Genomic DNA, 56,885 nt, shown 5'->3' with positions numbered 1-56,885 from the left:
TTTATGCAGTAGGACAGGAGAGGTTGTTTCAGTATCGGAAGATGATTTGAGAACTGCAGAAGAAATAGAGGAAGTTGAGATAAAGAAATTAAAAGATTGGCAACAAGATAACATAAGAGTTGCGATTGATGTAGTTGAAAATTTTGAGGATTACGAGGAATTGCCAACACAATATGATATTAATGAATACGAAATGATGGAGGACTTCAGTTATTCAATAAAAGATAACAGAAAAATTGATATTTTATTGGACGCAATTCGAGGTAGGGGTGCTTTCAGAAGATTCAAAGATAAAGTAAATGAGCTAGGGATATCTGAAGACTGGTACCAATATCGAAGCGAGTGTTACAAGCAAAAAGCTATCGAGTGGTGTAATGATAATGGATTTGATTATGTAGAATAACAGAGAAAAACGAGAATTTGTAAGTAATTCAGGTTGACTTCGTATAACACCGCATTCACGCTGCGGGCCGGCTGGTGTCGTGGAACCTTTTATATTAGGAAACTGCAAAATAGCCCGATAAAAGGCATTTAGAACCTCAAAGACGTGATGCTATCTTAAATGCAGCATTGAAGGAATTTGCATTAAAGGGATTTGACAACGCATCCACAAATGTGATTGCAAAAGAAGCAGGGATTTCTAAAGCCCTGATGTTTCATTATGTAAGTAACAACCAGGAACTTTTTCTGTTTATACAGGATTACTTTACTGAGCTTCTTGATAAAGAGTATACTGCAAAAATGGATTTTTCTGAAAAAGATATTTTTGCTAAATTGCGTCAATCCTATCTCCTTCAAATTGCTTTGATGAAGCAATACCCTTGGATTTTTGAGTTCGACAAACTTTCTGTTGCAACCAAATCTGAGGAATTAAACAAAGAGCTTGAAAAAAGAACCAATAAAAAGCAATCATTATGCGGCCATCAAATATTTAATATAATTGATATTTCTAAATTTAGAGCGGGTCTAGATATTGAAAAGTGCATGCAGTTTATTCTTTGGAGCAATGTCGGTTTTACTAATCAAATTTTAGATTATATAAGAAATTCGCGAGCTTCAAATTTGGATTATGAACATATCGTCGCAACACTCGATGAGTACTTTGACGAACTTAGAAAAGTATTTTATGCGTTAGGCGATGAATAGGGGAGAATGGCTCTCTCCTAACACTCCGGGGACAAAAATTCCGAGCCACGGAACAGACCAATTAGGCACAAGATACGCTTATGACTTTATACAAGTAGATTGGGAAAGAAAAGGTCGGCCTGTCTATCGGGGTAGCTTGCCGCAATATCTTCTTTTTGGGATGCCCATAAGTGATTATTATTGTTGGGGCCAGGAAGTATATGCGCCTTGTGACGGAATCGTTGTCCAAGCAGCGGATGGTTATAAAGAACGAGAAAAAACGAATTTGCGTTCAGATATGTATAATGCTTACAAAAATGCGCATTATTTTGATCCCAAAAAAGACGACGTGCAATCTGTTGCTGGCAACTACATCATTATGAAAATTGACGACAATGTGTATGCTGCACTTGTCCATCTACAAACAGGGTCTATTCAGGTTACAGTTGGTCAGAGTGTAAAAAAGGGTGGTGTTATTGGTAAAGTCGGTCATTCTGGCAATTCCTTTGGTCCACATTTGCATTTTCAGCTTATGGATAGCAGCGACATAGCTACTGCAAAAGGATTGCCTTGTGCTTTTGAAAAATATGAAATAATCCAAGATGGCGAGTGGCAAGACGTGGTGAATGGTATTCCCACAGATAAAGATAGGATAAGGTTTAGTCCCTAATATTCAGCATTGACAGCCGGATTGCAGGAGAAATCTTAAGGTAATGTTAAGGTTAACCCTGTTTAACTGAAAGGTAGGGCAATTATAATGAACTTACGGCTTGAAGGTATGATGAGCAAGAAGAGAGGTGCAACCATGAACAAAACGATTCTGATTGTAGATGACGAGAAGGAAATTCGTGAGCTTCTGCGGTTATATATAGAAAAGGACGGCTATTCCGTGATACAGGCTGAAAATGGGTTGGAAGCGCTTAAACATGCCGCGTCCGCACGGATTGATTTGGCTGTCATCGATATTATGATGCCGGAGCTTGACGGCTATCAGCTTATCAAAGGCTTGAGAGAACGCAGCAATCTTCCCATTATTATTGTGAGCGCCAAAACGGAAAATCATGAGAAAATATTGGGGCTTGACCTTGGTGCGGACGATTATGTCACAAAGCCTTTTGATCCTTTGGAGGTCACTGCCCGAATCAAAGCTCAATTACGCCGCTATGACGGAGGTACGGCGGATTCTGTAGCGGCTTTACTGACGGCAGGCGAGCTGTGTATGGATGTTTCCGCTTGCACCCTTAGCTTTGGCAGCGGGACGATCCCTCTTACCGCCACGGAATTTAATATGATGAAACTGTTTATGCAAAGCCCCGGACGTGTATACACCAAACAACAGATTTATGAAGCTGCATGGCAGGAGGCAGCCATCGTGGACGACAATACGGTGATGGTCGCCATCAGCAAGCTGCGCGGCAAACTTCCCGGCGACGGCGCGGTATCCATTGGAACCGTCCGGGGATTAGGGTATCGTCTGGAGGTGCGTACATGAAGAAAAAGCGCAGTTTCAAAAGAGTCATCATGCGCAGATTCATAGGCTATACCATCGGAATTGCACTGACTCTTCTGGCATTGGAGTTTTTATTCAGTCTGTTTACATTGAATAACGGGATGAACTTCTCGGAACTGGCGTCTTCCCCTCTGACCGAGGGGACGGAAACCCTTCAAATCACGCTTTCCGTTTTCTGGAATCTTATCACAGTTGCGGTATATTTTATAGGAATTGTCCTTTTTGGGCGCGGAATCAACAGGAAAATCATGGAACCCGTACAGAAAATGGAAGAAGGTTTCAAGGCGGTTACAGCCGGCTATTTGAACACTACGCTGGACTTCGAAACAGAAACGGAATTTGGGGAAATGCGGGATGCTTTTAACTTTATGGCGCGAAAGCTGAAAGACTCCGAAGAAAAGCGAATGACAATGGAAAATGAGAGGATACGGCTTTTCTCGCACATTGCCCATGACTTGAAAACTCCCATGACAACGATTTCCGGATACGCACAAGCCTTGGCAAGCGGTATGGTGGAGGAACCGGACAAACAGCGGGAATACCATCTGGCGATTAAAGCGAAATCTGGGCAGATGAACCAATTGATTGACCAGTTGCTTTCCTATTCCAAGCTGGGTACGCCGCAATACCGGATGAATTTTGCGAAGGTTGACCTTGTAGAGCTGCTTCGCGTATCTTGCGCCACTTTGTTTGGTGAAATCGAAAACAAGCAGATGAGTTTGGAGCTGCGGTTGCCGGACAATCCCGTATTTTACATGGCGGATTCGTTAGAAACCAACCGAGCTATTGGCAATCTGCTGACAAACGCAATCCGCCATAACCCGGTGGGCAGCTTATTGTCCGTGGGGCTGACGGATGAACCCGGCCGTATTGAGATACAAATTGCCGATAACGGAGCGGCTATCCCGGAGGCCATCGCCGGGAATCTGTTCGAGCCTTTTGTTTCCGGCAGTGATTCAAGAAGTACCAGCAGTGGAACAGGACTTGGGCTTGCCATTGTGAAGAAGGTGATGGAACAGCATTCCGGCGAGGTTTTCGTATTGGACGCACCCTCTCCTTATACAAAGATGTTTGTCCTGAGTTTTCCAAAAGTTTCAGGACACAGATAGACGGAGGGATGAATATGTATCAAAAAATGATCAAAAACGATATACGCAAAAGTAAGCTGATTACCGCGACGATTACGGTGTTTATCCTCGTTGCCGCCATCCTGACCGCTTTGGCCGCATCGCTGACAGTAAACCTGTACGGCGCTATCGACAATATGCTTCTTTCGGCAAAGTCGCTCCATTTCATGCAGATGCACACAGGCGACGTAGATATGGAACAGTTGCGGAGCTTCGCGGACGCTAATGACAGCGTAGAGGATTATCAGGTGTTGGAGTTCCTCAACATCGAGGGTGCGGACATTGTCATCGGGGACGATTCCCTTGCCGGAAGCATACAGGACAACGGCCTTTCCGTGCAGGGCGAAAAATTCGACTTCCTGCTTAACTTAAACGGCGAAGTCATCCATCCCGAAGGCGGCGAAATCTATGTCCCCATCTATTACATGCAGGAAGGAAACGCGGCACTTGGCGATACGGTGACAATCCACGGCATTTCCTTTACCGTCGCGGGTTTTTTACGGGATTCTATCATGAACGCGGCGATGGTAAGCTCCAAGCGGTTCCTTGTGAGCCAAGCGGATTTTGAAAGAGTCCGTGAGTTCGGACAGTTAGAAAACCTTATTGAGTTCCGGCTGGCAGAGGATGTTTCCTTCCCGGCTTTCGAGGCAGCCTATCTCGAGGCGGGGCTTCCGGCAAACGGTCCACCCGCTATCACTTACACTCAAGTGAAGATGATAAACGGCATTACGGACGGCATTATGATTGCCGTGCTGGTGTTGATAGGCGTCCTTGTCATCATCGTGGCGTTTTTGTGCATCCGCTTTACGCTACTGGCTAAAATCGAAGAGGATTATAAGGAAATAGGCGTACTGAAGGCCGTTGGGATGCGGGTATCGCAGATTAAAAAGCTCTACCTTGCGAAATACGGCGCTATCGCGGGGGCGGCATGCGCGCTGGGCTTTCTGGCCTCACTGCCGCTCCAAACCCCTTTCATACAAAACATCCGCCTATACATAGGCGAAAGCGGCAGCCCGTTACCCGGCTTGCTCTTCGGGCTTTTGGGGGCCACGGTAATCTTCGGGGTTGTCATGCTGTATGTGAACGGTATGTTGCGGCGCTTCCGTAAAATATCCGCGGCGCAGGCAGTGCGGTTCGGCGCGGCGCAGGAAAAATCGAGATCGGCGAGAATCTTCCGGCTGAGTAATAACAGGCTCTTTTCCCGGAATATCTTTCTTGGAATCAAGGATGTTCTTTCCCGGAAAAAGCTGTATGTCACCATGCTGATGGTGCTGGTCATTTCCTCATTCATTATGATTGTGCCGCAAAATATCAGCAGCACCATTTCTGCGGAAAGCTTCATCACCTACATGGGCATGGGAATTTCCGACGTTAATATCGGGGTGATGCGGACACAGGTGGAGGACGCTCTGGGGAAGGCGGCGGAAGTTGCTGATGTGCTGGCGGAGGATAAGAATGTTGAAAAGTATGCTTTGTTCACCGGCATGATGTTAGATCGCAAAGCGGACGACGGAACGATGGAGAAGCTGCGGATGACATTTGGTGACTATTCCGCCTTTCCTATCACCTACTCCAAGGGCCGTGCGCCGCAATCGGAATCGGAACTCGCCCTCTCCGTCCTCAATGCCAAAGACCTTGAAAAAACCGTTGGGGATAAAATCATTTTAATCGTTGACGGTGCGGAAAAGCACCTGACGGTCTCTGGGATTTACTCTGATGTCACCAACGGCGGCCGAACGGCGCAAGCCATTTTTGACGCAAATAACGGAGATGTTTTGAGCGTCGGCATTGCGGTCACGTTCCGTGACCGCCAGAGTGTAAAGGCGGCAATATCACAGTACAGGGAACAGTTCCCCTTCGCCAAGGTTACCGGCATCGACGAAAGCATTGGGCAGATGCTCGGCTCTATGCGGGACACCATCAAAATGGCTTCCGCTTGCGCTATCGGGGCAACCGTCCTGCTCACACTACTGGTCACGGTGCTGTTTATGAAAATGCTGGTGGCGAAAGACCGTTATCCCATCGCCATACTGAAATCAATGGGCTTCACCGGGACGGATATTCGCGGGCAGTATCTTACGCGCTCCATCACCGTGCTGGCACTGGGTGTAATCATCGGCACGATTCTGGCAAACACGCTGGGAGAGCTTGTCGGCGTGGCAATCATTTCTTCCTTTGGCGCAACAACCTTCCATTTTGCGGTAAACCCGTGGTTTGTCTACCTCGTTTCGCCTCTGCTGATTACGGGTTGCGTCGTCGCCGCCACCATACTGGGCGTTTCCGGTATCCAAGCATTAAAAATTTCCAAACATATTATGGAGGCTTAACATTATGAATAGCATCATTACAGGTAGAAATATCGTGAAAACCTTTGGCAAGGGTAACGAGCAGGTCAAGGCGCTGAACGGAGTAAACGTGGAAATAGCAAAGGGCGAGTTTGTTGCTGTGATGGGGCCGTCCGGTTCGGGGAAATCCACACTGCTGTTCGCGCTCAGCGGCATGGACGAGATTACAGGCGGGTCGGTGAAATTTGGCGATACCGAACTATCTAAACTCCGCGAAAACGCGCTTGCGGATGTTCGCCGGACAAAAATGGGCTTTGTCTTTCAGCAGCCCACTATGCTGAAAAACTTGAATCTTTTGGATAATATCATCCTCCACGCCGCGCATGAGGGCAAAAAGGATACAGCGAAACTCACACAGAAGGCGAAAGCCCTGATGAAGAAAACGGGGATTACCGGGCTTGAAAGCAGGGATACCACGGAGGTTTCGGGCGGCCAGCTCCAGCGGGCCGGCATCTGCCGCGCCCTGATGAATGCGCCAGAGATTCTCTTTGCCGACGAGCCGACCGGCGCGCTTAACTCAAAGTCGGCGGAGGAAATCATGGGGCTGCTGGTGGACATCAACAAAGAGGGCACAGCCATATTGCTTGTGACCCACGACGCGAAAGTCGCGGCTAGGGCTGACAGGGTTCTGTTTACGAAGGACGGGAATATCGTTTCCGAACTGCCGCTACAAAAGTTCAGCGGCAGGGATATGGAGGTGAGAGTGGAAAAGGTACTCGCTGGGATGGCGGCTGTGGGTATTTAGGTGCGATTAAAAATGGCAAATAGCCATAGGCGGCGCGGAAAACCTCTGAACTTTATTGCTTATGCCTTGTGAAAACGATAAACGCGGAGCGCGTAACCGTACCGCCTTTGGACGAAAATCCGATCTCAAGAACCTTGCCCGGAGCTTCCGTAATAATGGCGACCAGAGCTATTACCTTGGCGAATAGTTTCCACGAAACGATGTAAGGTTTATTTTTCTTTACCAGCAATCCATTGATACTTACAAAGACCCACAGAACGCTCAAAATATCGCAGTTCCCGTTCATGGTGTTTTGAACGAGGAACGCGCAAGGGGTACATCGGAAAGTGTTCGGAGAACCTTTGGTTTCTAGATGGCATGAGTAAAAATGCCATTGTCCGCAAACTCAATGATAGTGGTATTTTATGCCCAGCGGCTTATAAGAAAAGCAAGGGCATGAAATACAAAAATCACACGCTACAAGCAAAGTATTTATCAATACTGGAAAGATGGAGAGATTTCCCACAAAGATTACCGCAATATGCAGGAAGATTACGAGTGGCAGATTGAAGCTATCAACAAGGTTATGGGCAATTTGTATGAAGAAAAGGCAGAGCTTGAAAATGGGATTGATACGGAAAACCCATTCTTATCCACCTTTAGGAAGTATGAAAACATCGAGGTCAGCACCCATCAGAACGCGGTTTAATCGAACCGCATTTTTATAGGCAGTTTGATTTCCTAATATAAAAGCTCCGGTCCCTTGGTCCGCGAGAAGCATTTTAGAGGGAGAGGATTCACAGACAACCCTGCACTGCCTAAGTCCGTCAGACCCGGCGCATTCGCGCCTTAAGCCAGTGAGAGTTCGTGAATACTGCGACAATCCCTAAATAGGACTAAAAGAAGATATACAACTGGAGGGATAAAAAAATGAATGAAAAGTATACGATAAAGTTTGCAGGATTAGAGGACCTTGATTCATGGATGCTTATGATTGAAAGCGTTAGAACTAACTTTCCCGGTTTAGATACTGAAGAATTATTGGAGAGCTATAAGCAAACGGTGATTAAAAATATTAGCAGACAAACAGCGATTTGTGCCAAGCATGCCAATGAAGTTGTTGGAGTTCTGATATTTTCTTATAATGCAAAATGTCTCTCCTGCATGGCAGTCCACCCAGAACACCGAAGAAAAGGAATCGCCACAGCTATGATGAAAGATATGCTTTCTTTATTTCCAAGTGATGTGGATATTTCAGTAACAACTTTTAGAGAAAATGATTCAAAGGGAATTGCTCCGCGTCCATTATACAATAAATTTGGTTTTGTTGAAGATGAGTTGGTTGAGGAATTTAATTTACCACATCAAAAATTTGTCCTGCATCGAACGCAAACAAGTAAAGAGACCGGTTCATTAGGGTAAAAGACCCACCTGGCACATGCACGATGATCAATGTGTACATACAATTAGGTTCCATACAACTAATAACCGACGTTGAACAAGAGCTAAAAAACTTAGACAAGAGTTAAAAACTTTAAAAAACAAAAGCATAGAGGTCTGTGAAGTAAATCTAATAACTGATGATAGACCTTTGTAGTAGGCCCAACCAGCAAATCAGGGATTTGAATCAGAAGAAGATGTTGGAGGCAACCCTTCGAAGATACATATTCGGGAAGATTCGACGAAGTAGGGATCGTCGTATAACACAGCATTCCTACTGCGGGCATTCGCCCTTGATCGCCAAGAGGGATATCAGAGAAGTTATTTCAGGCGATACATTCAATCAGCTGAGTCTGACGACCCGTTCCCTTTGGTCACTTAAGCCGCTTGAACGACAGGAATGCCAAACGTTATGTGAAATAGTCGAAAAGATAGTAGCTCATTATGTTCAAAGGAGCCAAAATAATGATTGTAATGATCAACGGAGCATTTGGATCTGGTAAGACTACAGCAGCAACTAAATTGGTTCAGATCGTTTCTAATAGCATGTTATTTGATCCTGAAGAAATAGGTTATATGCTTAGAAAGATCATACCTGAGGAAATAAGACATGATAACGAAAAAACAGATGATTTTCAAGATATAGAATTGTGGAGGAAATTAACTATTAGCACAGTCAAAGAAGTAAAAAAGAAATATGGAAAAAATCTTATTATTCCAATGACGATATACAAGGATCAGAACTTTGAATATATTAAAAATGGCTTGAAAGAGATCGATAAAGATCTCTATCATTTTTGTTTAATTGCTAGAGAAGATATCATTCACAAGAGATTATATGAGCGTGGGGATAAACCAGGAGGATGGACTTTTCTACAAACAAGTAAGTGCGTGGCAACATTATCTGATAAGAGATATGAAGAACATATAATTACTGATAGTTTAAACCAGGATGAAGTTGTGAATCGAATAATAACAAGAATATCTATGGATTATGAGAGTTTTACAAAGAAGTCGACAGACTTCACATAACACCGTATTCAAGCTTCAGGACTACCGCCCTTTGGTTGTCAGATGTATAATCATGGAAGAAGCTCAGACAACAAACGACCCAGCCTAAGATAAGAGCTATCTAAGGCTGGGTCATTTCGTGAATACATAAAACGTTATGCGAAACCTCTGCAAGGCTTAAAAATCAATTTTCAGGAGGAATAAATGAATAATAGCCTTATTACTTACAATATTGACGAAGTAACATTTCAACTAAAGGAAGATATTGATTTTAGTTGGCTACAAAAGTTAGGTTATGTTTTTGCAGTATTCGATCAACAGGATTCGGGTAATATTTGTTTTGGAGTGGAGAGAGAAGGACAGAAGAAGTTTATTAAATACGCTGGTACCAGGCCCGTTGATTATCAAGGAGAACCCTCTGAAGCAGTATCGAGACTGAAAGGCGCAATTCCAATATATTATGAACTCAAGCATCCGAGTTTAATTGAAATCTTGGATCATTTTAGTGTTGATGGTGGTTATGTTGCGATTTTCAAGTGGTTTAATGGCGAATGCCTACATTCTCACTGGTCGTATCCACCTCCAGCCAAATACACAAATCCCAATTCTCCTTTTTATAAATATAAACACTTATCAATCGAGCAAAGATTGAACTCATTAGAAAGAATTCTTGATTTTCACGTATTTTTAGAAGAGAAGGGATATGTAGCAATTGATTTTTATGACGGAAGTATTCTTTATGATTTTATGAATAATGAAACTAAAATTTGCGATATCGATTTTTATCAAAGAAAACCGTTTTTCAATAATATGGGAAGGCTTTGGGGATCTTCAAGATTCATGTCTCCTGAAGAGTTTGAATTAGGAGCTGAAATTGATAGTCGAACGAATGTTTATAATATGGGAGCCATTGCATTTGGGCTATTAGGTGGAGAGCTTGATAGATCCTATGAGAAGTGGGAAGCCAGCCAAGAACTTTATAATGTTGTTTACAATGCAATTAATGAAGACAAGCAAAAGAGATATCAATCGGTTAGAGAATTTTTTAATGCTTGGAATAAATATAAGGAATGTTGAGGTGACTCGAAGAAGGCAGAGGCATCGCATAACACCATGTTCACGCTTCGGGGCATTCGCCCCTCGGTCCACCTGAGGCAATTCGAAGAAGAGGATTCAGGTGGACACATCCGCACCGACTAAGCGCATCGCTCCCGGGCCGTCGGCCCTTAAGTCGGTAGGACGTCGTGAACACAACAACGTTATCCGAAATACCCTAAACCATTTTATAAAGAGGAAAGCCAATGATTATTCAAATTGTTGATATCAATCTTAATCGTAAGAAACTAATTAGTCATTTAGGAACGAAATTAATCCATGGATATTGGATGAGATTTAAACACTCAGATTTTGAAGGTACAGCATATTTTGTACCCAGTAATATGGAATCTGAGGAAATTATATTTAATAAGGACTATTCTGTTGAAACATCACATGAGAAAACACTTACATATTTTAAAACTGAAAATACAACACCTAATATTGAATACAATAGTAAAGATGAAAGTTATTATCTTAGAGGGAAAATGAGTTTTATAAGTGATGATAATGAAATCGTTGTATTAAACATTTGGGATATTGATTTTACCTTTGATAGTGATGAGATAGATATTAAAGAACTTGAAATAAATGATGAAATTGAAATCGAAATAAAAGACTTAACATTATGGGATGAAGGCATTTTCTAAGAAGAGGGTACATCGGCTAACACCATATTCACGCTGCGGGGCTTACGCCCCTTGGTTATCAGATGTATAATCATGGAAGAAGCTCAGACAACAAACGACCCAGCCCAAGACAAGAGTATCTAAGGCTGGGTCGTTTCGTGAATACAAGAACGTTAATAGAAGGGAAAACCGATATGAATACAAAATTGATTATTATTGAGGGATTACCTGGATCAGGGAAGTCCACTATCGCACAATTAGTTTCTGAAATACTTGCTGACAGAGGTATTGAGGTTCAATTATTTCAAGAAGGTAATTTAGAACATCCCGCTGATTACGATGGAGTTTCTTTTTATAGACAAGATGAATTTAATCAGTTGTTATCAGACTATAAAGGATTTAAGGAAATGTTAGAGAGTAGGACGATAAAATGCAGGAATGACTTCTTAATCCCCTATCGAAAAATCAAAAATGAATTTGGATCTGATTTTCCAGATGAGTTACTACAAGAGATATTCACAAAAGATATTTATGAGTTGCCCTTCGATCAAAACATTAAGTTGATTACAGAGAGGTGGAGTAGCTTTAATAATGATAGTGTTCATAATAATTCAATACATATTTTTGAATGTTGTTTCATACAAAATCCACTAACGATAGGTACTGTGAAATATAACATACAGAAACGAGAAGTTATTAACTATGTCTTGCAGTTGGAGGATATAATAAAGCCTTTGAATCCCTTATTAATATATATTGATCAAAAAGATATCAGGTCTACTTTTGAGAAAGCAGTAGATGAAAGGCCAAAGGAGTGGTCGGATGGATTCATTGATTATTATACTAATCAAGGATTTGGTAAGATGCAAGGATATCATGGATTCGATGGGGCTGTTCAAGTTCTCCAAGAAAGAAAGAATATTGAACTAGAGATTTTTAATTTGTTGGAAATTAACAAGCGGAAGATCGATAATTCCCAATATAATATTGAAATGTGTAAAGAAGAAATAAGAAAAATCCTTGATATTATTTAGAAACAAAATACAAAGTGAAAGCATGTTCAAAGAGGTGTCTGACATCAGCTAACATAATATTCACGCATCGGGCATTCGCCCTCGGTCCGTCACGAAGTTAGATGTGATTCGAAGAGGGATTTCAGCAACTGGAAGTGGATTCAGCCGGACAACCCTCCGAGCCTAAGTCCGGCGACCCGTTCGCTGCGCTCACTTAAGGCTCTCGGGTTCGCGAATACAAAACGTTAGTCGAAATTCATCTAAAGGATGATTTAATGAGAAATGCTTTTAATAAAACAACAGTTATTCTAGGAAAGAAACAATATCATTTAATTACACCAAAACTCGATTTGTCTGAGTTGTATGTAGTTAAACTAAGGGAACAGAACCATGTGATTTTCGGAAATGAAGATTGCCTGTTAAACTTGGCAAAAGTATTTGAATTTTCAATCAGAAACCCAAGCTATATTTTTTACATAAACTCGAAAGTAAATAAGTTAACAGAATACTTGAGCAAGTGCTGGTCTTGTGACTCGAAATCTTATGATTTGGTTATCTTACAGCATTCTATTCAACTTAAGATTCATGAATGGAAGCAAATTAGAGAATTATGGAGGAAGTCTATTAAGGAACCAATTAGTCCAATTCTGGAAGTTGATAATAAGATTACGAGAAATAATCGTGAATACTTCTATAGTGAAAATGTAGACTTTTTGGATATTAATGATAGATTTGAAACTTTGTTTTTGACTGGTAGTAATAGGGTATTCAAAGACATTTCAAAAGACACTTTACTAATACATGATAACGGAAGAGAACAATATCTTAGATTTCCTGGGGCACATGATCATGAACATATCGATTACTATGCAAGAAGACAATATACCCAAAATTATAAGTACGATGGCAATTTTTTATGTCTTGATTTCTATGACAGATATCTCTGGAAGAGATGAACTTCGTCTAACAACGTATTCACGCATCGGGGCTATCGTCCTCGGTTATCAAGAAGTATAATCATGGTAGTAGCTCAGACAACAAACGACCCAGCCTAAAATAAGAGCAATCTAAGGCTAGGTCGTTTCGTGAATACAAGAACGTTATATGAAAGGGATGCAAGATAAAAATTACAAAAACAAATTGAGAACACTTGTACGCAGATGTCAATAAAGGTAAAATATACCTACAATTGAATCTTGGGTGGGCATGGTTTCCCTTCGAAAGGAGGTGAAGCCATGGAAGTGAAAGATGCATTAACGATCATGTTTCTCTTTGGAACGTTCATTCTTGCTCTTTTAACATACATCAATAATAACAACAAGAGAAAGTAAAAACCCACCCAAAGGTTGAGGCCAGAGGTGGGTTTTGTTCCTATAAGACTTAGAAGGGAATAAACCATCCAAGCCAATTGTATTGACCAAGTGTTCGCAGCACTTGGTCTTTATTACACATATAATAACACAAAGAAAAAAATGTATCAAAGCGTGAAAATTGGAAGTGACAATATAAAAAATATGTTGAAAGGTTAAACGAAGATGGCATCCCCATCATATAACATCGTATCTACGCTGTGGGCTTCGCCCTTGGTTCGCAAGCTGAGGTAATCAGTGGAGCGGATTCAGCTCACAACCCTGCGAGGCTAAGTCTGTCGGACCCGGCGCGTGCGCACCTTAAGCCTCTCGGATTCGTGAATACAACAACGTTATGTGAAACCCTCGAAATGGATAATACAAATACATATTAAAAGAAGAGATACAAAGGATCAGATTAATAAATTCTCTTGAACGAAAGAATATTAAGGTAGTTGAAATTAATAAATGGGGGCCATCAATATTTGTGGCACATATTCAGCTACAACAAGTTAGACTATATTGTCGAACATAAAGCTAGAGATAATTTTAATGATCAAATAAAAACAGAGTGCTATATTTTTTTCAGAACTATGACCATAGACTCATGAATCATCGTGCGGTCCTTATTTTGCAACGAAGCCAACTCAGTAAGTTAAATAAAAATGGTAGAATACCCGAAGAAGTTGAAGATATCACATAACACAGCATTCCTACTGCGGGTATTCGCCTTTGATCGATAAGAAGGACCACCCTTGGTCTGCGGAAGGGTATTCGAAGAAGCAAAAGCAGCAGACACACCCAATCCCCTAAGATAAGAGCTATCTAAGGGGATTGGATGTTGTGAATACAAGAACGTTATACGACAGAATCAAAATAAAGCGGAGAAATAAGCCAAAGTTTGTGACAGCCGCTATTTTTTATTACAAAATGGAGTGAATGATATGAAGGTTAATAAAAATATAGTTATTGTAATGTGTCTCTTTTGTATAATATTTTTTAGCATGTCCATGATACTAGAATTCTCCAATATATTATCCGGGATAAACCATGGTGATTTTTACATAAATCTTAGTATGGGGCTTCTAGCAAGCAGCCTTTTAGTTTTAGTTCCATCTTTGGTCCAATATGCGAACGAGAAAAAGAGATATTATGTGGAAATGTACAGAATACTTAATCACTTGCTTTATGATATTATATCTATCATTAACATGATGGAAGAATATTCAAAAGATAAAGATGTTTCAGAATATTTTGATAGTATAAAATTACTCTATAACGATTTAATTTCTGAGTATTCTCTTTTTACTAAGTTTTTTGTACTCTCTTGGAGAGACAAACTTATAGAAAGTGTTATTTCAGAGACATATAAATTTTTGAAATTACAGGCTCATTTATCTTCTTATAGAATTGATTTGAAAAACGAAAAGATAGGCACGGCAGACTACATAGAAGCATTTGAATCAATGACTGAAATTTTAGTAAAGGAGTATAAACCGAGTTTTAAAAAATATAAAGAAATGTTAGAGGAAGATGTTAAAAATGTAATAAAAGATAAAGATTTTAAAAAATACTATTAAAGGAGTTTTGGAATGACTATACCGGATTTTAATAAAAGAGGTGTACTAGATAAAGGGATTCATCAGTGCAATTCAAAAGAATTTATAGATAGATTTTGTTACGAAACTGGAGATGTTAGAAACAAGTACAAAAAAGTTTTAGAAGAGATTTTTGCCTTCGCTTTGAGTAGAGAAGGGAATAGTATAATTTTGGCAGGATCATTTGTAACTTCAAAAGAGGAGCCAAATGATTTGGATTGTATGATTATTTTACCCAACAAAGAATGTTGCTGGGTTCAGTCTAATGAGCTTATGGTAGTAGAAGATTGCCAGCTAGATATAATTGTAATAGAGGAATCTAGTAAAGAATCTATATACAGTTTTTTGAATTTATTTTCTAAAGATAAATGGAATTTAGATGTCGGTATGGTGGAAGTCATTCTTGATAAGGAAGTAGACAGATCAACTTGGAATGACTATGAGGAACACTTTAGTATAGAGAATTTATTAAGAGCTCGAGAAGCTTACATTCATAGACATGTGGTAAGAGGAGTAAGAGAGAAAAAAATACTAGTTACAATTACTAATGCAGAAGAACACTTAAATTTCAATAATGAAATATCTCCAATAGTAAGTTCTGCGGGTTGGATCTTTGCACCTTACTGGTATGTCTCGACAAATAAAGACTTCTCACTTTCAGAAGAAGTTAAAAGACTAAGTGGATGGTTACGTTACATTTATACAATCTACGAAGCTAATGTCAGCATTTTTGCAGATGGATTGGGAACTATGATTCTAGGGATGTATATGAAAGATTCACAATATAGCGAGTTAGATATAGATAAAGTCATTTTATCGAGATCAGTGTTGAATAGAGATTTTGAATGGTCTGAAGTTTTTGACAAATGGGCTTTAAATATGGTTTGTAATCTTAGAAGCAAAGATGGTAATTGTGTTATTTCAGAGCAAATATCTAAAAAAACTAAAAGCAACCCCTTATACGGTGATACATACCGAAATGGTTTTAAATTCAAACATAGTTCGTTAGTAGAGTACCCTTATCAATATATTGGAACTGTTGACTGGAAACAATTTAATAACATCATTTTCCCTATGTATCAAACAGCATATTTAATTAAGAAAAACACTGATTCAATGATTAGAAACAATTTTCATGAAATCGCGGAAATGTTACGGTCTGAAATGCCTTCGCAATATGACATTTTTCAAGAAAAGTTTAATTAAGCTAAAACTGTGTGATACATTTGAGTGCAAGCTGTCAGACTTAATAGAATATATACTTGACAATAAATGGAACTTATATTCATACAGACATCATCATTATAATCAAGAGATTGATCATATAGGAGGCGGTACCATTGAAAACAATCCAAAAGATGTTTGAGCATTTACATTGGGCTAATCAAAACATTCTAGAAAGATTGCAAAATGTAGAGATAGGGGAGCAACAGGTGAAATTATTTTTCCATATTCTAAATGCTGAACAAATATGGCTAGCTAGATTACAAGGAATGGACACTTCACAAATGCCTGTCTGGTCGGATGGGGATATCACAGTCTGTGCCAAGCGAATTAAACAAAATGAAGAAAACTTCAAAACATTTTTCGCTAAAATAGCAAATACCGACCTAGATACCTTAATAACATACACAAATAGTAACGGTAAAAAATTTATGATTTCTATCCGGGATATTTTAACTCACGTAGCACTTCATGGTCAGTATCATCGAGGACAGATTAACTCGCGACTTCGAGTAGATGGTAATGATCCGGTGAACATTGATTATATTACTTTTGTAAGATAGATCATGCAAAAGCTTATCATAGAATTCAAAATCTAATTTCGTCTTGTCATACTCGTAAAAAGAAGAAGTACATACTCACATCTATAAAATCATCAAATAGTAGAATGGAGAAAATAGAGTGAGTATATTAAAAAGTTTAATTGAACAGTCCAAAAGACCAGATAATAAGATTGGGAAGATCATGTTGAAGATTATGAACAAGGTGCACTCTGGAATGACACAGGTAGCATTGAGTAAGTGAAGAATTTTTTTGATATAGTTACAGCCATTCAAATTACTGGCCAGATCTTGAGAATGACGTTAAAGAAGTGTATAGAGTGTTAAAACCTAATGGAGAGTTCATAATAGCTTCTGAGATTTATAAGATCCAGTACCACATGAAAAGTTACAAAACGACTAAAGAAATGGCGTTATATCATTGGAAGAAAAGTGGAGAGGGGCTAATCATGGAAAACCAATCGTGCTTTTTGTGCCGTGTCGTTTCTGGCCAACAATCAGTAGAAGTTGGATATAAATTCCTACTTAATTAATCTAAAATAGCATATTCATAAGTTGAATAAGAAGAAAATTAGAGGAACCGTGGTGCAAATATTGAAAAGAATAGCAATAATTTTTATTTCTTTAGTGGTTGTAATTATTGGAACCTTATATTTTTTAGATGAAGCTAAATACACTTCATTTCAAAAGGAAATTTTAGATGAACTACACAAAGATGGTACATTGAAAATTACCATTATGAGATATTCAGACTATGCAAGAATATCCATTACAGATAAGGAATTAGTGGGAAAAATTTTTAACGATTTATCAAGTGTAGAGTTAAAAAAGGTGAAAGATTTTTCCTCTCAAAAGGAATATGCAGTGAGAATTTATCAATATGAAAATCTTGGTTTTGAAGTTACAAAAGATTTGAAATATATTGTCATATTTAAGGGATCAGGCAATACCAAATACAAAGTACTTAATGACAACAATTATTTAAAAACAATTAAAAATTTAGACTTGCAAATTACAGAATAACTAGAAAGAAATTGATATTGAAAGCTAAATCGAAGGAGGTAGGAACTACACATAACATCGTATTCACGCTGCGGGGCTTTCTCCCCTTGGTTAGACTAAGATAAGAGTATCTAAGGCTGGGGCGTTTCGTGAATACAACAACGTTATCTGAAAGAGCGAGGCCATATAAAAAATCATAAAGCAAAAAACTTATGTTATAATGATATTGAGGTGATTCAACCATGTTAAAAGATGATGTAAAGCAAATGATTGATAAACTTCCTGAAAACTGCTCAATTGAGGATATTCAATACACACTGTATGTCAGATCAAAAATTGAAAAAGGTCAAAAAGACATTGATGAAGGCAATTTGTTAGACCATAATGAAGTCAAATCGAGGATGGACAAATGGCTGAACAGACAATAATCTGGACCGTATCGGCATATAAAGATATACAAAACATTGTAGAGTATATTTCTCAAGATTCAATGTACTATGCAATGGCATTTTATGATGATGTAATGGATACAGCACAAACACTTAATGAATTCCCGCAGCGAGGGCGTGTAGTTCCAGAAATGGACGATCCTGAGATGCGGGAAATTTTTATACATAGGTACAGATTGATTTACCGAATTCAAAAAGATCGAATAATTATTCAAACGATAATACATGGTGCAAGAAATTTTATGAAAGAGTAAATGAGCTAGGGATATCTGAAGACTGGTACCAATATCGAAGCGAGTGTTACAAGCAGAAAGCTATCGAGTGGTGTAATGATAATGGATTGGATTATGTAGAATAACAGGGCAAAACGAGAATTTGTAAATAATTCAGGTTGACTTCGTATAACACCCCATTCACGCAGCGGGCTGGCTGGTGCCGTCCCTTGGTCCGCGAGAAGCATTTTCGAGGGAGAGGATTCACAGACAACCCTGCACTGCCTAAGTCCGTCAGACCCGGCGCATTCGCGGCCTTAAGCCAGTGAGGGTTCGTGAATACTGCGACAAACCCTAAATAGGACTAAAAGAAGATATACAACTGGAGGGATGAAAAAATGAATGAAAAGTATAACAGCGATTTGTGCCAAGCATGCCAATGAAGTTGTTAGAGTTCTGATATTTTCTTATAATGCAAAATGTCTCTCCTGCATGGCAGTCCACCCAGAACACCGAAGAAAAGGAATCGCCACAGCTATGATGAAAGATATGCTTTCTTTATTTCCAAGTGATGTGGATATTTCAGTAACAACTTTTAGAGAAAATGATTCAAAGGGAATTGCTCCGCGTCCATTATACAAAAAATTTGTTTTGTTGAAGATGAGTTGGTTGAGGAATTTAATTTACCACATCAAAAATTTGTCCTGTATCGAACGCAAACAAGTAAAGAGACCGGTTCATTAGGGTAAAAGACCCACCTGGCACATGCACGATGATCAATGTGTACATACAATTAGGTTCCATACAACTAATAACCGACGTTGAACAAGAGCTAAAAAACTTAGACAAGAGTTAAAAACTTAGACAAGAGTTAAAAACTTTGAAAAACAAAAGCATAGAGGTCTGTGAAGTAAATCTAATAACTGATGATAGACCTTTGTAGTAGGTCCAACCAGCAAATCAGGGATTTGAATCAGAAGAAGATGTTGGAGGCAACGAAGTAAATCAATCGTATTTAGTAACAGCAAGAAGAGGATTATAAAAGTAAGCGGTCGTGAGAACTGAGTTCAGTGGGCAGAATGAGTAAATTATTGATGAATCATCATGAAGAAAATACATAGAAGATTATAAAAAAATAAAGAGCAGTATAAAGAATAACAGAGAAGAACGACTCAGATAACACAATGTTCCCGCAACCCGGCTAAAGCCGCATGGTCCGCCCGAAGTAAGTGGAGGCTTATTCACTATGGAGATAAATCAGGAGCAGAGAAGTGAATTCAGCGGACACGTCTGCAAGGCTAAGTGGCGGGGCCACCGAGTAACCTGAATCGCTGCGCTCGACAGGTCAACTGCTTAATCCTTTCGACGTCGGGAATGTTAAAAATTACGCTGTAGAAATTCGTGTTCGTAAATCATATTAATCCTATCCAAAACGTTCTGAGCTTGATCTTTAAATTTTATTTCCGCAACCTGACCGTTCACCAAAAATACGCCGGTATCATTACGGTGTTCCCCGAGAGCACCTTCATACAGCTTGCCTGCGCCATGGGTAGGAGGAGAGAAAAACAGCTTCATCAACATTTCAACCAATATGGGCAATCCGGATTTTTTTCCTTTTCTTATCGTATTGTTGCCACCCGGGTCAACACTGCGGATCTTGATGTTGTCCTTGTCAAGTTGCGACGCAATGGCCTGAGTCCACAGTGAAAGCGCTAGTTTTGAAGTGGCGTAAGGGCCAAGCAGCTTGCGGAAGGTCTTGGGGCGCTCTAGGATCTCGATATTAAACTCTTTCGTAAACTTTAGCGCTGAAGATGAGGTATTGATCACCGTTTTTAAGCGACCGCTTTTTATGAGTTCCTTCAATTCCATCAAAATGATATACGGAACCACAGTCAACAGTTCATAATGTTTTTCTCGACCTTGTTTCGAATAGCTTAGTTCGGGAAAGGACCCTCCGGCGTTGTTGAACAAAATATCGATCCGCTGTTCCTTGTCTTTTATCTCTTCCAAAGCGCGTCTCAAGCTGGCATAATCGGCAAGATCAGCCGTTTTATAAATTCGAAGCCATCCATTCATGACGGCTTCTTGGATTCTGATATCGTCCGTTGGATAGTCGGAACGGTTCAAAGCAACCACATGCCAGCCCTCCGACAACAATTTGCGGGTTAATTCCAACCCGATCCCGGCGCTTGCGCCTGTAATCACTGCTATATTTTCACGTTGATCCTTGTTCATAGTTGGTCTCCTCCTGTTATTGGTATATATATCTACTAGCGCAATTCTATAACTTGGAGTCGACTCCAAGTCAAGGCGCGAAAAAAGTTTGTCCTAATGATATGAGAATTGACTTGGAGCCAGCACCAAGATGTATACTGCACAAATAAATAATTTCTGGGAGGGAACAGGATGAAGGAGGAGCAAACTTTTACGATAAAGCAAGCCGCCGAGCAAGCCGGAATTTCTGAGGATACGATCCGTTATTACGAAAAGATCGCGCTGCTGCCCCGTGCAGAACGAAAGGATAACGGGCACCGCGTTTACCGGAAGGAGAACATCAATACGATCCGGCTGATATCTTGCCTTAAAAAAACGGGAATGCCTTTGGAGGAAATTCGGCCATTTTTGGCGGTTTCCGCCGATACCGATCCCGCGGAATATCCCGAACTGGTGGAACACTTAAGGAGCCACCGGGAAAATATCGTCAGCCAAATAGCCTCACTGCAGCAGGTCGTCGATTTTATTGATATGAAGTTGGAGGAGGGGAGATACCGAGGGGATTGTTCGGATGAAAGTCAGGTCGGCGTGTCAGAGAAAGCGGCGGGAGAACAGATATCTGCCTCAACCGTTGAGATGAGTTATTTTCCACATCGGGCAAAGCGGGCAAGTCAATAATTCATGCTATAGGACTATCGTCCATTGTTTGTCAGATATATAATCATGGAAGAAGCTCAAACAACAAACGCCCCATCCTAAGCTAAGAGCTATCTAAGGATGGGGCGTTTCGTGAATACAAGAACGTTAGCAGAAATTCGGTTATATCATTTTGTTTGAAGGATGATCCATAATGAAGAAACTTATTTTGATTGAAGGTATTCCAGGGTCAGGTAAGTCTACTTTTGCCCGTTTTTTGTCAAATCAATTTGAAAGAAATGGATTCAACACTAGAATATATCTTGAAACTACTTTTGATCATCCGATTATCGAATCTACTGGTTATGAAGATTATTCATTGTTCATGGATTCCTATTATGAAAGATGGTCTAAGTTTTTGGATGATTTACCCGACGAAGAAGTAGTTGTAATGGAATCTGCATTTTTTCAAAGTCCAATTGTTCATTTACTCCACAAAGATGCGGACAGAGAATTAATAAGATCATTGATAATTAAAGTAAGCAGTCTGCTAAGTGAAGAATATTGTAGTTTGATTTATTTTTATCATAAGGATGCGCCGCTCGCTATTAACAAGATGATTAAGGCTCGTGGTGGAAGAGAGTATTTAGAACAAAAGCATAATGAATATAAAAACGAGCCTTACTTTAGAAACAGACAAGAACAAGGTTCAGATTCTCATATATCTTTTTTTCTGGAATATTCCGTTCTTACCAATGAGATTGTTAGTGAGGTTGCTATTCCAACTGAGATAATAGAGAATTCAACTGCAGAGTACCAGTTGTACCAAAAACAAGCGCTAGAGAAATTTAATCTAACTTTCTTTCCAGATCCCGTCCTGAATTCATCAATACTCAAGAAATACTCGGGTCTATATCATAATAAGGATATGGATTTAAAGGTTTCAGTTGAGTTGATTGATGATTTCTTATGGATATTTGGAAATAAAAGAATGAAGTCGAAAAGTAAAGATCAATTTTATCTTGATGACATGAGCGTATTAGTAAACTTTATTGAGGATTCAACGAATGTCACGGGTTTATTGATAACCGAAAAGGATTTATATGCTAATAGGAATGATAATGGAACAATGTTTGATAGAATCTCATAAAAGAACTGAGCTTGATGGGGCGTTTCGTGAATACAAGAACGTTATATGAAAACTTGCTAAATAAAATATCCATCAAAATCAATAGTAACAGAAGGGGAGTTCGAGATGATAAAAGAAAGAACAACCACGAAATACCATGTGCTGGCTCGAGGAGTCATACTAACTGATAATCATCTTTTAGTTGCCCATTGTAAAGGAATGGATAACACATTTTTACCTGGAGGTCATGTTGAATTTTATGAGAGTATTAGAACCTCCTTGTCTAGAGAAATAAAAGAAGAACTGGGTTTATTAAGTGAGGTTGGCTCTTATATCGGAGCAGTCGAAGCTGAACACGAAGATGAAGGAGTTTATCATCAAGAAATCAATCATGTTTTTATTACCAAACTAGAAAATGCAGATCATAGAAAGAATCCTGAATCAAAAGAGAGTCATTTAGAATTTTATTGGATACCTTTAAGTGAGATGGATAGACACAATCTTCTTCCCCAACCAATGAGAAAGCTTATTGAAAACTATGTTAATGGCGTCGAAGGTCCCTATTTTGAAAGTACATTCGAAGAAGTTTGAAAAAAATAGTATTGTATCTCAATGAAGAGCAAGTCTTCGTAAACACTGCATTTAAGGGTTGGGCATGCCAGATCTCGGTTCTCGGAGTTATTTTCGAGATTCGATTAAGGATGCAGATCTTAGAGTAAAGTTTGAGAGTGATCTTGACGGGACACATCTTGGTTCTTATCGAAGGTATTATTTATTATTTTCATGCGGTTCCAAATTACGGTATAATCTTAGTGCTTTTGAGGAATTGGGATTGTAAGGGAGCAAATAGATGATTATAAGGGAAATAACTCAGGAAGATGCTATTGAATTAATTAAATTTCAAAAACAATTGGACAATGAAACGAAATTTATGTTATTTGAACCCAATGAAAGAGAAATCGATGAAATTCAGCAATCCAAGATGATTATGTCTTTTCTAGAGTCTAATAATTCGAATATCTTTATTGCAGAGAGTGATCATAGAATAGTTGGATATTTATCGGTAAGTGGGGGACGCACAAAGAGAATAAGACATAGTGCTTATATCGTGATTGGAATATTAAAAGATTTTACAGGCAAAGGAATAGGGTCTGAATTATTTAACGCAATGGAACAGTGGAGATTATCAACCAAAATCAAGCGAGTAGAGCTAACTGTAATGACGAATAATGAATTCGGAATAAAGTTATATAAGAAGATGGGATTTGAAATAGAAGGAATCAAGAAAAATTCGATGATTGTTGATGATCGATTTGTTGATGAGTACTACATGGCTAAAATTTATTAAGTATTTTTAGGATACACCGTATTAAAGGGAGACGGGAGATATTCAAACAATGAAATATACAAGCTTCTGGATTTGTGTTTATGGCGGGGTTCGTAATCACTGTATTTCAAAGATTTTCGACAACTTATGAAGAGGTGATATTCTATAATCTTCTAAGATACCCTACTTATCTCATATTCTTTTGGTAGATCGACAGGAAGGTTTTTTGCAAGATTACTTTCTATACTTACTTTTAATATTGGGTTTTTGATTGTTTCAAATTCGTTAGTCTTAAGTGAATAAAATTTCGAGGATGATCGTACAATGAAGCATTTTGAAGTAGTCAGCTTGGACATGTTTCAAACCTTAGTCAATGTGGATTCAAGAATAGAGCAGATATGGAAGCCTATCTTGTCTAATATATACACACAGGAAGTAGCTAATGAATGCGCTCAGCTTTTATTAAGTTATTTTTTAGAATACTGGGCACAAATGAAAAATACTCAGCAATTCTTTTTAATGAAAGAAGTATATGAACGAAGCTTTGTAAGTGTATTTGAGCATTTAAATTTATCATACGATTCAATAGCTGCAAATAAGAGTTTGTTTGAAGAACATACGTTGTCAGAGTTTTACGAAGATACACTGGAATTCTTAAATAGGATTTCGGAAGAATATAAAATTTGTATTGTAAGTGATGCTGATGATGCAATGATACCTTCGTTTTATACTAATTACGGAATTCGTATGTTTACTTCAGAACAATTTCAATCTTATAAAAATGATGAAAATAATATTATGTTTAAAGAGATGCTTAAATTTTTTAACACGGACCCTGGTAAGGTTTTACATATTGGAGATTCAGTATCGGATATAGTAGGGGCAAACAGAGAAGGGATAACTACATGTTGGTTAAATCGAAATAAGAGGACTTGGGAACATCAAGTGAAACCAGATTATGTTATTGAATCATTAAATGATTTAGAAGGGATATTGTAAGTGAAATTTACAACAAGAAGGGGAATTTATTAATGAAAAGTATGGAAATATTTAAACAAATTCCATTGTACAGATATTTGGCGTTTTGTAATGAGAGCAAAAACCTGAAAAAAACGGTACTAGATTGCGGGGCAGGCGGAGATAGTTCGCCATTAAGCTTATTTTATAGCCATGGTTATCGTACAACTGGAATTGATATAGATTTAGGTCAGGTTGAAATGGCAAATCAATTTGGTTTGTCGAGAGGGCAGAACTTGAATATTCATCAAGGCGATATGAAGAACTTGGAGTTTGAGGATGAGTCATTTAGTTTTGTGTATTCTTATAATTCAATATTCCATATGATGAAAGATCAAGTGGAGAGATCATTTCTTGAGATGAAGCGAGTTACGGCAAAGAAAGGTCTTCTTTTTGTGAATTTTTTGACCACGAATGATTTCAGGGTGGGAGATGGAATTGATCTTGGAAATAATCAATTTCAACAATATGAAGATGATGTTCAAGTAGTCCACTCCTATTATGGGCCTGGAGAAGCTGATTACCTTTTTGACGATATGGAAGTACTCTATAAAGAAGATCGAGTGCTAGAGCGAATTTTCGAGGGACAAAAAATCCGGCAAGGATTCGTTGATTATATTTTGTTGAAGAAGTAATTGCGAAAAAAGTGAGGTTCTATAAATGAACTCAACAAATATAGGGACACAAACGATAGAAACGGATCGACTAGTTCTAAGGCAGTTTGTTAAGGAAGATGCGGAAGATATGTTCAGAAATTGGATCAATGATAAAGAGGTTCAATCTAACTATGGAGAGCCTGTATATGAAAGCATTGAGTTGGTAAATGAAGTTTTGGACTGTTGGATGGAGAGTTATCGAAGTAGGGAGTTTTTTAGATGGGCAATTGTATTAAAAGAAAATAAACAGAATATTGGGCAAATAGCCTTCTGCAGCATAGATACAAAACATAATTTTGCTGATATTGAATATTGCATAAGTAAGAACTATCAAGGAAGAGGATTTGCAACCGAAGCTCTAAACGCAGTCATTGAGTTCACATTTAAAAAAACGGGCATAAACCGACTGCAAGCTTTTCGTAGAGGTATAAATGCAGCTTCAGGGAAAGTGCTTGAAAAATCATTCATGAAGTACGAAGGTACATTAAAAGGGTCATATTACTATTCGGAAACTAATGAATACGATGATAGAGTGTTTTATGGAATTACTAGATTAGATTTTATGAATTGATCACTGTCTCCCTTAAGAACGACAACAATAACTCCTCTTTGGGTGTTATAGTAAATTAGAGATTTTGGCTGTTCGCCTGGCTCAAGGAAAAGATAAGCTTCTTTTACTAAGTCAGTGTATACGGCAGAAGTTAATTTAATGGGATTTTTGAATTCAACGTGGAGAATGAGACCGGACTTTGGATTCATGTCCATACCTCCGTACATTTTTGGTGATGAATCCAGAAGTCCAATGAACGACTTTTCAAGCCCATCAGTTAAAGGAATTTGTTTAACTACTTTTTCTTGTTGAACGTCAAAAATCTGTACCAATGATTGATCTGGTTTGTACAAATTTAGATTAAGGGTTATGAGTACGATTGAAATCATTTTCAAGAACATTTAGGATCACCTCAAAGCGATTATGCCCAAATGAATTGAAAATCATCGATCATCTTTTAATGAAAGAAGGGAATAACTTATTATGTTCAAAAGAAGAAAGAAGCTTACGATCATAGCTGTAACACTCGGTCTTTTTTTAATTGTGTTAGTTTTGAATTATATGTTATCACCCCAACCAGTTAATGCGATGTTTGTAGGCTTTTCCGATTATGAGGAACTTAGCTCTGAGGTTTATGTAGAACCCAGCATTTCAGATAATACTAAGAACAAAATCTTGATGGATCTTGAGCAATCCCAAGAGAAGGTCATAGAAGTTTTTGATGTGATTGAAGCTCATCCGACTATCATCTTTGTTCAATCCTCGGATGCTATAAAACGTTATGCACAGAATCAAACAGGTCAGACTTACTATATGTATTGGGGAAATTACATTGTGATTGGTCCGCGTGGATTTAACGAAGATGTGATAGCCCATGAGTTAGTGCATGCTGAGTTGAGGAAAAGAATAGGAGATATAGAAAAGGTCCCCGTTTGGTTTAATGAAGGATTAGCGACGACAGTTGACAGTAGATATATTAGCGATGTGAACGTGGTTTCAAATAGTTTACATGAAATTAGTGAAAGAGGCACTTTTTATGAACCGACACGAGTACTCGAAAACTACAAGATAGCAAATAATGAAGTAACTAGATGGTATAGGATCGTAGGGAAATCAGGACTAGATACTCTAATTGCGGGACTAAATAAAGGGGAGTCTTTTAATAAACTATACAAAGAAATTGAAGCAGCTAGTATCAAGTGAAACCAGAGGTGCAAGAATGCTGACAAAACAAGAAATAAAAGATTATTTGAAGCGTCTAGGGCTGGAAATCGATACACCATCTAAAGAGTTTCTGTCTGAAATGCATAGAGCACACGTTGAAAAAGTACCCTGGCATACCATTGATATTTTTGCTGGAAAACCAACTCCAATCGATATTAAGAGCTCGGTTCAACATATTGTAAATCAGGGCAGCGGATATTGCTTTCATTTAAATGGTGCATTTAGTGTGCTTCTTCGATCCTTGGGGTATAACGTGTCACTCCATAGGGCTGGAGTTCAGCCCAAAGGGAAAGAACCACGGATGGATTCTTATCATTTGGGTGTATCTGTGACTATGATGGATGCAGTTATACATAAGGAGCAAAGATGGATTGTCGATGTTGGATTAGGCGATATGCCCTATGACCCACTCCCGATGATTGTTGGTGAATATGAGCAAGGCCCATTTAGATATAAAATCAGACCATCTGAAGTTGCAGCTAATGGTTGGCGATTAGAAAATGATCCTATTGCTCCGTTTGCAGGCGTGGATTTTGATCCTGAGGTTGTGGGAGATGTTGAAGAGTTTAAATCACAGCATGAATTTTTAAGTAAATCACCAGATTCAGTTTGGGGCAATCTGTTACTCATCCAAAACCGGCATAATAAAGGAAGCAATGAGCTTCGGGGATGCGTATTTAGTCAGCGTACTGTTGATGGAATTCAAAAAAGTGAAATAACTAATAAATTCATGTGGTTTGAACTACTAGCGGATGTATTTGGTGAAAAATTGGATCGATATAGTAAGCTGGAAAAAGACGAAATATGGAAGAAGGTCATTCGAATTCACGAGAATTGCATCGGCTTCAATTAAAAACTGACCATACATTTTTCTGAAAATACCACCGCCTGTGCCACCATCTTTACTGATTTGAAAATAGTTTGTTATACCTGCTTTTTTAACCTTTTCATTATCGAATTTGCCCCACTTGAGTACTTCTCTTGAAAATTACAGGTATCTTTGATTGCATGAATAATGCATTCCGAGTTAAATTCCTTAAAGTCTCTGAAATCGAATTCAAGATATTTGTTATTCGCGGGGAACGGCCGAAAGGAGCTATTACGCGCCATAGCAAGCTCTGTATAGCTTACAGCATGATAATTCTCTGCAATCTGACCATTTGGTATTCGTATCGGATAGTCATGGTTATCTCTATCACTTACATAAAAAATCCCGGTTTCATCATCATATCCAAATAGTACGACTGCATGTCCACCAAAATGGCTGTATCATTGAGGTTACCTCCTAAACATACTCATCAATGATACTATCATGCTAAACTAGACATCATTATGTCTCATTTGCTTCCATTCGTACTCAAACTCTCCTGATCGGATTTTAATCGCGTTCTGAACCATGGCTTGGGCAACCTGTTTGGCTTGAATGGGTTTGTATTTGTTTAGTTTTCCTGCTAATAATGGTGAAAATATGGGGATGATGATCGCCGCAGCTTTTTCTCCAAAACGGAATTCTTTTCGGCTTCCAAGCAACAAGGAGGGACGAAAGATATGTAAAGAGGCAAACTGTATTTGCTTTAACGCCTCTTCAACTTCACCTTTTACTCTGCTATAAAAAATGTTTGATTGAGCATTCGCTCCTATGGCCGATACAATAAGAAATTGCTGAGCACCATGATTTTTGGCCAACTTCGCTGCTTGAATGGGATATTCGAAATCCACTTTTTTAAAAGCAGCTTGAGAGCCCGCCTTCTTAATGGTCGTTCCAAGGCAGCAAAATACGTCATGTACATTGAATTCAACTTCATACTTGTTCAGTTCATCAAAATTGACTACCACTTGAGTTAGCTTGTCATGTTTTATCGATAACGGCTTGCGAACCAACACTTTAATATGTTCATAGGTATCGGATTGTAATAAAATATGTAAAAGCTCATTTCCTACCAGACCAGTGGCACCAACGATTAGCGCGCTTCTTTTTTCAACATTCATTTTTTATAACAACTCCTTGCTCAAATTAAATCCAGTATATAAAAGATTAGTTTGAGATACAATTTTAAACAAGGCTAGAGAAAATTTCAGGGTTAGTTTGTCTTGTTCTATCAATAAGCATGGATTCAACTTGACGGTCTAAATGATAGATATAATTTGCAGGCAGCATATTTATCAGGTCCTGCAAAAAATATGGAAGAAGGTAGCGATATTGCAATAACATTTTTAGATGGTGACCACTAAATAAATGCCAAGGAGAAATTTATGCAAAGCAGATTAGAACAAGATGTAATTTTTACAGCAGAAAGCTTCACAAATAACTTTGCGGATAAAGGCAAACTTGATTTTAGCATTGAAAGCTTATGTTGTGTTGATGATATTTTAGATGAATTATGTGATTTTGAACTGGATGAAGATAATTTGGACTCAGTCTCTTCTATGGCAGGTTGTTATATTTTTGAAGTAGCGAGAAGGAATTATGGTGGGAAGTATTATTGGATAACAGAAAGAAAACAGCCCGTGCTTGTTACTGGTGAACCCAATTTTTCGATTTCAATATTAGCTTTTGACAAAGTAAAAGGAAGAATTCTAAATGGCCAAGAAGATAATATACCTTATTACTTTGAAGGGTATATCCAGGCAGTTCAAAAAGGTAAAGAAACAGGATACTGTGCGACAATCGTTTAGAAGGGGATAATTGTATTACTTAAAGCTAGCGGAGGTGAGACTATGAACGACTTATTCGTCCGTATTTGTAATCATGAGGACTTAGAGCAGCTTGCTTCTTTAAACAAACAGCTCATTGAAGATGAAGAGCATGATAACAAGATGAATCTGGAGCAATTGAAAGAAAGAATGAAGTCATTCATGAGTACGGGATATAAGGCTTATTTCTTTCTAGAGCAGAACGATATAAAAGGTTATGCTCTTGTTGATCATGAAAGAAAACCGTTATATTTAAGGCAATTTTTTATTTGCAGAGAAAATAGACGCCAAGGATACGGGAAGTTAGCCTTAAATAAATTGACTGATTTTTTAAATACGCAGGAACTGGATATTGAAGTTATGTTTTGGAATGAAAGAGGATATAGATTTTGGAAATCGTTAGGATTTACTGAAAGAAGTATTTATATGAGATTAGAGAATGTAATTAAAGAGTGAGTTAGCATTATATTTTGAACTTAGTCCAATTAGAAAAATATTTACATAAGAACAAATATTCGCTATTATTTAGAGGTATACAATTCCATATATGGGAGGTTTTCCGGCGTGGCTCGTGTTATTTTATTTGAAATGAGTAGTCAGGACCCAGAACGATCTGCAAGTTTTTATTCATCAGTTTTTGGATGGCATGTTGGTGAACCTAATTGGGGATATCATGCGGTTACCACTGGGAGTGATGATAAACCAGGAATTAATGGAGGAATAGCATTAGGGCCACATGATTATCCACATGGAACTAGAATACAAATTGAAGTTGACAATATCGATGACGCGATTAGTAAATCTACAGAAGCTGGAGCGCAGGTTGTAAGAGGAAAGATGGAATTTGATGATTATTTCTTGGCATACCTGGTTGATCCTGTTGGCATCGGGTTTGGATTAGTGCAGAATAAAAAGTAGAAGGAAGAAGAATTATTGGACAAAATTAAGCTTCCTTAATTACATTGGCGCCTTCTTTAGAAAGAATTATCTGAAGAAGGCGTTAATTAATTTTGTTGTAGTACATAAATAAGTATTGAGAGCTTCAATAGAAGAAAATCCAATACTAGTGGTCTTAAGTGTGGAGATACTTTTGTTATGTGAAACTTCCGTAAGAACAAATTGAATCTGTAAGGTGCAACATTATGAAACAATATAGATTAGAGCAGGCAGAAAAAAATATATTTGCAGTTCATCAAGTTATTTATTCTAACTCTGATATTGAGATGTGGTATGACTGGAATACTCGTTTGGATGATACGAAGTTTACAGATCAATGTTTTTGGATAATGTGTGACAATGATAGGATTGGAGGGGTGGTAAAGATTAATGATACTTTAATGTTTCCATTTATAATTCCTCCATTTTCAGATCGACAACTAATGTGGAGGATATTATTAAACTGTTGCGAAGAAATAAGAAATATCAACGGAGTTCTGCAAGATGATGGAAATATACTGCTGTCATCAGGTTTTAAAGTAAATGTAATTCGACAGGTAATGTGCTGTCCTACGGATGCAAGTAAAAAGCCGGTTATTACAAATGGATTTTCTCTTTATATGTTGGACGATTCTTTTGACATAACAAAAATTAAAGAGGTAATGAAGGAAGGATACCGTGGAGGAATTGACTACGAGATCTTTGGTGTTCCCAATGATGAGAAGATAATGGAGGATTTATCATATCTTTTGCAAGTTTACAAACATAGGAATCTTTCGATACATGTCGTAAATGAACAGAACCAAGAAATCGTTGGACTTTGTATAGCTGGTATCAGTGAAAACATGCCATTAGGATTTGCAGAAATCGGGGAATTATGTATTGTTCCTCAATATAGGAACAAAGGAATTGCCGAGTTCATGCTAAATTACATAAAAAAGTCTGCGAGCGATTACACAGAGGTTGTAAAATTATGTGTTACTGTCGGAAATTATGCAGAAATACTTTATAAGAAAGCAGGGTTTCAAGCAGGCCCTAGATTTGCGAGAATGACTAAAAGATCAATGTAGTGATGATTCTGATAGGCTTTTTGTTAAAGATTTTATTATTGGATTATTATCATTAAACAAGGATTGTACATATTTTCGAGGAACATGGAAGCATCACCTAACTATATATTCACGCTGCGGAGTCTGGAGGCTCCTTGGCCCGCACGAGGCAAATGGCAGTGAAGTGGACTCATGCGGACACACCTGCAAGGCTAAGTCCGTCGGACCCGCAGCTTTGCTGCCTTAAGCCTCTCAGCGTCGTGAATACAGTAACGTTATAGGAAATCAGTATAAATCGTAAAAACCATATCATAGATCGTAAGGTGGGAGATTGGTGGAGAAACAGAAGTTAATAAGTATTTTTGATAGGCAAGCAACCCAATATGATAAAAAAAGAGAAGATGCTAAACAAAAACGTTGGCGTCAGAATCTTTTAAGTCATACTAAGGGCGAGGTGCTTGAACTTGCAGTAGGGACTGGTGCTAATTTTCCATTCTATCCTCTGGAAGTAAAGATTACCGCAACTGACTTTAGTGAAGCGATGATTGAAAAAGCACAACGGGCAGCAAAAGAACATCGCCTTAATGTAGATTTTATTTGTTCTGATATTGAAGAAATGAACTTTCCTGATCAATCATTCGATACAATTGTTTCAACATTATCATTTTGCAGTTATAACGATCCTCTAATGGTGTTGGATAAAATCAACCGATGGTGTAAACCAGACGGGAAAATCCTGTTCATGGAGCATGGGATCAGTTCTAACCTTATCGCTAACACTATCCTAAAAGCCTTTAACCCACTTTTATATCGTGTTTATGGATGCCACTATACTAGGGACATTCTTGGGCTAATCGAAGAGTCAGGTATCCAAATCGATAAAGTGGAAAGCTACTGGCTTAATATGGTTCATCTTATTTGGGCGAAACCGAGACAGTTATAACACAGCATGCCTACTGGGGCATTCGCCCTTGGAAACAGTAGAATACTGTATAAGGCTAGAATGATGTTTAATGAATTAGAGAAAGAAGAATGGGAACGCACGATGAAAAGATGAAAACCAAACAAATATGTAATGATTTCGGGAAGAAGAATAGACTTGAAAGCGTTTCGTAAATACATAAAACGTTAGGAGGGAGCTTATGATCTCTATTCGAGAATATCATTCAAATGATTTGGAAGCTCTGACAGAACTGATGGCTGATTTAGGGTATCCCTCGGAAATTAATAGTATGCGATCAAGAATCAAAGCAATAGAAGAAAACACGTCTTACTATACGTTTGTTGCAACATTAGAAGAGCAAGTTATAGGGATGATCGGAGTTCGCTTGGTATATTACTATGAAGCTGATGGTGTACACACTCAGATTACTTGTTTTGTAACCAAAAAACATTATCGAGGACAGGGTGTTGGAAAAGAATTGATAAGATTTGTTGAGAGCTGGGCAAAGGACAAGGGTGCTGATGGGCTTTCATTAACAAGCGGGATAAAAGAAGATCGAGTGGATGCCCATGAATTTTACAAGAAGATGGGATTCAAGATTAATGGTTATAGATTTGTAAAAAAATTCAGGGGGTGATCAATATTTTTTATGACAATCCTGTTGCAAAACAGAGATATACAATAAAAAGATGTCCACGGATTGAGGACATCTTTTTATTTTTGTCCGGATTAGGTGTATAATAAGGTAGATGTGAATCGTCATCGACATAGAGAATATACGAGGAGTGTTTACACAATGAGCAAGACGGTACCTGTCGGCGTTTCTGCGCGTCATATTCATTTAACACAAGAACATATCGAGGCTTTGTTTGGACAAGGTTATCAATTGACAGAGTTCAAACCATTGTCTCAACCAGGGCAATTTGCAGCTAACGAAACGGTTGCTGTAGTTGGTCCTAAAGGTGAATTCGCAAAAGTTCGTATTTTGGGTCCAGCTCGCCCAGCTTCCCAATTGGAAATTTCCCGTACGGATTCTTTCGCAATCGGCGTTAAGGCTCCAGTTCGCGAATCTGGCAGCATAGATGGAACTCCTGGCATCACAGTGAAAGGTCCTGCTGGCGAAGTTGAGCTTCAAGAGGGCGTAATCGTAGCTGCGAGACACATTCATTTCCACACTTCTGATGCAGATCAATGGGGCATTAAAGACAAGGACCTTCTGAAAGTTCGCCTTGGTGGAGAACGTGGTCTGGTTCTTGAGAACGTAATTGCACGTGTATCTGATAATTTTGCTTTGGACATGCACATTGATACAGATGAAGCAAATGCAGCTGGAGCTAAAACTGGCGATACAGCTGAAATTGTAGAGTAGAATAAGCTTATAAATAAGGTAGACTTTTGGAGGAAGTTAGGCTCCAGAATGTCTACCTTTTTTGATTAAATGCTGGTACGTGCATTCTGTTCCTCAGTTTGTCTACGAGTAAGAACCACCAGAGATGATCTCCAGTGGTTTATTTCATTATTCGCCACTTTCAATGGAAACCGCGTGGGCAATACATGGGATGCTCTCGCCTTGCTGAAAAGAAAGTGGAGATAGCAGCGCACCAGTGGCAACGACCAAAATCCGCTTTAAGTCACCTTTTCGCAGTTGATTCAGTAGATGCCCATAGGTGACGACAGCGGAGCAACCACAGCCACTAGCCCCGGCTTGAACCTTTTGCTTGTTATAGTCATAAATCATCATACCGCAGTCTTTATAGGTGGTTTGCCTGATCGGAAATTTATGACGCTCGAACAGCTCATTAGCTATATCATAACCAACCTTCGACAAGTCACCTGTCACAATAAGATCATAATAGGAGGGATCGATTTGCATATCACGAAAATGTGCTTGAATAGTATCAACTGCAGCAGGGGCCATTGCAGCCCCCATATTAAATGGATCGGTTATTCCCATATCGATGACTTTACCGATGGTTGCAGAAGTAACCCTGGGGCCATCGCCTTCTAGCGATATGATGGCAGAACCAGAACCAGTAACGGTGAATTGAGCTGTTGGTGGTTTTTGAGATCCGTATTCTGTAGGATAACGGAACTGCTTTTCTACACTGGCGTTGTGGCTACAAGTTCCGGCTAATGCGTATTTCGCACCACCATAATTTACTATAAAAGAAGCTAACGAGAGGCTCTCCATAGAAGTTGAGCAGGCTCCGAACAGCCCGAAATACGGAATGCTCAATGAACGCGCCGCAAAGCTGCTGCTAATGATTTGGTTCATTAGATCGCCGCCAAAATAAAACTGGACTGCCTCTTTGGTTAAGCCCGCTTTTTGAATAGCAAGATCTGCTGACTCTTCAATCAGAACCCGTTCTGCTTTTTCCCAGCTCTCTTGCCCGATATATAAATCACCGTGAATCTTATCAAAGTCATTGGCGAGCGGGCCTTGTCCTTCAAACGGGCCTACTACGGTGCCTGTACTGATGATTCTGGGCTTGTTTGTGTAAATCCAGCTTTGGTGTCCTTTTAGCATTTTAGTGACCCCCTCCCGCATAACCAGGAACAAATATCGCGTAGATGATTCCAACGAAAAAGGCGGCTACTGTCCCGAATACAACGACTGATCCAGCAAGCTGGAACATACCTGCTCCAACTCCGAGCACTAACCCTTCGGCTCTATGTTCAATGGCAGAGGAGGCCATGGAGTTCGCGAACCCAGTGACTGGAACGGCGGTTCCTGCTCCAGCCCATTGGGAAATTTTATCGTACACTCCAATGCTGGTTAGAATGACGGACAGAATAATCAAGACAGCAACCGTAGGGTTGCCTGCTTCTTTTTCACTGAAGCCGCCATAAGCAATAAATGCTTGACGAATGCACTCTCCAATTAGGCAGATCAGACCTCCAGACAAGAACGCACGGATACAGTTAACAAAGGCGGGACGTTTAGGTTCCTTGGCCATCGCCAGACGTTGATATTGCTGCTGCATGGGTGTAAGGTTTTTTCTTGTACTTTTAGACATTGGATGGATACCTCCTTTACTGTGACAATATAGGTCTAATCTGGTCAATCACCTGCTGAAGCTGCATTGAGCAGTCTCCGTACATAACTTTGACCTTTTTGTTGTCCGATGAAAGGGCGAACATTTCAAGATCGGCTTCACATTTTTTGAGCTGGGCGAGGAGTGAAGCTTTTTCCTGTGGCTGAGGCACCTTAAGCTTGTCATCGTATAGATCCACATTAAATTGTCCGTAGGAATCGACCTGACCCACAAATACGTTGTCCGAGGATACCCCGAGCTTCTCAAGCTCTGTGTTAAGCCATTCTCTGCTCAAACCGGCTGCAGCAAGCCCCTCATCCATAATTTCGCCGTCCAAGATAACGTTTTGCGGCTCGCTTTCGGGAGCTACCTTGATGCCTAAATGAGACGGAGTAATTGGCAAATATTCATTTTTGAGGAGCGCATTAAGCTCTCCGCTAGGCTCCATAATGGCGAACTCCACCTGAGCGGCTTGGAAGATACTCTTTTTGCGAAGCTGCTCAAGCAATTCTTCGTTCGTTAGCTTCTCTTTTTTCAGATTGTCCTCAAGAATTTTGCCATCTTTAATTAAAATGGTTCCCTTTCCATCGATAAGGTCTCTGGCTTTTTTACTCTTGATTTGCAAAAATTCAATTCCGAACGATACTAACGACCAAACCACTAAAGCAATGATTCCTAAATACCAATCCGTGTCTACATCCAGGGAAATATATGCGGTAATACTACCGATCGAAATACCTGTAATGTACTCGAACAAGGACAGTTGGGAAATTTGTCGTTTACCGAGCAATTTGGTAAGGGCGAAAAGTACAACTACCGCGACTAGTGTCCGTACAATGACTTCCAACCATAGTGGCATAAATGTGAGACTCCTTTCAGCCGTCAGTGAACGACTTTAAACAGTGAATTAATCCAATTATGTGCAGATGTCGCATTTTTACTATAACAAAATCTGGCAATATCGGTGTGTATGAGAAATGTGTAAATTGGCTAAATTATGTTTTGTCGTAAGCGATGAACATAACAAGGTGGTGATATCATGACAGTTGCAGCTCAAGTTAAAACAACATTAGCTTCGTTGAAAAGCGCACAAGCGAACCTGGAGTCATTTGCGTTGAATACGCAAAACCAAGAAGCTAAAACCTTGTTTACCAACGCAGCTGAGCAGACTCAGCAAATTGTGACTCAGGTAGAGAGCCGGGTACAACAGTTGGAGAACGAAGAACCACAATATAAAGGTTTCTAATGTCTTAGTAGACGCAAAAAAGAGGCTGACCTCAAAGTTATCTAGGGTAACTTTGAGGGATAGCCTCTTTTTTTACCTTAAAGATTTTACTGAATCCACTGAACAACACGTTCGATCGGTTGACGCGTTTTTTCCCGAGGCTCTTGTTTGCGGTATCCAAAAGCAACCATGCACGCTGCTCCAAAATCATCCCCGTGAACGATCCCTTCTTCCCGCAGAAGTTGTTCTACCTTATCCTTATCAAATCCTTCAATCGGACATGAATCGATGCCAATCTGGGCGGCGGCTGTCATCATATTGCCAAGGGCAATGTAGGTTTGTCTGGAAGCCCATTCAAACATGGCCCGTTCATTTCCGAGCAGGTGAAAGTCAGCTTCAAGAAAACGATGATATAATGCTTGTTTGTTCTCCGCGATTTCAGAAGGGAGAGCTTGTATAGAATTCATCATGTATTGTATATGCTCAGAAGTTGCTTCCATGCTGCTTTGAGTCCTGGATAGAATAATGACAAAATGACTAGCGGTAGGAAGCTGCTTTTGGGCTCCCCAGCATACAGGAAGAAGCTTGGTACGAAGGAGTTCATTTTGGATAATGATAAATTTCCAAGGTTCAAAACCAAACGAGCTCGGAGATAATCTGCCTGTCTCGAGAATAAAATCAAATTCCTCAGCGCTTATTTTTTTGGCAGAATCAAACTCTTTACATGCGTGTCTGAAACGATATGCATCCAGTATTTGATTCATCTGATCTTTTTTCATTTTTTATCACTCCTATATTTTGATTTCACTCTCCTTAGAGTATAATTTACATACAACACTTAGATAAGTACGCACATTTTTGTTATATAGTACCTATTTTTATACTTAGATGATTGGAAGAGGAGATGTGGTCTTATGGCGATAAAAATACACGGTATGGGCCCAAGCGACAGAGGTTGTCCTGTTGAGTTTACGTTAGGGGTAATCGGTGGAAAATGGAAAGGAATACTTTTGTACCATTTGATTAATGGTGTAAAAAGATTTAATGAGCTTCGCCGCACATGTCCGAATATTACGCAGCGTATGCTGACCTTGCAGCTTAGGGAGCTTGAACAAGATGGGCTTATTCATCGTGAGGTATATCAGCAGGTTCCACCTAAGGTAGAATATTCACTTACACCACTTGGTCAGACGTTGATTCCTATTATTTTGCAAATGAAAGTGTGGGGAGAGACCCATAGAGATACGATCTATGAGTTAAATGGAGAAGTAGAGCAAAATAGCGAGAATTCATAAGCGGCTCTTATCTGGATATCACCCCTGAATCATGTTATAATTTGGTGTAATGCATTTTTTACGACTTAATTTGATCCGGTTGGAATCAGATAGATTGATAAAGGGAGTGAGCCGACATCGTGGCTAAGGAAACTAAGGATTACTCCAAGTATTTTGACTTCTCAGATGCAAAAGTCATTTCGGAGGACGAGCGGGGGAAAAAGATCAGAATTCGTGGACGCGAAATACAGATTCTTTCCGAACCGAATCATCGTATAGAGAAACAGCGTGGTAAAGAGGACATTCAAGTACTATATGAAAACGCGATTCCTGAGGAATTGCAGCATATCGGCGTAGGCAAACATTATATTGTATATACTTTTGGTTGCCAAATGAATGAGCATGATTCGGAAACGATAAAAGGCATGCTGGAGCAAATGGGATATCGGGCTACCGAAGATCGTAAGGAAGCAGACATTATCCTGCTTAATACTTGTGCTATTCGTGAGAATGCAGAGGATAAAGTGTTTGGTGAGCTGGGCCATTTGAAGGGCCTTAAAACTGAAAAACCGGATTTGCTGCTTGGTGTTTGCGGTTGTATGTCACAGGAAGAAGGGGTTGTGAACCGGATTTTACAGAAGCATGGGTTTGTTGACATGATCTTCGGTACTCACAATATCCATCGTCTGCCGCGTTTGATTCAGGAAGCTTTGTTCAGCAAGGAAATGGTTGTGGAAGTATGGTCCAAGGAAGGCGACATTATCGAGAACCTGCCTAAGAAGCGTGAAGGTATGCGTGCTTGGGTTAACATTATGTACGGTTGTGATAAATTCTGTACTTACTGCATCGTACCTTTTACTCGCGGTAAGGAACGCAGTCGTCGTCCGGAGGATGTTATTGCTGAAGTGAGGGAATTAGCTCGTCAAGGATTTAAGGAGATTACACTTCTTGGCCAGAACGTTAATGCATACGGTAAGGATTTTACCGACATGAATTATACTCTTGGCGACTTGATGGATGATATTCATAAAATTGATATCCCGCGTATTCGTTTTACAACTTCGCATCCACGTGATTTCGATGACCGTCTCATCGAAGTGCTGGCTAAAGGTGGCAACCTGGTTGAACATATTCATCTGCCAGTTCAATCCGGTAGCAGTGAAATTCTAAAACGAATGAGCCGTAAATATTCTCGTGAGCATTATCTTGAGCTGGTTAGAAAAATCAAGATAGCAATCCCTGATGTAGTCTTAACTACAGACATTATCGTAGGTTTCCCTGGAGAAACTGAGGAGCAATTCGAAGATACCTTGTCATTAGTTAGAGAGGTAGGGTATGACTTCGCATATACCTTCGTCTACTCTCCGCGTGAAGGCACTCCAGCGGCAGCAATGGAAGACAATGTACCGATGGAAGTGAAGAAAGAGCGCCTTCAACGGCTAAACGCTTTGATTAATGAACAGAGTCGAATAGGTAATGAAGCAATGCGCGGCAAAATAGTTGAGGTGCTGGTTGAAGGTGAAAGCAAAAATAACGCTAACGTGCTGTCGGGCCGGACTCGCAGTAACAAGCTGGTTCACTTTGAAGGCTCAAAGGATTTGATTGGAACATTCGTTCAAATAGAAATAACTGATCCGATGACCTGGTATATCAAGGGGAATATCGTATCTGAGCCAATAAAGGAATGCATATAAGGGGGTAAAACCTTGGGAGAACAGCATCAACACCAGGATCATACGGATTGTGGTATACCTAAATACGATTCCCGTGATCTTGTTATTCGCGAAGATATTATTAAGAAGGCGAAAGAACTCGCTGAATTAATCGGTACCAGTGAAGAGGTCGTGCAATTTCAAAAGGCAGAGAAGCTCATTAAGAACCATGAGCGAATTCAAGCTTTGATTAGCGCCATCAAGAAGAAGCAAAAAGAAATTGTAGCGTTCGAGAGCTTCCAGAATAAAAATATGGTGGATAAGATTGAACGCGAAATCGATGAGCTGCAAGATGAGCTCGATGGTATACCGCTTGTTACGGAATTCCAGCAAAGCCAGAGCGATATCAATTATTTATTGCAGCTAGTCGTTTCGGTGATTCGGGATACTGTCTCCGATAAAGTAAATGTTGAGACAGGTAACGAGCCGGCAGTAACTTCTGGCTACGGCGAGTAATTACTATGAAGTCGGTGCGGAGGCTATCTTCCGCACCTTTTTATTCATCGATTGCTTTGAATCGACACCGTAACGGAAGTGACAATATATAGAGCATGCTTTGATGGCTCTGGATACTTATACAGGAGGGTAACGATTCATGGATTGGTCAGACATCATGAAGAAAGAAGAAGGTTCATTTTGGGGTATGTTAGGAATGCGTCTGATTTCCGCTGACGACAGCAAGGTTGAGATTGGAGTAACAGCAGGAAAATCGCATTTGAATTCAAAGGGTATTGTACATGGTGGGGTATTGTCCGCGATGATGGACCAAGCGATGGGAACGATGGTAGCTCAAGTGAAAAATGGACGTCTGGGCGTAACTACACATCTGAATGTCAACTTTCTAAGCGCAATGGTTGAAGGGGAGTTAATTGCTACAGCCTATCCACTGCATGAGACACACCGTACCATGACGCTTCGCGCAGAGGTGCACAATAGTGAAGGTGTTCTTGCTTGTATTGCGACGGCGACTTTCCGCTTGCCCCGTGCCCCGAATGTCAATACTACCAAATGATTATCACATTAATTGTTAATGTGATGAAATAAACGGAAACGTTATCTTCATATATAGAAGATTGACGTTATCATATGACTGATGTGGTGATTGTGATGAGCAAAGAACAAGAAATGGATAGCCGAGGGAATGAAGGAAAGAAATACCGAACACCGGACGGTATTCCTGCCGATATTGTTATGTTTACACTAACTCGTCAAGAGCGTAAAGCATCAACAAAATCGCTGCCCCGTTTTGACCTTAAAGTAATGTTGATCCGTCGGAGAAGCTGGCCTTTTGCTGGAGCTTGGGCACTGCCTGGGGGGTTCTCTCAAGAGGATGAGTCTCTATTTGAAACTGCGCGAAGAGAGCTTAAGGAAGAGACAGGAGTAGACGGGAATCATCTAGAGTATCTTGGTGTTTATAGCAAACCTGGCCGAGATCCGCGTGGCTGGATTATCTCTCATGCTTTTTTCGCTCTCGTAGAAGAATGGGTGCTGGAGAAACGGCAATCTGCTGACGATGCCCAGGAAGTCGGCTTGTTTACTGTGAAGGAAGCTCTGGAGGAGCTGGATCTCGCGTTTGACCACAGGGAAATTCTGGCTGATGCCTACCTAAGAATTCAACAGCAAATGCTGCATACGACGATTGCGAAGCAGTTTTTGCCTCCTCATTTTACGCTCGGTGAGTTGTATCAAGTGATCCAGACGGTGGTTCCCGATTTTGCTGAACTGAATTTTATCCGTAAAATTACATCAACGCGTAGTCGTCAAGGCATACTTGAAGAAGTGCGAGACGAGAATGGCAAGCCTATGCTATCTAACCAATATTCACAGCGTCCGGCTCAACTGTATCGATTTACGGATTTTACACCGCAATTATCTATTTACACCTAGTGTGACAACTGCTGAGCAATACATATATACCGTAGGAGTTAAATGGTAGCCTTGGTGCGAATGTAACTGCTATGTATCAAATATTGCTGCCCCATCTGTTACAGGACAGCCAGAGAGGATGAGACACCATGGATAGTGCAAATTTAGCGCTACATACAGATAAGTATCAGATCAACATGATCTATGCACATTGGATTAACGGTACACATCAGCGTAAAGTTGTATTCGAGGCATATTTCCGAAAGCTGCCGTTTGGCAACGGATATGCTGTGTTTGCAGGACTGGAACGTATTGTGGCTTACCTTACTAATTTGCGCTTTACTGAGAAGGATCTCAGTTATTTGGCCAAGCAGGAAGAAAATTATGATCCAAAGTTTCTGGAGCTGCTTCGGAACTTTCGATTTAACGGCAACCTGCACTCCTTGGCAGAGGGGGCGCTTTGTTTTCCTAATGAGCCATTGGTTCGGGTTGAGGGTACGATTATGGAGACCCAATTAGTGGAGACGGCGTTACTTAATTTTATGAATTTCCAGACCTTGATTGCGACAAAAGCATCCCGGGTCAAACGAGTCGCCTCCCAAGATGTATTGCTTGAGTTCGGAACCAGACGTGCTCAGGAGGCAGATGCGGCTGTTTGGGGAGCTCGCGCTGCTTATATTTCTGGATTCGATGCTACTTCTAACCTATTGGCGGGTGAAATTTTTGACATTCCTACAAAAGGAACGCACGCCCACTCCTGGGTACAAATTTTTGACTCTGAGCTTGAAGCGTTTGAGACATATGCCAAGGCTTTGCCAGATGGAGTATCTTTGTTAGTGGATACATTTGATACGCTGGAGAGCGGTGTGCCGAATGCAATAAAAACGGCTAAAATGCTTGAAGCTCAGGGTATAAAAATGGCCAGCATTCGTCTGGACAGTGGTGACCTGGCTTACTTATCCATTCAAGCTCGCAATATGCTGGATGAGGCAGGGTTATCCTATGTGAAGATCGTTGCTTCTAATGATTTGGATGAGAATACGATCTTTAATCTGAAAGCGCAGGGTGCACGCATCGATATTTGGGGAGTAGGTACCCAGCTCATTACTGCGGCTGATCAGCCAGCTCTTGGTGGAGTGTACAAAATGGTCGAGCGAGAACGTGAAGGCAAGATGGAACCGACTATCAAAATCTCAGGCAATCCTGAGAAAGTAACCTCGCCAGGTAAAAAGGATGTACTTCGAATTATCAGCAAGGAGAACGGGAAGGCAATTGCTGACTACATCTGTTTTCCTCATGAACAGCAGGCAAGAAACGGTGGCAAGCTTCGCTTGTTCGATCCGGTTCATCCGTATATTAAAAAATCAGTCAAGGACTATGAGGCCATTTCGATGCAGCGGCCGATTTTTATAGATGGAGAATTGGTTTATGATCTTCCAACTTTGGATCAAATTCGTGCGTACCATCAAGAACAGCTAAATTTGTTCTGGCCGGAGTATTTGCGTAAGCTGAACCCGGAAATTTATCGTGTGAGCTTGAGCCAGGAGGCTTGGGAATTGAAGCAAAAAATGATTGAGGAGCATCTCGGACAACACGACGAAGAATTCTCCTTCTGAATAAATTGATTTAACAAGGCTGACCCTGTGCCATGATTTTGGCGAAGGGTCAGCCTTTAATTATTTCTCGGGAAAGCGCAAATTACGATAATTTTGGCAAAGTCAAGCTCTTTTCTTCGACAAAGATTTGCAAGCAAAAATACCTTACATAGTTAGGAATCTTTCTGTTTTCGAATAAATTCATGACATCTTAAGTAATATTGTCAAAATGAGATTGTCCATATGACTTTTGTTACATTCGTCACACTACAACTATGGTAAATTTAAAAATTAATTGAGTTATTTTTTATATGATATTTTTAACGTCGTTATGATCTCGCAAATGCGAAGAAGGGAGTCAAACGCGTGGTTAAATTACCGAAGCTAAACGATCTGGGATTTTTTGAAATTCGCTTGGAATCAATTGGAGGACTGGGCGCTAACCTTGCAGGCAAGATGCTGGCAGAAGCCGGAGTGGAGGGCGCTGGACTTAATGGAGTTAGCTTTTCATCATACGGTTCAGAGAAAAAGGGATCAGCAGTAAAGGCTCATATTCGTTTTTGTGATTTGAATACACCTATTCGTGATACGTCACCCGTAGAACGCCCGCATATTGTCGGCATTTTTCAAGAAGCCTTGGCTAAGACAGTTAACGTAATCAGTGGAATTTATGAGGATAGTACAGTATTGGTGAACTCTCGTAAGTCGCCGGAAGAATTGAAGGAGAAGATGAAGCTAATTGGAGGTACTATAGCAGTAGTAGACGCTACGGGAATTGCACTTGATGAGAAGAACCGTGTCAATATGGCTATGCTTGGTGCTATGTTCCGTCTTTGTCCTTTCCTTGATCCTGAGACGATGAAGACGGTTATTCGCAAGTCGCTAGAGAAGAAATATCCTCAGACTGTTGCTCCTGCGCTTGCCACATTTGATAGGGGCTACAATGAAGTAGAGTTTCAAACCTTTGTTCTTCCAGAAGGTGTTAGCATGCCTTCATTTGTTAGAGCCGATACGCCTGTGTTAGGATATGAGACTCAACCGATTGGCGGTTTGGTCGTTAATCCGGGAAATAGTATTTTGAAGGATCTTAGCATTTCTCGCTCCGGCATGATGCCTCATTTCAAGGAAGAGACATGTATTCACTGTGCACAATGCGATTCTGTCTGTCCAGACAATTGCTTCGTTTGGGAAGAGCGTTCGGACAAAAAGGGTCGTCCACAGATGTTTCTTAAAGGGATCGATTATCAATATTGCAAAGGCTGTCTGAAATGCGTGCATGCTTGCCCGACAGACTCGTTGTCTAATGAACGTGAAGAAGACGGCTATGCTGAAGAGCATCGAGTTCCTCATCTGTTCGATTTGGTGATTCACTAATTCAATGAAGAAGGGTGGTACTCTCAAGTGGCGATAAATTTGGAAAAAGAAAAAAATACAGCCAAGGTTGAGGAACGCATCGTCTATGAATCAGGTAATGAGATGGCTGCCTATGCAGCTCATCAAATTAATTATCATATTATGGGTTATTTTCCGATTTCCCCATCTACTGAAGTTGCACAGTTTCTCGATTTAATGAAAGCAAACGGACAGCATGACATCAAGCTGATTCCTTCTGACGGCGAGCATAGCTCGGCAGGTATTTGTTATGGCGCATCAACGGCAGGAGGCCGCGTATTCAACGCGACAAGTGCGAACGGTTACATGTATATGCTGGAGCAAATGCCTGTTCAATCGGGAACTAGATTTCCGATGGTCATGAACTTGGTCTGTCGCTCGGTATCAGGTCCATTAAACATTCATGGCGACCATTCTGATCTTTATTTTGCATTAAATACAGGCTGGCCGATCCTGATGTGTCGTGATCCGCAGGCTGTGTATGATATGAACATTATAGCGATTAAGCTTGCTGAAGATCCGGAAGTGAGATTGCCTGTTCTGGTTGCATCTGACGGATATTTTACTTCTCATCAAAAGCGTCGGGTGCATACTTTTGCAAACCGTGAGGATGTACAGAAATTTATTGGTGAACGTCCACCAGCAGGATTTGCTCATACGCTGGATCGTAACAACCCGATTACCGTTGGTCCATATATGAACGAGCCCGATTATATCAATAACTGTTATCAACAATCTCAAGCGATGTACAACGCTGAAAAGGTGTTCGAACGCATCGCTGATGAATACGCCGTACTTACAGGACGTGAGTACAAAATGCTGGATATGTATCGTATGGAGGATGCAGAAGTTGCGGTATTCCTGATGAACTCTGCTTCTGAAATTATTAAGGACGTCGTGGACGACTTACGTCGCCAAGGCATTAAGGCGGGCTCCATTGCTCCAAACATGATTCGTCCGTTTCCTCAGAAACAAATTGCAGAAGTTCTGAAAAATGTAAAAGCAATAACAGTAGGTGATCGCGCAGACTCTTACGGAGCTCATGGCGGCAATATGGTGAATGAGATAAAGGCAGCGCTGTTCACCTATGGTAATCAGAGTACAAAAGTAGTCAGCCGTATTTACGGTCTTGGCGGTAAGGAATTTTACGCGGAAGACGGTCATCATTTGTTCTCGCTTGCTGTTGAAGCTGCAAAGCTGAACAAAGTGGAGGTTCCTTTTGATTATTATGGACATACTCCTGGTAATCCGGAAAAAGCTCCAAAACGTGTACTGCAACCACTTAGATTTGAAGATTTGAAAACCGGACTGATTACCGTTACTAAAAATGAAGAGACAGGCAAGCTCGGAGTTCGTATTCCACCGCTTCGTGCTTTGACTAAGAAACCGAAACGGATCGCACCAGGACACGGTGCTTGTCCGGGCTGCGGTATTTTCTCAGGATTGGAATTGTTCTTCAAGGGTATTGAGGGCGATATCGTTGCATTGTTCCATACGGGCTGCGCGATGGTCGTGACAACGGGTTATCCATATTCCTCACATAAAGCAACCTACATCCACAATCTGTTCCAGAATGGAGCGGCGACTTTGTCCGGTGTAGTAGAAATGTTCTGGGAACGCAAGCGTAGAGGAGAGCTTGATGAGCTCGGTCTGCAGGATGATTTTACATTCGTTATGGTCACTGGTGACGGCGGAATGGACATCGGTATGGGACCAGCTATCGGAGCAGCGCTTCGCAATCATCGCATGATTATTGTAGAATACGATAATGAAGGCTATATGAATACAGGTGCGCAGTTATCCTATTCGACTCCTCTGGGTCATCGGACTTCAACGTCTAATATTGGCTCGGTGCAAAAGGGAAAGGTATTCCATCATAAGGACACTGCGCAAATTATGGCGGCAACCAACATCCCTTACGTATTTACAGGTAGTGAGGCTTATCCTCAGGATTTGGTGAAGAAGGCGGCGAAGGCTCAATGGTACGCTCAAAATGAAGGGCTTGTTTACGGTAAAATTTTGATAGCGTGTCCGCTTAACTGGATCAGCCCTGATGATGAAGGCACAAATATCGTTGATGCTGCTGTTAACTCCTGCTTCTTCCCTCTATATGAGGTAGAGCATGGCCAAACGACGATTACTTACAACCCTGATGAGAAGAATAAGCGCATTCCTCTGTCAGACTGGTTAAAGACGATGGGCAAAACACGGCATTTAACAAAACAGGAGAATGAACCTGCCCTTAAAGAGTTCGAAAGAGAAGTGGAACGGCGTTGGCAGGCACTGCAAGCCAAACACGAACACCCTTATCTTTAAGTTAGACTGTCATGGTATAAATAACTCGCAGCATTCTGCGAGTTATTCCTATTTATAAGGAGGCGCATAATAGTGGTACAGTTGGGGGAACAGTTTAAAGCTTTTCGTGTGCATAAGGATGAACATGGTTTTCGATCGGGTGTTGAGAGAATCAGCTTATCAGATTTACCGGATGGGGATGTAACCGTTGAAGTTTGCTATTCAGGCGTGAATTATAAAGATGGGTTGGCCAGCACACCCGAAGGGAAAATTGTCAGGAAGTATCCGTTTATACCTGGGATAGATCTGGCTGGTGAGGTTATTGAATCAAGTGATGCCCGATTTAAAAAAGATGATCTTGTGCTTTGCACTGGTTATGGTCTGGGTGTGAGTCATGAGGGTGGTTATGCGGAAATAGCCAGGGTTCCTTCTGAGTGGCTTGTTCCATTACCTGATGGCTTGACACTAAAGGAAGCTATGGCGATTGGTACAGCTGGTTTTACAGCGGCTTTGTCAGTAGAACGTTTGCTGGCGAATGGATTAACGCCTGAGCAGGGTCCTGTTCTGGTTGGCGGAGCAACTGGCGGAGTCGGAAGTATGGCTGTATCGATTTTGAGCAGGCTTGGGTATGAAGTGATTGCTGTAACAGGAAAGACTGGTGTTTCTGAGAAATTGACAGCTCTCGGCGCGCAAAAGGTGATTACCCGAGAAGAAGCTGCAGGAGAGACCAAAGGTGTGCTTGGTAAAGAGCTGTGGGCGGCTGTTGTTGATCCAGTCGGCGGGTCATTCACTTCACAGGTTGTTAAAAGCGTTCGGTACGGTGGTTCTGTAGCTTTGTCTGGACTAACCGCAGGCGGCGGGGTAGAGACTTCGGTATATCCGTATATTTTGAGAGGGGTTAACCTGCTTGGGATCGACTCTGTATTTTGCCCGAACAATTTAAGACTTAAGCTTTGGCAGCGGCTTGCTGGAGAATGGAAACCGGAATCTGCGTTATCGCAAATGATTCAGGAGTATGATTTGGATCAATTGCCAGAACTATTGGGTCAAATTCTTGAGGGGAAAGCGGTTGGAAGAAGTGTCATTTCACTAAAATAAATATGGTATAAAATGGGCGGCGTTAACACAACCTATCTCCATTACAATTTGCGAACCTTGGACAAACCTTGGATAAAGGATGGGATTGCTTATGAAACGGTGGATTTGGGGTGTTAGTGCCGTCCTGTTGCTATCACTGACGACTGGCTGCACTTATAAGGGTATGCAGAAAATGACGAAGGAAGAAGTCAACAAGATCAATATGAAGACGTTTAAGGAAGGAAGTCTTCGTCAGCGGATGCAGGGAACTACACTGAATACAGCATTGCTTCAAACATTGAAGGCGGAGTGCTCAAAGCGTGGCATTAGACTTACTCATGAGACATATGCCGAAGGCTTGGACGGAAATATTAGCTATAGCTATTTTATTAACGGCGATGCACGTCATTTTCTAATTGTGAACGTATTTCCTAATGAGGAAGAACGGATTAGAAAAATGGCTGCAGTGTACGGTACTGGTGATGGGCAAGGAATTAACATATATTCAAAAGCTGGAGAAGCAAACGTTATTTCGACTAAAAATAATACGGCGCTTGTCTATTCCTCTAGCGGAGTTAAGCAAAGTAAATACAGCAAAGAGATTAAGGAAGTTTTCAAAAGTGTGCTGTCGAACGTTTCAAATCACATTGCTCCATAAGCATAAAAATACCCTCGATTTCATCGTGCACACTAGCGCATCACTTTGAAATGTGAGGGTGTTTTGCGTTGCTGCAATTATTTTTTATATATTTCACGCATGACATGCTTTAGCTCGGGGATGATTATTTTTTCCATTGCAAGTTTAACAGCTCCTTTAGAGCCCGGCATCGAAAATACGGCAAGATCCCCGATCGTTCCTGCAATAGCGCGGCTTAGAATAGCTGCAGCTCCAATATCCTCGGTGTAGCTTAAATAACGAAATATTTCGCCAAAACCCGGCAGTTGCTTATTCAGCATGCTGCTTACAGCTTCGTAAGTAGTGTCTCGTGGAGCTATACCAGTACCTCCGGTAAGAAGAATGGCCTCAACTTCGGGGCTGGATGCTGCTTCCTGCAGGAGCTGACGTATTCCGTCATATTCATCGCGGACAATTTCATACTTCACTACTCGGTATCCGTCAGCTTCAAGCAATTGAATCATCAACTTGCCGCTCTCATCATTTTCTTTGGTACGTGTGTCCGATACGGTAACGACCATGCAAGCTACATGATCCGGCGCTTCAATTCGGTGTTCATCAACTGATCTCATAATGTTTCGTATCCTTTCCGGTCTGTCGACCAGCTTCTATTTTACCATAAATTCATTTTTTCTTTCGTAGCTTGGGTCGCTTGATTTGCTTGATAGTGGTAAGCTGATATATAGAAGAACATAGATGAATACGGAGGATTTGGACAAGAATGAATAGTGATAAAGCAACTCCTATATATATTTTATCAGGCTTTTTGGGTAGCGGAAAAACAACATTGCTTGGTCATTTATTGACATTTTGGAAAGACCATGGACTTCGTCCCGCTGTTGTGATGAATGAGATCGGTGATGTTAATTTAGATGGTCTGTTAGTGCAGGATGAAGTTCCGATGGCTGAGATGCTAGGCGGATGTATTTGTTGCACGATTCGCAGTGATTTAAGCACTCAGCTGTATGAACTGATTGCTCAGGAAAAACCTGATCTTGTTGTAATTGAAGCTACCGGTGCGGCGAATCCGATGGAGATTTTTGATGCGGTGACTGAATCCTCTCTATATATGAAGCTGGATATTAAGCCTATGATTACAATTGTTGATGCTGCCCATCTGGCAGAGTTGTATGAATCGCAGCAAGGGAAAACCTATAGATTGATGATTGATCAAATTCGTTGTGGCTCCCAGCTTATTTTAAATAAAGTGGATCGTATTGATGACAACAAACAGGAAGAAATGAAGCAACTGCTGGCTAAGCTGAATCCTTATGCCAGCATGATTCCAGCGGTCAAATGTAATGTGAACCTGGAGCAATTGCTGGATAACCATGCTGGTCGTAATCATCAAGAAGCTCAAGCTATTCATGAGCATCTTGATTCATGTGGTTGCGGAAAAGAGGGCTGTACAGATGTTGCCCATACGCATGAACACGCTGGACATGATCATCATGAGCACACGCATCATTCGCATGACCATGTAACAGTGTATACGCATTATTTTAAGGGGCCGATTGATAGTGTGGAATTTGAGCAGTTCATCTCGGAGCTCCCGCGGGAAATCTATCGTGGTAAAGGAATTTTGCATTTTTCTGATACCGCCAGCCGTTTCTTGTTCCAATATGCATACAGAGAGGCAGATTATTTGAAAATTACTCCACAAGGTGATGTTCCCGATGTCGCCGTATTTATTGGAGAACATTTTGATCAGGCAGCTATTGCGGACAAGCTGAAAGTAATGGAAAAAAGCGGGGGACAATAATCCATGGTCAATAATGCGATGCCGGATAATCAGCAGTCTAAGGAATTGTTTACTTATTTCGGACTTGCCGTATATTATTCTCAAGCATTGGAGCAGCTTCTCGCTAATCTGATCATGACTATGAAACTATGTAAGGAAGATGTTTATTCTGAAGAGAAGTTCACTGAAAATTTTCGCAGAAAGCTTGGGAACTCGTTAGGTCAACTCGTTAAAGAGATTCAGCAGCATTTTTCTTTTTCAGATGAGGAGATGTCAGAGCTCACAGGGATCTGGAAGCAACGGAATTATATCGTACATGATTATTTTAAGGTAAACATTCATGATTCATTTACTTCAGATGGAAGAACAGCGATGATTAAAGAGTTGAAGGATTTCAGCACTCGTGCAGAGAAATTGTATTCCAGACTACAGCAATATAATGAGCAGCTTCTCCACGGTGTCGACCCTAATGATAATATGGAAGAATGATGCAACATTCTTTATAGCTGTCCCGTCTATGGGATTGAGGTGATCTTAATGAGAAACAATCAAAAGAAAATGGTGAAAATGGCTGCAGGGATTGTTTTAGTATCTTCTCTGATAATGCCTGCTGCTGCTTCAGCATTTAGTGATGTGAATGGACAGGATGCTGAAATTGTACAATCAATGCAACATAAGGGATGGATTCAAGGCGTGACCAAAGATAAGTTTGCACCTAAAGGCAAGCTCACAGGTGCACAAGGCGTGCATTTAATTGTACAGGCATTGGGTTTGAAGGGACAAGTTAAGACGAATTTGAAATATACTGGCCAATCTCAATGGTACGCTACTTCATTACGTATTGCCGAAGAGAATGGGATTGAGCTTCCAGAGAATTTTACGGTGAACGGTGAATTAACGAGAGAAGAATTCGCCTATATTTTGCGCCAAGCGATAAATACAACGGGAAACTATCCGCTCATTAAGATGTACATTGAAGTAGCTGATGGAGATCAGGGTACAGCTCTATATTCCGGCAGTATTCAAAATTTATTGCTCATGAAAATAGCTACGCTGGATAGCAAAAACAATTTCTATCCTAAAAATAGTATTACACGTATGGAAGCAACCCGAATGATTTATAATGCTGTCGAGTATGTTAATAAGTACAACGATAGCCAGAATGAGGTTAAACCTATTAAGGACACGGTAACGTATAATGTTGAGAAAGTGAACGATGATATTAATAAAGTGATACTGACGCGACCAAATCAGCCTAATCCTGGATATGGGATAAGAGTTGCCAAGGTGGAGTTCACAAAGCAGGGAACGGCTATCGTATACTATGAGCTGCTATCGCCTGAAGCAGGTCATGACTATGCTCAAGTGATAACGGATACCAAGACAGAAACTTATATTTCAAGTGAATATAAGGTACAGATTGAACTGCTGCTAAATTAGTCGGTATATTATAGAAAGAACCTTCAATCCCACTCAGAGTGGAATTTGAAGGTTCTTTTTGGTTGGTGGTTTTGAAGAAATTATGCCCCTAGTATCGGTGTAGCCGAGCCATTTGCAGCTGCTCCAACTGGAACGTTATTTCCTGGGGCTTCGGCAGTTCCAACCTGTAGACGATACATTTGATAATATCGTCCGCCTAGTGCAAGCAGTTCATCGTGTGTACCGCGTTCGACGATTTCGCCTTTATGCAGAACAAGGATTTGGTCTGCGCTGCGAATAGTGGAGAGACGGTGCGCGATGATAAATGTCGTTCGACCTTTTTTCAATACCTCAAGCGCGGACTGAATCAAAGCTTCTGTCTCGGTATCTATATTAGCGGTCGCCTCATCCAGAATAAGAATAGCAGGGTCGAAGGCGAGCGCACGAGCGAACGAGATGAGCTGGCGTTCTCCAGCCGAAAGTGTGCTGCCTTTTTCCACAACCGGCTCATCCAGCCCCTTGGGAAGATGGGACAAAATTTTCATCGCTCCAACATCCTCCAGTGATTTCTCGATCATTTCGCGAGAGATACGTTTATCTCCAAGGCTGACATTGGATGCGATCGTACCAGTGAACAGATAAGGGTCCTGCAGAACGATACCCATATGCTGGCGAATCCACTGTTTCGGCAAGTCTTGGACCGGCTGGCCATCTATCGTAATACAACCTTTTTGCGGATCATAGAAACGGAACAGCAAATTGATAATCGAGCTTTTACCTGATCCGGTATGCCCAACCAGCGCAACAGTTTGCCCTTGCTTCGCCTCAAAGGAAATGTTTTTCAGCACATAATCACGTTTGTATGCAAAGGATACGTCGTTAAATTCCACGTTACCTTTGTATCGCGGCATAGAACCGTCTGTAACCTCTTCACCTGGCTCATCCATCAGGGAGAACACCCGTCCTGCAGATACCATGGAGGAATCCAGGGCAGCTAGCTGGTTCACCATGCCTGTAATGGGCTGGAACAATCTTCCCAGTACGTCAACAAAGGCATAAAGCACGCCGAGTGAAATAATGCCTGCACCGCTCAATTGAGCTGAACCAAAGTACCATAAAACAACAGCAAATGAGAGGCTGCGAAGTACATTCACCAGATTATGAGAGGTGAAGGCATTCAAATTCAGCATTTTGTTCTGGTGCTTCATATAATCGTCATTCAGATTTTCAAATTCTTCTGTTGTCTGTTTTTCACGACGGAAGATTCGGATGATCGACATCCCTTGGATGGATTCGTTAATCATCGCGTTAATCTCACTGAGTCTGGAACGGATCACTGTGTTGTACTTCGTAGCAAATTTGCGGTACAACACCACCCAGAACCATATAATCGGAACGATAAACAGACAGATCAGGCCGAGTCTATAGTCAAGAATGAACAGGGCAACAAAAACACCCAGCATATTAATGATACCCGAGAAAAAGTTAGCAAGAACGGCAATGAACAAGTCTTTAACGGCTTCCGTATCGTTGGTAACGCGAGATACGACCTTGCCTGCAGGCAGGTTGTCAAAGAAATGAACAGGAAGGCGTTGAATGTGAGCATACACATCCATTCGCAGCTTCTGTATAACCTTGTTGGCAGAAGATTGCAGCCAATATGTCTTTCCGAACTCCATAACGATTGAAATAGCTAAAAAGACAAAATACCAGCCAACCAGCTTCAAAATACCTGGAACCTCAGGTTTGTAAAATGCAAACAATTCTGTAGCGCTAAGCTTTTTAGCTGGATATTCCGTGATGACACCCTTCTGATTTAGGGTCAAAACTCCATCTTTAAAGCTACGATCACCAGAAACATTAGTAACCGGACTATCTACGAAAATAAAAGACTTACCTACCTGTAGTAACCGAACCTCTTTTACAATGGCTTCGCCATCAGAGAATCGATCGCTACGTTTAAATGTGCGCCCATCAAAGGATACTACCTCTTTACCGGTTGACGTAGTTTCATAGTAAGGCTTCTCGATTGCAAGCATATGATCATCGATCATAGATCTGGCAATAAATGGACCAGCCAGCTCGGCAGCCACACCGATAGCCAGCATGACCAGAGCTAGAATAAACGTTTTTTTAGCCGTTAGGGCATATTTGAATAATGATTTACCTGTGTGAGTGTGCACGATTACACCTCCTCATCTGTCAGTCCGGATTCTACCTGCTGACGTTCATATTGTTCACGATACCAACCGCCTGATTCAAGCAGGGTTTCGTGTGTGCCTTGTTCGATGATACATCCTTTTTCCAATACGATAATCCAGTCCGCATGTTCCACTGCAGAGAGTCTGTGAGTTGAAATGAGCGTCGTCTTACTGGAGCGTTGGGTACGGATATTGTTAATTATTCTTGATTCTGTCCGTGCGTCTACTGCAGACAATGCGTCATCAAGGATGAGAATGTCTGGATCAGCGATAAAAGCTCTGGCTAGTGAAACACGCTGCTTCTGGCCACCGGAGAGGGCGACGCCTTTTTCACCAACAAGCGTATCCAGTCCGTCTGACAGAGTGCCAAGGTCTTGATCAAATGCGGCAGTACGGATCGCATCCATAATGACCTCGTCCGAAGCATCCTGCAAGCCGAATTGTATATTTTGCCGAACGGTTTTGGAGAATAAAATTTGCTCCTGAGGGACGTATCCAATCCATCCATGCAATTGATTTAGCGAGATGTTCTCAATAGGAACGTCAGATATTTTTATGTCTCCACTTCCAGTAGGGTACTCATGAAGCAATTGCTTTAGAAGCGTCGATTTACCGCTTCCTGTTCTTCCGACAACGCCAAGTGTTTCTCCTCGGCGGATACTTACATCGATGTGCTCCAGATTGTTGATAGTCGAGGTAGGGTATTTGAACGTTACATCTTTAAATTCAATTGTATTTGGTCCTTCAACGACTACTGGATTTGCCACGTCCTGCACATCAGGATTAACGTCCAAAGTTTCGTTTACCCGGTCGAGTGAAGCTCCTCCGCGCTGCATAATGTTGATCAATTCTCCGATGGCAAACATCGGCCAGATCATCATCCCCAGGTACATGTTGAAGGATACGAGATCGCCCAGGGTTAATTCATTATGAAATACGAGATAGATTCCATACGTTAATCCAATAGCATAGCTTAGCCCGACGCAAAGACGAATGGTTGGCTCAAAAAATGCGTCAACCTTCGCGACGGCCAGATTTTTTTTGTACACATCATTGGTAATGTCAGTGAATCTCTGCTCATCATTTCGTTCCTGCACATAAGCGCGGATGACACGAACTCCAGCTACGGATTCAAGCACTTGATCGTTCATGTCGCCAAAAGCGTCCTGTGCGAGCGTATATCTTTCATGGATGATTCGTCCGTATATTTTCATCGCAAGTGCAATGAAGGGAAGAGGAATGATGGCAGCAAGTGTAAGCTTCCAGCTAATCAACGTGCTCATAGCGAGAAAAATGACAGCCAAATAGGCTGTGGAATCAGTAAGTGTAAGCATGCCAAAACCTACCGTTTGTGAAACAGATCGAAGGTCATTTGTTGCCCGTGCCATTAAGTCGCCGGTCCGGTTGCGTTCAAAAAACGGTGGTGTCATTCGTAATAAATGGCTCATAAACCGAGAGCGAAGCAGTCGCTCCACCAGATTGGATGCGCCGAACAATTTATGCATCCATATGTAGGTGACGAGATAAATACTGGCGAGAAATCCGATAATTAGCAAAATATATTTCGTGAGTGATGGCCAGGTGATTGACCCGCTTACAATGTCGTCGATGGCGCTGCCGAGAAGACGTGGTGGAGCGAGTTCTAAAACCCCACAGAGGATCAATAAGAACACGCCGATGACATAACGTCTTTTTTCTCTGTGAAAAAACCATCCTAACTTTTTTAGTACTGAGAACATTACGGGGTTTCCTCCTTATCTCTAAATCCAAATTGTACCTAAAAATAACCTCTACAGGTGCCAGAAATCGCAAAAAAGACATATCGTCCGTAAACGATATGTCTTAGAGTCCTTAACATATAACGCGTACGCTACTTGAGCTCAAGTAACCGCCGCGAGATGAATAAAGTGACGCCGATTCCCGTCATAAAGAGCTGAAACGGGATGGGTCAGCTGTTAGCTCCATCCAAACCTGTAGGGGTTACTTCGGTATTCGATTGTGTGTAGCCCGTATAATGATATACAGGAGTTGTAATATGAATGTTATTGAACACCAGTTCTCACCCTTTCTGATTGGTAATTAATTCAAAATTGATCTCGTATGTTGACGATTTTATCATTGTAATTATACAGGTGTCAATTTATTTTTTTGCATTCCTGATGGATTAGACTACAATATAGAGAAGACAGGGGGGAATTCAGATGATTGAGATTACAAAAGAAGCAGCCGATTGGTTCATTAGCGAGCTTGGTTTAAAGGAAGGCCAGGCGGTTCGTTTTTTTGCACGATATAGTGCTGGCGGGCATATACATCCAGGATTCTCTCTTGGTATAGAGGTTGAAGAACCTGTATCACCGGGAGCTTCCTCGGTGGCTCAAGGCATTACATTTTACATGGAAGATCGGGACCTGTGGTATTTAGACGGATATCGTCTTAACGTTAGCTATGATGATAAGGATGGCGATATTGTTTATACTTATGAAGTGGTCGCAGAGTAAAATAATACAAAATGATTTCAACACAAAAAGGCCCGGTTTCGGGCCTTATTTCAATTAGTTACTGTAAAAAAATGCTATCATCCAGTGCGAA

At 40.6% G+C, this 56,885-nt stretch carries 66 protein-coding genes and 1 pseudogene (2 of these 67 cut by a window edge); 54 read left to right on the top strand and 13 right to left on the bottom strand.

The window, feature by feature from the left end; all coding sequences use genetic code 11:
- From BLS49_RS01650 to BLS49_RS01620, 7 genes are all read left to right on the top strand, one after another.
- Positions 1-403: the 3' portion of a UPF0158 family protein gene (locus BLS49_RS01650; RefSeq protein WP_091226165.1), read on the top strand. 65 nt of this gene lie to the left of the window's left edge; the window shows 403 of its 468 coding nt (coding positions 66-468); its start codon lies beyond the left edge, outside the window; its stop codon occupies positions 401-403.
- 152 nt (positions 404-555) lie between these two features.
- Positions 556-1,146 (top strand): TetR/AcrR family transcriptional regulator, encoded by a 591-nt coding sequence (locus BLS49_RS01645; protein WP_091226163.1) that lies wholly within the window; start codon positions 556-558, stop codon positions 1,144-1,146.
- Positions 1,139-1,795, top strand: a complete 657-nt coding sequence (locus BLS49_RS01640; protein WP_091226161.1) for a M23 family metallopeptidase — start codon at positions 1,139-1,141, stop codon at positions 1,793-1,795. The genes BLS49_RS01645 and BLS49_RS01640 overlap by 8 nt, the downstream gene beginning before the upstream one ends.
- A 135-nt stretch (positions 1,796-1,930) precedes the next feature.
- On the top strand, positions 1,931-2,617 hold the full coding sequence (locus BLS49_RS01635) for a response regulator transcription factor (protein WP_091226450.1): 687 nt from the start codon (positions 1,931-1,933) through the stop codon (positions 2,615-2,617).
- Entirely contained in the window at positions 2,614-3,744 is a 1,131-nt protein-coding gene (locus BLS49_RS01630; protein ID WP_091226160.1) for a HAMP domain-containing sensor histidine kinase, read from the top strand. Before BLS49_RS01635 ends, BLS49_RS01630 begins: the two co-directional genes overlap by 4 nt.
- A 14-nt stretch (positions 3,745-3,758) precedes the next feature.
- Positions 3,759-6,089, top strand: a complete 2,331-nt coding sequence (locus tag BLS49_RS01625) for an ABC transporter permease (RefSeq protein ID WP_091226158.1) — start codon at positions 3,759-3,761, stop codon at positions 6,087-6,089.
- Positions 6,090-6,093: 4 nt separating this feature from the next.
- Positions 6,094-6,852, top strand: coding sequence for an ABC transporter ATP-binding protein (locus tag BLS49_RS01620; protein WP_091226156.1), 759 nt, complete (start codon positions 6,094-6,096; stop codon positions 6,850-6,852).
- Between the two features lie 52 nt (positions 6,853-6,904).
- On the opposite strand, the gene BLS49_RS24975 is transcribed toward BLS49_RS01620, so the two are convergent.
- Positions 6,905-7,117, bottom strand: coding sequence for a hypothetical protein (locus BLS49_RS24975; protein WP_091226155.1), 213 nt, complete (start codon positions 7,115-7,117; stop codon positions 6,905-6,907).
- A gap of 255 nt (positions 7,118-7,372) precedes the next feature.
- On the opposite strand from BLS49_RS24975, the gene BLS49_RS24970 reads away from it, so the two are divergent.
- The 16 genes from BLS49_RS24970 to BLS49_RS01535 all read left to right on the top strand — a co-directional run bounded on the left by BLS49_RS24970 (position 7,373) and on the right by BLS49_RS01535 (position 19,157).
- A complete protein-coding gene (locus tag BLS49_RS24970; protein ID WP_217640016.1) occupies positions 7,373-7,540 on the top strand; it encodes a hypothetical protein in 168 nt (55 codons plus the stop codon).
- Positions 7,541-7,761: 221 nt separating this feature from the next.
- Positions 7,762-8,253, top strand: coding sequence for a GNAT family N-acetyltransferase (locus BLS49_RS01605; protein WP_091226153.1), 492 nt, complete (start codon positions 7,762-7,764; stop codon positions 8,251-8,253).
- Between the two features lie 483 nt (positions 8,254-8,736).
- On the top strand, positions 8,737-9,303 hold the full coding sequence (locus tag BLS49_RS01600; RefSeq protein WP_091226152.1) for an AAA family ATPase: 567 nt from the start codon (positions 8,737-8,739) through the stop codon (positions 9,301-9,303).
- Between the two features lie 183 nt (positions 9,304-9,486).
- Entirely contained in the window at positions 9,487-10,359 is an 873-nt protein-coding gene (locus BLS49_RS01595) for a serine/threonine-protein kinase (RefSeq protein WP_091226150.1), read from the top strand.
- A 224-nt stretch (positions 10,360-10,583) separates the two neighbouring features.
- Positions 10,584-11,027, top strand: a complete 444-nt coding sequence (locus tag BLS49_RS01590; RefSeq protein ID WP_091226134.1) for a hypothetical protein — start codon at positions 10,584-10,586, stop codon at positions 11,025-11,027.
- Positions 11,028-11,200: 173 nt separating this feature from the next.
- Positions 11,201-12,040, top strand: a complete 840-nt coding sequence (locus BLS49_RS01585) for an adenylyl-sulfate kinase (RefSeq protein ID WP_091226132.1) — start codon at positions 11,201-11,203, stop codon at positions 12,038-12,040.
- 254 nt (positions 12,041-12,294) lie between these two features.
- Positions 12,295-12,975 carry a hypothetical protein gene (locus BLS49_RS01580; RefSeq protein ID WP_091226131.1) on the top strand — a complete coding sequence of 227 codons (681 nt, stop codon included), beginning with the start codon at positions 12,295-12,297 and terminating at the stop codon, positions 12,973-12,975.
- Between the two features lie 279 nt (positions 12,976-13,254).
- Positions 13,255-13,350: a competence inhibitor ComI gene (gene comI / locus BLS49_RS25115; protein ID WP_019639195.1), complete on the top strand. Its 96-nt coding sequence runs from the start codon at positions 13,255-13,257 to the stop codon at positions 13,348-13,350.
- 473 nt (positions 13,351-13,823) lie between these two features.
- Positions 13,824-13,979, top strand: coding sequence for a DUF4275 family protein (locus BLS49_RS25685; protein ID WP_091226129.1), 156 nt, complete (start codon positions 13,824-13,826; stop codon positions 13,977-13,979).
- A gap of 333 nt (positions 13,980-14,312) precedes the next feature.
- Complete coding sequence (locus tag BLS49_RS01570; protein ID WP_091226128.1) at positions 14,313-14,948, top strand: hypothetical protein; 636 nt, start codon at positions 14,313-14,315, stop codon at positions 14,946-14,948.
- A 12-nt stretch (positions 14,949-14,960) separates the two neighbouring features.
- Positions 14,961-16,172 carry a DUF6932 family protein gene (locus tag BLS49_RS01565; RefSeq protein ID WP_091226126.1) on the top strand — a complete coding sequence of 404 codons (1,212 nt, stop codon included), beginning with the start codon at positions 14,961-14,963 and terminating at the stop codon, positions 16,170-16,172.
- 134 nt (positions 16,173-16,306) lie between these two features.
- On the top strand, positions 16,307-16,753 hold the full coding sequence (locus BLS49_RS01560; RefSeq protein ID WP_091226125.1) for a DinB family protein: 447 nt from the start codon (positions 16,307-16,309) through the stop codon (positions 16,751-16,753).
- 582 nt (positions 16,754-17,335) lie between these two features.
- Positions 17,336-17,773 (top strand): hypothetical protein, encoded by a 438-nt coding sequence (locus BLS49_RS01550; protein ID WP_091226122.1) that lies wholly within the window; start codon positions 17,336-17,338, stop codon positions 17,771-17,773.
- A 221-nt stretch (positions 17,774-17,994) separates the two neighbouring features.
- On the top strand, positions 17,995-18,180 hold the full coding sequence (locus BLS49_RS01545) for a hypothetical protein (protein WP_091226120.1): 186 nt from the start codon (positions 17,995-17,997) through the stop codon (positions 18,178-18,180).
- On the top strand, positions 18,162-18,455 hold the full coding sequence (locus BLS49_RS01540; protein WP_091226118.1) for a type II toxin-antitoxin system RelE/ParE family toxin: 294 nt from the start codon (positions 18,162-18,164) through the stop codon (positions 18,453-18,455). The genes BLS49_RS01545 and BLS49_RS01540 overlap by 19 nt, the downstream gene beginning before the upstream one ends.
- Positions 18,456-18,815: 360 nt before the next feature.
- Positions 18,816-19,157 (top strand): GNAT family N-acetyltransferase, encoded by a 342-nt coding sequence (locus BLS49_RS01535; RefSeq protein ID WP_217640015.1) that lies wholly within the window; start codon positions 18,816-18,818, stop codon positions 19,155-19,157.
- Between the two features lie 633 nt (positions 19,158-19,790).
- Here BLS49_RS01535 and BLS49_RS01530 read toward each other — a convergent pair.
- Complete coding sequence (locus BLS49_RS01530) at positions 19,791-20,648, bottom strand: SDR family NAD(P)-dependent oxidoreductase (protein WP_091226117.1); 858 nt, start codon at positions 20,646-20,648, stop codon at positions 19,791-19,793.
- A gap of 171 nt (positions 20,649-20,819) precedes the next feature.
- On the opposite strand from BLS49_RS01530, the gene BLS49_RS01525 reads away from it, so the two are divergent.
- The 7 genes from BLS49_RS01525 to BLS49_RS01495 all read left to right on the top strand — a co-directional run bounded on the left by BLS49_RS01525 (position 20,820) and on the right by BLS49_RS01495 (position 25,963).
- Positions 20,820-21,305, top strand: a complete 486-nt coding sequence (locus BLS49_RS01525) for a MerR family transcriptional regulator (protein ID WP_091226115.1) — start codon at positions 20,820-20,822, stop codon at positions 21,303-21,305.
- A gap of 172 nt (positions 21,306-21,477) precedes the next feature.
- Positions 21,478-22,413, top strand: coding sequence for a P-loop NTPase family protein (locus BLS49_RS01520; protein WP_091226114.1), 936 nt, complete (start codon positions 21,478-21,480; stop codon positions 22,411-22,413).
- Positions 22,414-22,518: 105 nt separating this feature from the next.
- Positions 22,519-22,983, top strand: coding sequence for an NUDIX domain-containing protein (locus tag BLS49_RS01515; protein ID WP_091226113.1), 465 nt, complete (start codon positions 22,519-22,521; stop codon positions 22,981-22,983).
- A gap of 259 nt (positions 22,984-23,242) precedes the next feature.
- On the top strand, positions 23,243-23,740 hold the full coding sequence (locus BLS49_RS01510) for a GNAT family N-acetyltransferase (protein WP_091226111.1): 498 nt from the start codon (positions 23,243-23,245) through the stop codon (positions 23,738-23,740).
- 303 nt (positions 23,741-24,043) lie between these two features.
- The gene (locus BLS49_RS01505) at positions 24,044-24,718 is read left to right on the top strand and encodes an HAD family hydrolase (RefSeq protein ID WP_091226110.1); all 675 of its coding nucleotides are present in this window, start codon (positions 24,044-24,046) and stop codon (positions 24,716-24,718) included.
- Positions 24,719-24,750: 32 nt separating this feature from the next.
- Entirely contained in the window at positions 24,751-25,371 is a 621-nt protein-coding gene (locus BLS49_RS01500) for a class I SAM-dependent methyltransferase (protein WP_245742228.1), read from the top strand.
- A gap of 25 nt (positions 25,372-25,396) precedes the next feature.
- A complete protein-coding gene (locus tag BLS49_RS01495) occupies positions 25,397-25,963 on the top strand; it encodes a GNAT family N-acetyltransferase (RefSeq protein WP_091226108.1) in 567 nt (188 codons plus the stop codon).
- On the opposite strand, the gene BLS49_RS01490 is transcribed toward BLS49_RS01495, so the two are convergent.
- Positions 25,930-26,343, bottom strand: a complete 414-nt coding sequence (locus BLS49_RS01490) for a hypothetical protein (protein ID WP_091226106.1) — start codon at positions 26,341-26,343, stop codon at positions 25,930-25,932. The two genes, BLS49_RS01495 and BLS49_RS01490, sit on opposite strands and share 34 nt — an antisense overlap.
- A gap of 82 nt (positions 26,344-26,425) precedes the next feature.
- On the opposite strand from BLS49_RS01490, the gene BLS49_RS01485 reads away from it, so the two are divergent.
- Positions 26,426-27,145 (top strand): hypothetical protein, encoded by a 720-nt coding sequence (locus BLS49_RS01485; protein WP_091226105.1) that lies wholly within the window; start codon positions 26,426-26,428, stop codon positions 27,143-27,145.
- A 16-nt stretch (positions 27,146-27,161) separates the two neighbouring features.
- Positions 27,162-28,019, top strand: a complete 858-nt coding sequence (locus tag BLS49_RS01480; RefSeq protein ID WP_091226103.1) for an arylamine N-acetyltransferase family protein — start codon at positions 27,162-27,164, stop codon at positions 28,017-28,019.
- A 27-nt stretch (positions 28,020-28,046) separates the two neighbouring features.
- Here BLS49_RS01480 and BLS49_RS25680 read toward each other — a convergent pair.
- Positions 28,047-28,094, bottom strand: a pseudogene (locus tag BLS49_RS25680) (hypothetical protein); the annotation flags it as partial.
- 392 nt (positions 28,095-28,486) lie between these two features.
- Positions 28,487-29,155 carry an oxidoreductase gene (locus BLS49_RS01470; protein ID WP_175471268.1) on the bottom strand — a complete coding sequence of 223 codons (669 nt, stop codon included), beginning with the start codon at positions 29,153-29,155 and terminating at the stop codon, positions 28,487-28,489.
- 264 nt (positions 29,156-29,419) lie between these two features.
- Between BLS49_RS01470 and BLS49_RS01465 the strand changes: the two genes are divergently transcribed.
- The 7 genes from BLS49_RS01465 to pduL all read left to right on the top strand — a co-directional run bounded on the left by BLS49_RS01465 (position 29,420) and on the right by pduL (position 34,157).
- Positions 29,420-29,842: a hypothetical protein gene (locus BLS49_RS01465; RefSeq protein WP_091226101.1), complete on the top strand. Its 423-nt coding sequence runs from the start codon at positions 29,420-29,422 to the stop codon at positions 29,840-29,842.
- Between the two features lie 42 nt (positions 29,843-29,884).
- On the top strand, positions 29,885-30,316 hold the full coding sequence (locus tag BLS49_RS01460) for a GNAT family N-acetyltransferase (RefSeq protein WP_091226099.1): 432 nt from the start codon (positions 29,885-29,887) through the stop codon (positions 30,314-30,316).
- A 108-nt stretch (positions 30,317-30,424) separates the two neighbouring features.
- Positions 30,425-30,778, top strand: a complete 354-nt coding sequence (locus BLS49_RS01455) for a VOC family protein (protein WP_091226098.1) — start codon at positions 30,425-30,427, stop codon at positions 30,776-30,778.
- A 224-nt stretch (positions 30,779-31,002) separates the two neighbouring features.
- On the top strand, positions 31,003-31,866 hold the full coding sequence (locus tag BLS49_RS01450; protein ID WP_091226096.1) for a GNAT family N-acetyltransferase: 864 nt from the start codon (positions 31,003-31,005) through the stop codon (positions 31,864-31,866).
- A gap of 313 nt (positions 31,867-32,179) precedes the next feature.
- Entirely contained in the window at positions 32,180-32,788 is a 609-nt protein-coding gene (locus tag BLS49_RS01445; protein WP_091226095.1) for a class I SAM-dependent methyltransferase, read from the top strand.
- 199 nt (positions 32,789-32,987) lie between these two features.
- Positions 32,988-33,425, top strand: a complete 438-nt coding sequence (locus tag BLS49_RS01440) for a GNAT family N-acetyltransferase (RefSeq protein ID WP_245742227.1) — start codon at positions 32,988-32,990, stop codon at positions 33,423-33,425.
- 159 nt (positions 33,426-33,584) lie between these two features.
- On the top strand, positions 33,585-34,157 hold the full coding sequence (gene pduL, locus BLS49_RS01435) for a phosphate propanoyltransferase (protein ID WP_091226093.1): 573 nt from the start codon (positions 33,585-33,587) through the stop codon (positions 34,155-34,157).
- A 147-nt stretch (positions 34,158-34,304) separates the two neighbouring features.
- Here the strand turns inward: pduL and spoVAD are convergent, their stop codons facing one another.
- Genes spoVAD through BLS49_RS01420 form a run of 3 tightly spaced genes read right to left on the bottom strand, consistent with a single transcriptional unit; the run spans position 34,305 to position 36,682 of the window.
- The gene (spoVAD, locus tag BLS49_RS01430; RefSeq protein WP_091226092.1) at positions 34,305-35,315 is read right to left on the bottom strand and encodes a stage V sporulation protein AD; all 1,011 of its coding nucleotides are present in this window, start codon (positions 35,313-35,315) and stop codon (positions 34,305-34,307) included.
- Position 35,316: 1 nt separating this feature from the next.
- Positions 35,317-35,805 carry a stage V sporulation protein AC gene (gene spoVAC, locus BLS49_RS01425; RefSeq protein ID WP_091226090.1) on the bottom strand — a complete coding sequence of 163 codons (489 nt, stop codon included), beginning with the start codon at positions 35,803-35,805 and terminating at the stop codon, positions 35,317-35,319.
- A 16-nt stretch (positions 35,806-35,821) separates the two neighbouring features.
- Positions 35,822-36,682, bottom strand: a complete 861-nt coding sequence (locus BLS49_RS01420; RefSeq protein WP_091226088.1) for a DUF421 domain-containing protein — start codon at positions 36,680-36,682, stop codon at positions 35,822-35,824.
- A 180-nt stretch (positions 36,683-36,862) separates the two neighbouring features.
- Here BLS49_RS01420 and BLS49_RS01415 point away from each other — a divergent pair, with 180 nt between their 5' ends.
- Positions 36,863-37,069 (top strand): DUF1657 domain-containing protein, encoded by a 207-nt coding sequence (locus BLS49_RS01415; protein ID WP_091226087.1) that lies wholly within the window; start codon positions 36,863-36,865, stop codon positions 37,067-37,069.
- Between the two features lie 86 nt (positions 37,070-37,155).
- Here the strand turns inward: BLS49_RS01415 and BLS49_RS01410 are convergent, their stop codons facing one another.
- A complete protein-coding gene (locus BLS49_RS01410; protein WP_091226085.1) occupies positions 37,156-37,827 on the bottom strand; it encodes an NAD(P)H-dependent oxidoreductase in 672 nt (223 codons plus the stop codon).
- Between the two features lie 135 nt (positions 37,828-37,962).
- On the opposite strand from BLS49_RS01410, the gene BLS49_RS01405 reads away from it, so the two are divergent.
- From BLS49_RS01405 to BLS49_RS01360, 10 genes are all read left to right on the top strand, one after another.
- Positions 37,963-38,343, top strand: a complete 381-nt coding sequence (locus BLS49_RS01405) for a winged helix-turn-helix transcriptional regulator (RefSeq protein WP_091226084.1) — start codon at positions 37,963-37,965, stop codon at positions 38,341-38,343.
- A gap of 119 nt (positions 38,344-38,462) precedes the next feature.
- Positions 38,463-40,016 (top strand): tRNA (N6-isopentenyl adenosine(37)-C2)-methylthiotransferase MiaB, encoded by a 1,554-nt coding sequence (miaB, locus tag BLS49_RS01400; protein WP_091226082.1) that lies wholly within the window; start codon positions 38,463-38,465, stop codon positions 40,014-40,016.
- A gap of 12 nt (positions 40,017-40,028) precedes the next feature.
- Entirely contained in the window at positions 40,029-40,490 is a 462-nt protein-coding gene (locus BLS49_RS01395; RefSeq protein WP_091226081.1) for a YlbF/YmcA family competence regulator, read from the top strand.
- 139 nt (positions 40,491-40,629) lie between these two features.
- Complete coding sequence (locus BLS49_RS01390; protein WP_091226079.1) at positions 40,630-41,046, top strand: PaaI family thioesterase; 417 nt, start codon at positions 40,630-40,632, stop codon at positions 41,044-41,046.
- Positions 41,047-41,141: 95 nt separating this feature from the next.
- Positions 41,142-41,921 carry an NUDIX domain-containing protein gene (locus BLS49_RS01385; protein WP_091226444.1) on the top strand — a complete coding sequence of 260 codons (780 nt, stop codon included), beginning with the start codon at positions 41,142-41,144 and terminating at the stop codon, positions 41,919-41,921.
- Positions 41,922-42,049: 128 nt separating this feature from the next.
- Complete coding sequence (locus BLS49_RS01380; RefSeq protein ID WP_091226078.1) at positions 42,050-43,516, top strand: nicotinate phosphoribosyltransferase; 1,467 nt, start codon at positions 42,050-42,052, stop codon at positions 43,514-43,516.
- A gap of 345 nt (positions 43,517-43,861) precedes the next feature.
- The gene (locus BLS49_RS01375; protein ID WP_091226076.1) at positions 43,862-44,869 is read left to right on the top strand and encodes a 2-oxoacid:acceptor oxidoreductase family protein; all 1,008 of its coding nucleotides are present in this window, start codon (positions 43,862-43,864) and stop codon (positions 44,867-44,869) included.
- Between the two features lie 27 nt (positions 44,870-44,896).
- Positions 44,897-47,203 (top strand): thiamine pyrophosphate-dependent enzyme, encoded by a 2,307-nt coding sequence (locus tag BLS49_RS01370; protein WP_091226074.1) that lies wholly within the window; start codon positions 44,897-44,899, stop codon positions 47,201-47,203.
- 81 nt (positions 47,204-47,284) lie between these two features.
- Positions 47,285-48,280 (top strand): acrylyl-CoA reductase family protein, encoded by a 996-nt coding sequence (locus BLS49_RS01365; protein WP_091226442.1) that lies wholly within the window; start codon positions 47,285-47,287, stop codon positions 48,278-48,280.
- Between the two features lie 91 nt (positions 48,281-48,371).
- Positions 48,372-48,917 (top strand): hypothetical protein, encoded by a 546-nt coding sequence (locus BLS49_RS01360; RefSeq protein ID WP_091226073.1) that lies wholly within the window; start codon positions 48,372-48,374, stop codon positions 48,915-48,917.
- Between the two features lie 77 nt (positions 48,918-48,994).
- Here BLS49_RS01360 and BLS49_RS01355 read toward each other — a convergent pair whose 3' ends face one another.
- Positions 48,995-49,507 carry a MogA/MoaB family molybdenum cofactor biosynthesis protein gene (locus BLS49_RS01355; protein ID WP_091226071.1) on the bottom strand — a complete coding sequence of 171 codons (513 nt, stop codon included), beginning with the start codon at positions 49,505-49,507 and terminating at the stop codon, positions 48,995-48,997.
- Between the two features lie 149 nt (positions 49,508-49,656).
- Here BLS49_RS01355 and BLS49_RS01350 point away from each other — a divergent pair, with 149 nt between their 5' ends.
- From BLS49_RS01350 to BLS49_RS01340, 3 genes are read left to right on the top strand one after another with little or no spacing between them, the layout of a single operon-like run.
- Positions 49,657-50,697: a CobW family GTP-binding protein gene (locus tag BLS49_RS01350; protein ID WP_091226069.1), complete on the top strand. Its 1,041-nt coding sequence runs from the start codon at positions 49,657-49,659 to the stop codon at positions 50,695-50,697.
- 3 nt (positions 50,698-50,700) lie between these two features.
- Positions 50,701-51,165 (top strand): hypothetical protein, encoded by a 465-nt coding sequence (locus tag BLS49_RS01345; RefSeq protein WP_091226067.1) that lies wholly within the window; start codon positions 50,701-50,703, stop codon positions 51,163-51,165.
- A 48-nt stretch (positions 51,166-51,213) separates the two neighbouring features.
- The gene (locus tag BLS49_RS01340; protein ID WP_175471267.1) at positions 51,214-52,116 is read left to right on the top strand and encodes an S-layer homology domain-containing protein; all 903 of its coding nucleotides are present in this window, start codon (positions 51,214-51,216) and stop codon (positions 52,114-52,116) included.
- A gap of 80 nt (positions 52,117-52,196) precedes the next feature.
- Here BLS49_RS01340 and BLS49_RS01335 read toward each other — a convergent pair whose 3' ends face one another.
- Together BLS49_RS01335 and BLS49_RS01330 are read right to left on the bottom strand one after the other, a co-directional pair.
- Complete coding sequence (locus tag BLS49_RS01335) at positions 52,197-54,278, bottom strand: ABC transporter ATP-binding protein (RefSeq protein WP_091226066.1); 2,082 nt, start codon at positions 54,276-54,278, stop codon at positions 52,197-52,199.
- A 2-nt stretch (positions 54,279-54,280) separates the two neighbouring features.
- Positions 54,281-56,035, bottom strand: coding sequence for an ABC transporter ATP-binding protein (locus BLS49_RS01330; RefSeq protein ID WP_091226064.1), 1,755 nt, complete (start codon positions 56,033-56,035; stop codon positions 54,281-54,283).
- A 462-nt stretch (positions 56,036-56,497) separates the two neighbouring features.
- On the opposite strand from BLS49_RS01330, the gene BLS49_RS01325 reads away from it, so the two are divergent.
- Complete coding sequence (locus BLS49_RS01325) at positions 56,498-56,794, top strand: HesB/YadR/YfhF family protein (protein ID WP_091226062.1); 297 nt, start codon at positions 56,498-56,500, stop codon at positions 56,792-56,794.
- A gap of 58 nt (positions 56,795-56,852) precedes the next feature.
- Here BLS49_RS01325 and BLS49_RS01320 read toward each other — a convergent pair whose 3' ends face one another.
- Positions 56,853-56,885 carry the 3' end of an ADP-heptose synthase gene (locus tag BLS49_RS01320; protein ID WP_091226061.1) on the bottom strand. Its footprint extends 477 nt past the window's final position, so only the last 33 of its 510 coding nucleotides appear in the window; its start codon lies off the right edge, out of view; the stop codon is at positions 56,853-56,855.

Origin of the sequence: Fontibacillus panacisegetis, from assembly GCF_900102215.1 — a bacterium.
GTDB lineage: Bacteria > Bacillota > Bacilli > Paenibacillales > Paenibacillaceae > Fontibacillus > Fontibacillus panacisegetis.
This window is presented reverse-complemented; position numbering and strand designations above follow the sequence as displayed.

What these genes read in the sequence shown, in the direction of transcription:
- BLS49_RS01515 (WP_091226113.1), top strand. Translation starts at nt 22,519, where the DNA reads ATGATAAAAGAAAGAACAACCACGAAATACCATGTGCTGGCTCGAGGA.
- BLS49_RS01625 (WP_091226158.1), top strand. Translation starts at nt 3,759, where the DNA reads ATGTATCAAAAAATGATCAAAAACGATATACGCAAAAGTAAGCTGATT.
- spoVAC (WP_091226090.1), bottom strand. Translation starts at nt 35,805, where the DNA reads ATGTCTAAAAGTACAAGAAAAAACCTTACACCCATGCAGCAGCAATAT.
- BLS49_RS01420 (WP_091226088.1), bottom strand. Translation starts at nt 36,682, where the DNA reads ATGCCACTATGGTTGGAAGTCATTGTACGGACACTAGTCGCGGTAGTT.
- BLS49_RS01380 (WP_091226078.1), top strand. Translation starts at nt 42,050, where the DNA reads ATGGATAGTGCAAATTTAGCGCTACATACAGATAAGTATCAGATCAAC.
- BLS49_RS01530 (WP_091226117.1), bottom strand. Translation starts at nt 20,648, where the DNA reads ATGAACAAGGATCAACGTGAAAATATAGCAGTGATTACAGGCGCAAGC.
- BLS49_RS01355 (WP_091226071.1), bottom strand. Translation starts at nt 49,507, where the DNA reads ATGAGATCAGTTGATGAACACCGAATTGAAGCGCCGGATCATGTAGCT.
- BLS49_RS01605 (WP_091226153.1), top strand. Translation starts at nt 7,762, where the DNA reads ATGAATGAAAAGTATACGATAAAGTTTGCAGGATTAGAGGACCTTGAT.
- BLS49_RS01535 (WP_217640015.1), top strand. Translation starts at nt 18,816, where the DNA reads ATGAAAAGTATAACAGCGATTTGTGCCAAGCATGCCAATGAAGTTGTT.
- BLS49_RS01505 (WP_091226110.1), top strand. Translation starts at nt 24,044, where the DNA reads ATGAAGCATTTTGAAGTAGTCAGCTTGGACATGTTTCAAACCTTAGTC.
- BLS49_RS01640 (WP_091226161.1), top strand. Translation starts at nt 1,139, where the DNA reads ATGAATAGGGGAGAATGGCTCTCTCCTAACACTCCGGGGACAAAAATT.
- BLS49_RS01620 (WP_091226156.1), top strand. Translation starts at nt 6,094, where the DNA reads ATGAATAGCATCATTACAGGTAGAAATATCGTGAAAACCTTTGGCAAG.
- BLS49_RS01350 (WP_091226069.1), top strand. Translation starts at nt 49,657, where the DNA reads ATGAATAGTGATAAAGCAACTCCTATATATATTTTATCAGGCTTTTTG.
- BLS49_RS01325 (WP_091226062.1), top strand. Translation starts at nt 56,498, where the DNA reads ATGATTGAGATTACAAAAGAAGCAGCCGATTGGTTCATTAGCGAGCTT.
- BLS49_RS01630 (WP_091226160.1), top strand. Translation starts at nt 2,614, where the DNA reads ATGAAGAAAAAGCGCAGTTTCAAAAGAGTCATCATGCGCAGATTCATA.
- BLS49_RS01415 (WP_091226087.1), top strand. Translation starts at nt 36,863, where the DNA reads ATGACAGTTGCAGCTCAAGTTAAAACAACATTAGCTTCGTTGAAAAGC.
- BLS49_RS01385 (WP_091226444.1), top strand. Translation starts at nt 41,142, where the DNA reads ATGAGCAAAGAACAAGAAATGGATAGCCGAGGGAATGAAGGAAAGAAA.
- BLS49_RS01635 (WP_091226450.1), top strand. Translation starts at nt 1,931, where the DNA reads ATGAACAAAACGATTCTGATTGTAGATGACGAGAAGGAAATTCGTGAG.
- BLS49_RS01545 (WP_091226120.1), top strand. Translation starts at nt 17,995, where the DNA reads ATGTTAAAAGATGATGTAAAGCAAATGATTGATAAACTTCCTGAAAAC.
- BLS49_RS01405 (WP_091226084.1), top strand. Translation starts at nt 37,963, where the DNA reads ATGGCGATAAAAATACACGGTATGGGCCCAAGCGACAGAGGTTGTCCT.
- BLS49_RS01465 (WP_091226101.1), top strand. Translation starts at nt 29,420, where the DNA reads ATGCAAAGCAGATTAGAACAAGATGTAATTTTTACAGCAGAAAGCTTC.
- spoVAD (WP_091226092.1), bottom strand. Translation starts at nt 35,315, where the DNA reads ATGCTAAAAGGACACCAAAGCTGGATTTACACAAACAAGCCCAGAATC.
- BLS49_RS01590 (WP_091226134.1), top strand. Translation starts at nt 10,584, where the DNA reads ATGATTATTCAAATTGTTGATATCAATCTTAATCGTAAGAAACTAATT.
- BLS49_RS01340 (WP_175471267.1), top strand. Translation starts at nt 51,214, where the DNA reads ATGAGAAACAATCAAAAGAAAATGGTGAAAATGGCTGCAGGGATTGTT.
- BLS49_RS24970 (WP_217640016.1), top strand. Translation starts at nt 7,373, where the DNA reads ATGCAGGAAGATTACGAGTGGCAGATTGAAGCTATCAACAAGGTTATG.
- BLS49_RS01520 (WP_091226114.1), top strand. Translation starts at nt 21,478, where the DNA reads ATGAAGAAACTTATTTTGATTGAAGGTATTCCAGGGTCAGGTAAGTCT.
- BLS49_RS01595 (WP_091226150.1), top strand. Translation starts at nt 9,487, where the DNA reads ATGAATAATAGCCTTATTACTTACAATATTGACGAAGTAACATTTCAA.
- BLS49_RS01360 (WP_091226073.1), top strand. Translation starts at nt 48,372, where the DNA reads ATGAAACGGTGGATTTGGGGTGTTAGTGCCGTCCTGTTGCTATCACTG.
- BLS49_RS01410 (WP_091226085.1), bottom strand. Translation starts at nt 37,827, where the DNA reads ATGAAAAAAGATCAGATGAATCAAATACTGGATGCATATCGTTTCAGA.
- BLS49_RS01495 (WP_091226108.1), top strand. Translation starts at nt 25,397, where the DNA reads ATGAACTCAACAAATATAGGGACACAAACGATAGAAACGGATCGACTA.
- BLS49_RS01480 (WP_091226103.1), top strand. Translation starts at nt 27,162, where the DNA reads ATGCTGACAAAACAAGAAATAAAAGATTATTTGAAGCGTCTAGGGCTG.
- BLS49_RS01525 (WP_091226115.1), top strand. Translation starts at nt 20,820, where the DNA reads ATGAAGGAGGAGCAAACTTTTACGATAAAGCAAGCCGCCGAGCAAGCC.
- BLS49_RS01460 (WP_091226099.1), top strand. Translation starts at nt 29,885, where the DNA reads ATGAACGACTTATTCGTCCGTATTTGTAATCATGAGGACTTAGAGCAG.
- BLS49_RS01540 (WP_091226118.1), top strand. Translation starts at nt 18,162, where the DNA reads ATGGCTGAACAGACAATAATCTGGACCGTATCGGCATATAAAGATATA.
- BLS49_RS01440 (WP_245742227.1), top strand. Translation starts at nt 32,988, where the DNA reads ATGATCTCTATTCGAGAATATCATTCAAATGATTTGGAAGCTCTGACA.
- BLS49_RS01490 (WP_091226106.1), bottom strand. Translation starts at nt 26,343, where the DNA reads ATGTTCTTGAAAATGATTTCAATCGTACTCATAACCCTTAATCTAAAT.
- BLS49_RS01600 (WP_091226152.1), top strand. Translation starts at nt 8,737, where the DNA reads ATGATTGTAATGATCAACGGAGCATTTGGATCTGGTAAGACTACAGCA.
- BLS49_RS01330 (WP_091226064.1), bottom strand. Translation starts at nt 56,035, where the DNA reads ATGTTCTCAGTACTAAAAAAGTTAGGATGGTTTTTTCACAGAGAAAAA.
- BLS49_RS01470 (WP_175471268.1), bottom strand. Translation starts at nt 29,155, where the DNA reads ATGAATGTTGAAAAAAGAAGCGCGCTAATCGTTGGTGCCACTGGTCTG.
- BLS49_RS01390 (WP_091226079.1), top strand. Translation starts at nt 40,630, where the DNA reads ATGGATTGGTCAGACATCATGAAGAAAGAAGAAGGTTCATTTTGGGGT.
- BLS49_RS01585 (WP_091226132.1), top strand. Translation starts at nt 11,201, where the DNA reads ATGAATACAAAATTGATTATTATTGAGGGATTACCTGGATCAGGGAAG.
- BLS49_RS01485 (WP_091226105.1), top strand. Translation starts at nt 26,426, where the DNA reads ATGTTCAAAAGAAGAAAGAAGCTTACGATCATAGCTGTAACACTCGGT.
- BLS49_RS01345 (WP_091226067.1), top strand. Translation starts at nt 50,701, where the DNA reads ATGGTCAATAATGCGATGCCGGATAATCAGCAGTCTAAGGAATTGTTT.
- BLS49_RS01500 (WP_245742228.1), top strand. Translation starts at nt 24,751, where the DNA reads ATGAAAAGTATGGAAATATTTAAACAAATTCCATTGTACAGATATTTG.
- comI (WP_019639195.1), top strand. Translation starts at nt 13,255, where the DNA reads ATGGAAGTGAAAGATGCATTAACGATCATGTTTCTCTTTGGAACGTTC.
- BLS49_RS01580 (WP_091226131.1), top strand. Translation starts at nt 12,295, where the DNA reads ATGAGAAATGCTTTTAATAAAACAACAGTTATTCTAGGAAAGAAACAA.
- BLS49_RS01565 (WP_091226126.1), top strand. Translation starts at nt 14,961, where the DNA reads ATGACTATACCGGATTTTAATAAAAGAGGTGTACTAGATAAAGGGATT.
- BLS49_RS01450 (WP_091226096.1), top strand. Translation starts at nt 31,003, where the DNA reads ATGAAACAATATAGATTAGAGCAGGCAGAAAAAAATATATTTGCAGTT.
- pduL (WP_091226093.1), top strand. Translation starts at nt 33,585, where the DNA reads ATGAGCAAGACGGTACCTGTCGGCGTTTCTGCGCGTCATATTCATTTA.
- BLS49_RS01570 (WP_091226128.1), top strand. Translation starts at nt 14,313, where the DNA reads ATGAAGGTTAATAAAAATATAGTTATTGTAATGTGTCTCTTTTGTATA.
- BLS49_RS01510 (WP_091226111.1), top strand. Translation starts at nt 23,243, where the DNA reads ATGATTATAAGGGAAATAACTCAGGAAGATGCTATTGAATTAATTAAA.